The organism is Thauera mechernichensis, assembly GCF_029588855.1.
GTDB classification, from domain to species: Bacteria; Pseudomonadota; Gammaproteobacteria; order Burkholderiales; family Rhodocyclaceae; genus Thauera; species Thauera mechernichensis.
Genome location: NZ_JARQZE010000004.1, coordinates 1 through 56,171, shown reverse-complemented (window position 1 = coordinate 56,171; position 56,171 = coordinate 1). Strand labels below are relative to the sequence as shown.

At 64.7% G+C, this 56,171-nt stretch carries 53 protein-coding genes and 1 tRNA gene (1 of these 54 running past the window's edge); 14 read left to right on the top strand and 40 right to left on the bottom strand.

All coding sequences use genetic code 11. The annotated features are described in order from the left end of the window. From nuoE to tpiA, 8 genes are all read right to left on the bottom strand, one after another. Nucleotides 1-451: the 5' portion of an NADH-quinone oxidoreductase subunit NuoE gene (gene nuoE, locus P7F68_RS07305; protein ID WP_002926519.1), read on the bottom strand. 29 nt of this gene lie to the left of the window's left edge; 451 of the gene's 480 nt are visible here — the first part of the coding sequence; the start codon lies at nt 449-451; the stop codon falls past the left edge of the window. 91 nt (nt 452-542) lie between these two features. After that, nucleotides 543-1,796: an NADH-quinone oxidoreductase subunit D gene (locus P7F68_RS07300; RefSeq protein ID WP_002926521.1), complete on the bottom strand. Its 1,254-nt coding sequence runs from the start codon at nt 1,794-1,796 to the stop codon at nt 543-545. After that, nucleotides 1,789-2,394, bottom strand: a complete 606-nt coding sequence (locus tag P7F68_RS07295; RefSeq protein ID WP_002936654.1) for an NADH-quinone oxidoreductase subunit C — start codon at nt 2,392-2,394, stop codon at nt 1,789-1,791. The genes P7F68_RS07300 and P7F68_RS07295 overlap by 8 nt, the downstream gene beginning before the upstream one ends. Before the next feature lie 14 nt (nt 2,395-2,408). Further along, a complete protein-coding gene (locus P7F68_RS07290) occupies nt 2,409-2,885 on the bottom strand; it encodes a NuoB/complex I 20 kDa subunit family protein (RefSeq protein ID WP_002926530.1) in 477 nt (158 codons plus the stop codon). Between the two features lie 3 nt (nt 2,886-2,888). Then, nucleotides 2,889-3,263: an NADH-quinone oxidoreductase subunit A gene (gene ndhC, locus P7F68_RS07285; RefSeq protein ID WP_002936657.1), complete on the bottom strand. Its 375-nt coding sequence runs from the start codon at nt 3,261-3,263 to the stop codon at nt 2,889-2,891. Between the two features lie 104 nt (nt 3,264-3,367). Then, nucleotides 3,368-3,452: transfer RNA gene (locus tag P7F68_RS07280), tRNA-Leu, on the bottom strand. Between the two features lie 66 nt (nt 3,453-3,518). Then, nucleotides 3,519-3,869: a preprotein translocase subunit SecG gene (gene secG / locus P7F68_RS07275; protein WP_002926533.1), complete on the bottom strand. Its 351-nt coding sequence runs from the start codon at nt 3,867-3,869 to the stop codon at nt 3,519-3,521. Between the two features lie 42 nt (nt 3,870-3,911). Continuing rightward, nucleotides 3,912-4,649, bottom strand: a complete 738-nt coding sequence (gene tpiA / locus P7F68_RS07270) for a triose-phosphate isomerase (RefSeq protein ID WP_002936672.1) — start codon at nt 4,647-4,649, stop codon at nt 3,912-3,914. Nucleotides 4,650-4,930: 281 nt separating this feature from the next. Between tpiA and dksA the strand changes: the two genes are divergently transcribed. Then, nucleotides 4,931-5,356 (top strand): RNA polymerase-binding protein DksA, encoded by a 426-nt coding sequence (gene dksA, locus P7F68_RS07265; RefSeq protein WP_002926542.1) that lies wholly within the window; start codon nt 4,931-4,933, stop codon nt 5,354-5,356. A gap of 164 nt (nt 5,357-5,520) precedes the next feature. Here the strand turns inward: dksA and pnp are convergent, their stop codons facing one another. The 14 genes from pnp to P7F68_RS07195 form a co-directional block, all read right to left on the bottom strand. Continuing rightward, the gene (pnp, locus tag P7F68_RS07260) at nt 5,521-7,620 is read right to left on the bottom strand and encodes a polyribonucleotide nucleotidyltransferase (RefSeq protein ID WP_277831922.1); all 2,100 of its coding nucleotides are present in this window, start codon (nt 7,618-7,620) and stop codon (nt 5,521-5,523) included. A gap of 202 nt (nt 7,621-7,822) precedes the next feature. After that, complete coding sequence (gene rpsO / locus P7F68_RS07255) at nt 7,823-8,092, bottom strand: 30S ribosomal protein S15 (protein WP_002926549.1); 270 nt, start codon at nt 8,090-8,092, stop codon at nt 7,823-7,825. A 78-nt stretch (nt 8,093-8,170) separates the two neighbouring features. Then, entirely contained in the window at nt 8,171-9,151 is a 981-nt protein-coding gene (gene truB / locus P7F68_RS07250; RefSeq protein ID WP_002936677.1) for a tRNA pseudouridine(55) synthase TruB, read from the bottom strand. After that, nucleotides 9,132-9,572, bottom strand: coding sequence for a 30S ribosome-binding factor RbfA (gene rbfA, locus P7F68_RS07245; protein ID WP_277831917.1), 441 nt, complete (start codon nt 9,570-9,572; stop codon nt 9,132-9,134). The genes truB and rbfA overlap by 20 nt, the downstream gene beginning before the upstream one ends. 3 nt (nt 9,573-9,575) lie before the next feature. Next, nucleotides 9,576-12,455 carry a translation initiation factor IF-2 gene (gene infB, locus P7F68_RS07240; RefSeq protein WP_277831915.1) on the bottom strand — a complete coding sequence of 960 codons (2,880 nt, stop codon included), beginning with the start codon at nt 12,453-12,455 and terminating at the stop codon, nt 9,576-9,578. Between the two features lie 13 nt (nt 12,456-12,468). Further along, on the bottom strand, nt 12,469-13,944 hold the full coding sequence (gene nusA, locus P7F68_RS07235) for a transcription termination factor NusA (protein WP_002926557.1): 1,476 nt from the start codon (nt 13,942-13,944) through the stop codon (nt 12,469-12,471). A 27-nt stretch (nt 13,945-13,971) separates the two neighbouring features. Continuing rightward, nucleotides 13,972-14,406, bottom strand: coding sequence for a ribosome maturation factor RimP (gene rimP / locus P7F68_RS07230; protein ID WP_002926560.1), 435 nt, complete (start codon nt 14,404-14,406; stop codon nt 13,972-13,974). A gap of 316 nt (nt 14,407-14,722) precedes the next feature. Then, nucleotides 14,723-15,862, bottom strand: a complete 1,140-nt coding sequence (rluB, locus tag P7F68_RS07225) for a 23S rRNA pseudouridine(2605) synthase RluB (RefSeq protein ID WP_277831912.1) — start codon at nt 15,860-15,862, stop codon at nt 14,723-14,725. Then, the gene (scpB, locus tag P7F68_RS07220; RefSeq protein WP_002936686.1) at nt 15,810-16,412 is read right to left on the bottom strand and encodes an SMC-Scp complex subunit ScpB; all 603 of its coding nucleotides are present in this window, start codon (nt 16,410-16,412) and stop codon (nt 15,810-15,812) included. Before scpB ends, rluB begins: the two co-directional genes overlap by 53 nt. Further along, complete coding sequence (locus P7F68_RS07215; RefSeq protein ID WP_277831910.1) at nt 16,390-17,220, bottom strand: segregation and condensation protein A; 831 nt, start codon at nt 17,218-17,220, stop codon at nt 16,390-16,392. Before P7F68_RS07215 ends, scpB begins: the two co-directional genes overlap by 23 nt. A gap of 34 nt (nt 17,221-17,254) precedes the next feature. Next, nucleotides 17,255-18,457, bottom strand: coding sequence for a tryptophan--tRNA ligase (locus tag P7F68_RS07210; RefSeq protein ID WP_277831908.1), 1,203 nt, complete (start codon nt 18,455-18,457; stop codon nt 17,255-17,257). A gap of 5 nt (nt 18,458-18,462) precedes the next feature. Further along, a complete protein-coding gene (locus P7F68_RS07205) occupies nt 18,463-19,122 on the bottom strand; it encodes a site-2 protease family protein (protein ID WP_002926570.1) in 660 nt (219 codons plus the stop codon). Between the two features lie 27 nt (nt 19,123-19,149). Next, on the bottom strand, nt 19,150-19,773 hold the full coding sequence (locus tag P7F68_RS07200; protein WP_002936701.1) for an L-threonylcarbamoyladenylate synthase: 624 nt from the start codon (nt 19,771-19,773) through the stop codon (nt 19,150-19,152). Nucleotides 19,774-19,864: 91 nt separating this feature from the next. Next, complete coding sequence (locus P7F68_RS07195; RefSeq protein ID WP_198291741.1) at nt 19,865-20,728, bottom strand: 3',5'-nucleoside bisphosphate phosphatase; 864 nt, start codon at nt 20,726-20,728, stop codon at nt 19,865-19,867. A 270-nt stretch (nt 20,729-20,998) separates the two neighbouring features. Between P7F68_RS07195 and P7F68_RS07190 the strand changes: the two genes are divergently transcribed. Then, nucleotides 20,999-21,565: a YitT family protein gene (locus P7F68_RS07190; protein WP_277832381.1), complete on the top strand. Its 567-nt coding sequence runs from the start codon at nt 20,999-21,001 to the stop codon at nt 21,563-21,565. Here the strand turns inward: P7F68_RS07190 and ylqF are convergent. Next, nucleotides 21,562-22,485 carry a ribosome biogenesis GTPase YlqF gene (gene ylqF, locus P7F68_RS07185; protein WP_002926579.1) on the bottom strand — a complete coding sequence of 308 codons (924 nt, stop codon included), beginning with the start codon at nt 22,483-22,485 and terminating at the stop codon, nt 21,562-21,564. The genes P7F68_RS07190 and ylqF overlap by 4 nt on opposite strands. A gap of 279 nt (nt 22,486-22,764) precedes the next feature. Between ylqF and cspE the strand changes: the two genes are divergently transcribed. From cspE to P7F68_RS07165, 4 genes are all read left to right on the top strand, one after another. Further along, nucleotides 22,765-22,974 (top strand): transcription antiterminator/RNA stability regulator CspE, encoded by a 210-nt coding sequence (cspE, locus tag P7F68_RS07180; RefSeq protein WP_002926583.1) that lies wholly within the window; start codon nt 22,765-22,767, stop codon nt 22,972-22,974. 208 nt (nt 22,975-23,182) lie between these two features. Then, the gene (locus P7F68_RS07175; RefSeq protein WP_270068128.1) at nt 23,183-25,153 is read left to right on the top strand and encodes a DEAD/DEAH box helicase; all 1,971 of its coding nucleotides are present in this window, start codon (nt 23,183-23,185) and stop codon (nt 25,151-25,153) included. A gap of 22 nt (nt 25,154-25,175) precedes the next feature. Beyond that, nucleotides 25,176-26,102, top strand: a complete 927-nt coding sequence (locus P7F68_RS07170; RefSeq protein WP_277831891.1) for an alpha/beta fold hydrolase — start codon at nt 25,176-25,178, stop codon at nt 26,100-26,102. A 121-nt stretch (nt 26,103-26,223) separates the two neighbouring features. Next, complete coding sequence (locus tag P7F68_RS07165; RefSeq protein WP_277831888.1) at nt 26,224-29,355, top strand: EAL domain-containing protein; 3,132 nt, start codon at nt 26,224-26,226, stop codon at nt 29,353-29,355. Nucleotides 29,356-29,376: 21 nt separating this feature from the next. Here P7F68_RS07165 and P7F68_RS07160 read toward each other — a convergent pair whose 3' ends face one another. The 3 genes from P7F68_RS07160 to P7F68_RS07150 all read right to left on the bottom strand — a co-directional run bounded on the left by P7F68_RS07160 (nt 29,377) and on the right by P7F68_RS07150 (nt 31,283). Continuing rightward, complete coding sequence (locus tag P7F68_RS07160) at nt 29,377-29,916, bottom strand: YaeQ family protein (protein WP_002936725.1); 540 nt, start codon at nt 29,914-29,916, stop codon at nt 29,377-29,379. Continuing rightward, nucleotides 29,916-30,686 (bottom strand): hypothetical protein, encoded by a 771-nt coding sequence (locus P7F68_RS07155; RefSeq protein WP_277831884.1) that lies wholly within the window; start codon nt 30,684-30,686, stop codon nt 29,916-29,918. The genes P7F68_RS07160 and P7F68_RS07155 overlap by 1 nt, the downstream gene beginning before the upstream one ends. Nucleotides 30,687-30,773: 87 nt before the next feature. Next, nucleotides 30,774-31,283, bottom strand: a complete 510-nt coding sequence (locus tag P7F68_RS07150; protein ID WP_002926591.1) for an HAD domain-containing protein — start codon at nt 31,281-31,283, stop codon at nt 30,774-30,776. 188 nt (nt 31,284-31,471) lie between these two features. Here P7F68_RS07150 and fabI point away from each other — a divergent pair, with 188 nt between their 5' ends. The 3 genes from fabI (at nt 31,472) to folE (ending at nt 33,575) form a co-directional block, all read left to right on the top strand. After that, nucleotides 31,472-32,251 carry an enoyl-ACP reductase FabI gene (gene fabI / locus P7F68_RS07145; RefSeq protein ID WP_002936728.1) on the top strand — a complete coding sequence of 260 codons (780 nt, stop codon included), beginning with the start codon at nt 31,472-31,474 and terminating at the stop codon, nt 32,249-32,251. 15 nt (nt 32,252-32,266) lie between these two features. Beyond that, nucleotides 32,267-32,863 (top strand): hypothetical protein, encoded by a 597-nt coding sequence (locus P7F68_RS07140; protein ID WP_002926593.1) that lies wholly within the window; start codon nt 32,267-32,269, stop codon nt 32,861-32,863. Nucleotides 32,864-32,936: 73 nt separating this feature from the next. Continuing rightward, entirely contained in the window at nt 32,937-33,575 is a 639-nt protein-coding gene (folE, locus tag P7F68_RS07135) for a GTP cyclohydrolase I FolE (RefSeq protein WP_002926595.1), read from the top strand. 16 nt (nt 33,576-33,591) lie between these two features. On the opposite strand, the gene P7F68_RS07130 is transcribed toward folE, so the two are convergent. The 4 genes from P7F68_RS07130 to P7F68_RS07115 form a co-directional block, all read right to left on the bottom strand. Beyond that, on the bottom strand, nt 33,592-33,933 hold the full coding sequence (locus P7F68_RS07130) for a DUF3301 domain-containing protein (RefSeq protein WP_002926597.1): 342 nt from the start codon (nt 33,931-33,933) through the stop codon (nt 33,592-33,594). Nucleotides 33,934-33,988: 55 nt separating this feature from the next. Next, entirely contained in the window at nt 33,989-35,569 is a 1,581-nt protein-coding gene (locus tag P7F68_RS07125) for an inorganic phosphate transporter (protein WP_002936740.1), read from the bottom strand. 126 nt (nt 35,570-35,695) lie between these two features. Then, nucleotides 35,696-36,064: a nucleotide pyrophosphohydrolase gene (locus tag P7F68_RS07120; protein ID WP_002936742.1), complete on the bottom strand. Its 369-nt coding sequence runs from the start codon at nt 36,062-36,064 to the stop codon at nt 35,696-35,698. Nucleotides 36,065-36,071: 7 nt separating this feature from the next. After that, nucleotides 36,072-36,917 (bottom strand): 23S rRNA (adenine(2030)-N(6))-methyltransferase RlmJ, encoded by an 846-nt coding sequence (locus P7F68_RS07115; RefSeq protein WP_002926603.1) that lies wholly within the window; start codon nt 36,915-36,917, stop codon nt 36,072-36,074. A 175-nt stretch (nt 36,918-37,092) separates the two neighbouring features. On the opposite strand from P7F68_RS07115, the gene P7F68_RS07110 reads away from it, so the two are divergent. From P7F68_RS07110 to P7F68_RS07100, 3 genes are all read left to right on the top strand, one after another. Continuing rightward, nucleotides 37,093-37,647, top strand: a complete 555-nt coding sequence (locus P7F68_RS07110) for a gamma carbonic anhydrase family protein (protein WP_277831873.1) — start codon at nt 37,093-37,095, stop codon at nt 37,645-37,647. 103 nt (nt 37,648-37,750) lie between these two features. After that, on the top strand, nt 37,751-38,542 hold the full coding sequence (locus tag P7F68_RS07105) for an SIMPL domain-containing protein (protein ID WP_277831871.1): 792 nt from the start codon (nt 37,751-37,753) through the stop codon (nt 38,540-38,542). Between the two features lie 55 nt (nt 38,543-38,597). Continuing rightward, nucleotides 38,598-39,206 (top strand): C40 family peptidase, encoded by a 609-nt coding sequence (locus P7F68_RS07100; protein WP_277831869.1) that lies wholly within the window; start codon nt 38,598-38,600, stop codon nt 39,204-39,206. 24 nt (nt 39,207-39,230) lie between these two features. Here P7F68_RS07100 and ftsB read toward each other — a convergent pair whose 3' ends face one another. The 7 genes from ftsB to P7F68_RS07065 all read right to left on the bottom strand — a co-directional run bounded on the left by ftsB (nt 39,231) and on the right by P7F68_RS07065 (nt 51,776). Then, the gene (gene ftsB / locus P7F68_RS07095) at nt 39,231-39,503 is read right to left on the bottom strand and encodes a cell division protein FtsB (protein WP_002926610.1); all 273 of its coding nucleotides are present in this window, start codon (nt 39,501-39,503) and stop codon (nt 39,231-39,233) included. A 183-nt stretch (nt 39,504-39,686) separates the two neighbouring features. Beyond that, entirely contained in the window at nt 39,687-40,970 is a 1,284-nt protein-coding gene (gene eno, locus P7F68_RS07090) for a phosphopyruvate hydratase (protein WP_002926611.1), read from the bottom strand. A gap of 156 nt (nt 40,971-41,126) precedes the next feature. Beyond that, entirely contained in the window at nt 41,127-41,966 is an 840-nt protein-coding gene (gene kdsA / locus P7F68_RS07085) for a 3-deoxy-8-phosphooctulonate synthase (protein WP_002936749.1), read from the bottom strand. 11 nt (nt 41,967-41,977) lie between these two features. Further along, nucleotides 41,978-43,615 (bottom strand): CTP synthase, encoded by a 1,638-nt coding sequence (locus P7F68_RS07080; RefSeq protein WP_002926615.1) that lies wholly within the window; start codon nt 43,613-43,615, stop codon nt 41,978-41,980. Nucleotides 43,616-43,776: 161 nt separating this feature from the next. Beyond that, nucleotides 43,777-48,600, bottom strand: coding sequence for an NAD-glutamate dehydrogenase (locus P7F68_RS07075; RefSeq protein WP_277831863.1), 4,824 nt, complete (start codon nt 48,598-48,600; stop codon nt 43,777-43,779). Between the two features lie 165 nt (nt 48,601-48,765). Then, entirely contained in the window at nt 48,766-51,162 is a 2,397-nt protein-coding gene (locus tag P7F68_RS07070; RefSeq protein WP_277831861.1) for a bifunctional diguanylate cyclase/phosphodiesterase, read from the bottom strand. Beyond that, nucleotides 51,162-51,776, bottom strand: coding sequence for a methylamine utilization protein (locus tag P7F68_RS07065; RefSeq protein ID WP_277831859.1), 615 nt, complete (start codon nt 51,774-51,776; stop codon nt 51,162-51,164). Before P7F68_RS07065 ends, P7F68_RS07070 begins: the two co-directional genes overlap by 1 nt. 69 nt (nt 51,777-51,845) lie before the next feature. Here P7F68_RS07065 and P7F68_RS07060 point away from each other — a divergent pair, with 69 nt between their 5' ends. After that, a complete protein-coding gene (locus P7F68_RS07060; protein ID WP_277831857.1) occupies nt 51,846-52,739 on the top strand; it encodes a DUF4394 domain-containing protein in 894 nt (297 codons plus the stop codon). 88 nt (nt 52,740-52,827) lie between these two features. Here the strand turns inward: P7F68_RS07060 and P7F68_RS07055 are convergent, their stop codons facing one another. The 3 genes from P7F68_RS07055 to P7F68_RS07045 form a co-directional block, all read right to left on the bottom strand. Then, nucleotides 52,828-53,370 (bottom strand): hydrolase, encoded by a 543-nt coding sequence (locus P7F68_RS07055; RefSeq protein ID WP_002936761.1) that lies wholly within the window; start codon nt 53,368-53,370, stop codon nt 52,828-52,830. A 14-nt stretch (nt 53,371-53,384) separates the two neighbouring features. After that, nucleotides 53,385-55,373 carry an acetoacetate--CoA ligase gene (locus P7F68_RS07050; RefSeq protein ID WP_277831854.1) on the bottom strand — a complete coding sequence of 663 codons (1,989 nt, stop codon included), beginning with the start codon at nt 55,371-55,373 and terminating at the stop codon, nt 53,385-53,387. 86 nt (nt 55,374-55,459) lie between these two features. Further along, nucleotides 55,460-55,867 (bottom strand): acyl-CoA thioesterase, encoded by a 408-nt coding sequence (locus P7F68_RS07045; protein WP_002926627.1) that lies wholly within the window; start codon nt 55,865-55,867, stop codon nt 55,460-55,462. A 165-nt stretch (nt 55,868-56,032) separates the two neighbouring features. Here P7F68_RS07045 and P7F68_RS07040 point away from each other — a divergent pair. After that, on the top strand, nt 56,033-56,171 hold a 139-nt coding region (locus P7F68_RS07040; RefSeq protein WP_277832379.1), incomplete at its 3' end, for an FAD-dependent oxidoreductase.

The window sequence follows — 56,171 nt, the reverse complement described above, 5'->3', positions numbered from 1 at the left end:
GGTCGATCTTGTCGGTGGTCATCCAGCTGCACATGTGATGGTTATTCACCAGCAGCACCGGGGCGTCACCACAGGCGCCCATGCACTCGCCTTCCTTGAGCGTGAACTTGCCGTCAGGCGTGGTCTCATTGAAGCCGATGCCCAGCTTGTGCTTTATGTAGTCAGCCGCATGGACGCCGCCCGACAGCGCACAGGGCAGGTTCGTGCACACGGTGATCTTGTGGCGACCGACCGGCTCAAGGTCATACATGTTGTAGAAGCTCGCCACCTCGTAGGCGGCGATCGGCGGCATCTCGAGATAACGGGCGACGAACTCGATCAGCTCCTTGGGCAGCCAGCCCTTCTCGACCTGAGCGATCCGCAGCGCGGCCATCACGGCCGATTGCTTCTGTTCGGGCGGATACTTGGCGATCTCTCGATCGATCTGTTGCAGCGATTCCTGGCTCAGCATGTCGTCTTGATCTTCCGGATAGCCTGCCGATTCTTGTTTGGTCCTGCGATGCCTTGCGGCATCGGTCAATTTCCTGCGTGCGCCGACTCGGTCAGCGATCGATCTCGCCGAACACCACATCCATGGTGCCGATGATGGCCACGACGTCGGCAATCATGTGGCCACGCGCAAGCTCATCCATCGCAGCGAGATGCGCAAAGCCCGGCGCACGCAGCTTCAGGCGGTAGGGCTTGTTGGCGCCGTCGGACACCGCATATACGCCGAACTCGCCCTTGGGGTGCTCGACCGCGGCGTAGACTTCGCCCTTGGGTACATGCATGCCTTCAGTGAAGAGCTTGAAGTGATGGATCAACTCCTCCATGTTCGACTTCATGCTTTCGCGCGAGGGCGGCGCAACCTTGTGGTTGTCGGTGATGACCGGGCCGGGGTTCTTGCGCAGCCAATCGATGCACTGCTTGATGATGCGATTCGACTGGCGCATCTCTTCCATGCGACAAAGGTAACGGTCGTAGCAGTCGCCGTTCTTGCCGACGGGAATGTCGAAATCCATGCGGTCGTAGACTTCGTAGGGCTGCTTCTTGCGCAAGTCCCAGGCGATTCCCGACCCGCGCAACATCGGACCGGTGAAACCCCAGGTCAAGGCCTGTTCGGGCGACACCACGCCGATGCCCACGGTACGCTGCTTCCAGATCCGGTTGTCGGTCAGCAGGGTCTCGTACTCGTCGCAATAGGTGGGGAAACGATTGGTGAAGTCCTCGAGGAAGTCCAGCAAGGAGCCTTCGCGAGCGGCGTTGAGTTCCTTGACCGTCTTCTCGTTCTTGAATTTGTTCACCTCGTACTTCGGCATGCGGTCGGGCAGGTCACGGTAGACGCCGCCCGGACGATAGTACGCTGCATGCATGCGCGCACCCGACACCGCCTCGTAGGCGTCCATCAGGTCTTCGCGCTCGCGGAAGGTGTACAGCACCATCGTCATCGCACCGATATCGAGCGCGTGCGTGCCGATATTGAGCAGGTGATTCAGGATGCGCGTAATCTCGTCGAACATCACACGGATGTACTGGGCACGCTCCGGAACCTGCACACCGAGCAGCTTCTCGATGGCCATGCAGTAGGCGTGCTCGTTGCACATCATCGACACATAGTCGAGACGATCCATGTACGGAACCGACTGCACCCAAGTCCGGGTTTCGGCCAACTTCTCCGTGCCGCGATGCAGCAGCCCGATATGCGGGTCGGCACGCTCTACGACTTCACCGTCGAGTTCGAGCACGAGACGCAGCACACCGTGCGCGGACGGATGCTGAGGGCCAAAGTTGATTGTGTAGTTGCGGATCTCAGCCATGGCCGACGTCCCCGTAGTTCTCTTCGCGCACGATGCGCGGCGTGTTCTCGCGCGGCTCGATGGTCACCGGCTGATAGACGACCCTGCCCTGCTCCGGGTCGTAGCGCATCTCGACGTAACCCGAAATCGGGAAATCCTTGCGGAAGGGATGTCCGACAAAACCATAATCGGTGAGGATGCGGCGCAGATCGGGGTGGCCGGCATACAGGATGCCGTAGAGATCGAAGGACTCGCGCTCATACCAGTTAGCACTCGCCCAGACATCGGCCACCGAATCGACCACTGGAAAACTCTCGTCTTCCGCAAAGACACGCAGACGCAGTCGCCAGTTGTGGCGGATCGAGGTGAGATGCGCCACTGAGGCAAAACGCGCGCCCTCCCATGCCCCATTGCCGAAGGTCGAGTAATCGACACCGGAAACATCGATCAACTGCTCGAAGTGCAGATCGGGATGATCACGCAAGGTGCGCGCAATGCGCAGGTAGTCGCCAGCGGCGACCTCGATGGTGAGCTCTGCGCGATCGACGAGCAGCGACTTGAGGGAGTCGCCGAATACATCGCGCAAGGTCTGGCTCAGGCGTTCAAGCTTGGCACTCATGTCTATGACACCCGTCAGCGCGCGATCGTATTCGTGCGCTTGATCTTGTTTTGAAGCTGAAGAATGCCGTAGATCAGCGCCTCGGCGGTGGGCGGACAGCCCGGCACATACACATCGACCGGAACGATGCGATCACAGCCACGGACGACCGAATAGGAGTAGTGGTAATAGCCACCACCATTGGCACAGGAGCCCATCGAGATGACCCAGCGCGGCTCGGACATCTGGTCGTAGACCTTGCGCAGCGCCGGCGCCATCTTGTTGCACAAGGTACCCGCCACGATCATCAGATCGGACTGGCGCGGACTGGGCCTGAACACCACCCCGAAGCGATCAAGATCGTAACGGGAACAGCCGGCGTGGATCATCTCCACCGCGCAACAGGCCAGACCGAAAGTCATGGGCCAAAGCGAACCGGTACGCGTCCAGTTGATGACCGCATCGAGCGAAGTGGTTACAAACCCTTCGCGAAAGACGCCCTCAATGCTCATGCATTACTCCCAGTCGAGTGCGCCGTTCTTCCACTCGACGATATAACCGATGACCAAAACCGCGAGAAAGACCATCACCGAACCGAAAACGAACCAGGCGATCTCACCAGCGGCGATGAACTCCTGGAAAACGGTCGCCCACGGAAACAGGAAGGCGATCTCGAGATCGAACAGGATGAAAAGAATGGCGATCAGGTAGTAGCGAACATCGAACTTCATGCGGGCGTCTTCAAACGCCTCGAAGCCGCATTCGTACGGGGAGTTTTTTTCGCTATCAGGACGATAGGGAGCGAGAAGTCGCCCGAGAATGACAGGAGCAAGCCCGAAACCAAGCCCAACGAGCATGAACATCAATACGGGAAAATAGCTTTCCAGCATGTTCAGAAACCCCCATTGCGTTGGACGACTGCAAGACCGCGTCGTCGTTATTGTTTTGGCTGCTCTGCATGGAAACGCCCGCAACTGCGGGCGTTACCTGAATATGGTGCCGACGATGAGACTCGAACTCATACGGCTTTCGCCACTACCCCCTCAAGATAGCGTGTCTACCAATTTCACCACGTCGGCGCGCTGTTCAGACAGCCAAAAAATTATAAGGGTTTTTACGCACTGCGCAAAGAGCCCACCCTACTTTTATTTCGGGATCGACTGCGCGGGCGAGGTATCGGCCGGCACGCTCGGGACCGGATCCACAGCCGGCGCGACCTGCACCCCCTCCATCACGCTGGAAGGCGCAGCAGGCTTGTTGCTGGCGAGGTAGCTCAAGCCCAGACTGGTGAGAAAGAACACCGTGGCGAGCATCGCAGTCGTACGACTGAGGAAGTTCGCCGACCCCGACGATCCGAACAGACTGCCGGACGAACCACTACCGAACGCCGCCCCCATGTCAGCCCCTTTGCCGTGCTGCACAAGAACGAGACCGATCACGCCAAGCCCGACCAGCACATGAACCGTGAGCACCACGGAGAATAGATAATTACCCATCACGAACCCTGAAAAGACAAAAACTCGAACAAGAACAAATGATCAGCAGACCGCAGCGGCGGCACGACAGATCGCCATGAAATCAGCGGCGGCGAGCGAAGCGCCACCGATCAAACCACCATCGACATCCGGAACGGCGAAGATCTCAGCCGCATTCGCCGGCTTGACGCTCCCCCCATAGAGTATGCGCACACCTGCGGCAGCCACACCTCCGTCCTCGAGCCAGCGACGGATCGCCCCATGCACTTCCCCCACCTGCGCGGACGTCGCCGAGCGCCCGGTACCAATCGCCCACACCGGCTCGTAGGCGATGACGACCCCGGCCATGGCCTCGGGACCGACCACATCGCGCACTGCCGCAAGCTGCCGCCCCACGACCGCCAGGGCAGCGCCGGCGTCGCGCTCGGCGAGCGTCTCACCAACGCAAACGATGGGGACCAGACCAGCCCCCAGCGCCGCAAGCGCCTTGCGGCCGACAACGAGATCATCCTCGCCAAAAAAAGCCCTGCGCTCGGAATGACCAACGATCACATAGCGGCAACCAAATTCGGCCAGCATCGACGCACTGACCTCACCGGTGAACGCCCCTTCGGCATGCTCGCTGACATCCTGCGCCCCCAGTTCAAGCCCCGCCGGCCGCTGCGCAAGCTGAGCAAGGTAAGGATAGGGCACGCATACAGCAAGCTCTACCCCTTCGACACTGCGGATACCGTCCAGCAATTCGCGATTGGCGGCCAGGCTGCCATTCATCTTCCAGTTGCCGGCGACGAGTCGGATCATGGGACAGAGAAATCCAGTTAGCTAAACCGTAGGATTATAGGACGGCCCAGAGGTCCGCCGCAAATGCACACCGCCAAGGACTTGCGCACGCTCGTGACTCATCGGGCAGGGACACCGCCGCCCTGGCCCACTGGCACCCCGCGCCGCAGGGTATCAAGCCCCCGCCGCGCACGACAACCTGGCAAAGGATGCCACCCAGGCAACGCCCGCACGCTTGCTGCTGAAAGCCGATTCTGCTATTAAGTCGGGCCTATCCTTCAATCATCCACGGAAGTTGAGTCATGGCCGAAGAAACACTGCACAAGCAATTCCCGCCTTACGTACCCGCTGCCGGCGAGGAATACATGAGCGAGAAGCAGCTGGGCCACTTCCGCGAAATCCTGAGCTCGCTCAAGGGCGAGCTGATGGGGGATATCGAGCGCACGGTGCACACGATGCAGGACGAGGCCACCGTCTTCGCCGACCCGAACGACCGCGCAAGCCAGGAATCCGACATTGCACTGGAGCTGCGCAACCGTGACCGCGAACGCAAGCTCATCAAGAAGATCGACGAGGCGCTCGGACGCATCGAGGACGGCGAGTACGGCTACTGCGACAGCTGTGGCGTCGAAATCGGCCTAAAACGCCTCGAGGCCCGCCCCACCGCGACGATGTGCATCGACTGCAAGACCCTGGAAGAAATGCGCGAGCGCCAGGTCGCCAAGTAAGCCAGTCTCACGACAGACGACGATGCAAAAGGGCGCCAATGGCGCCCTTTTGCATCGCCAGTAGCGGTTCCAAGAGCTCGGCCCGCAAACGACAAAGGACGCCTTGGCGTCCTTTGTCGTTCCGAAGCGACCGCATTACGGCGACATCAAGTCGCCGCACGGGCTCAGCCTGCGTTCTCGCCCAGCAACGCCTTCATGCTGAGGCGGATCTTGCCGCGCTCGTCGGTCTCGAGCACCTTCACGCGTACGACCTGACCTTCCTTGACGTAGTCGGAGACGTTGTTGACGCGCTCATTGGCGATCTGCGACACATGCAGCAGGCCGTCGCGACCGGGCATGATGTTCACGATGGCGCCGAAGTCGAGCAGGCGCACGACCGGACCCTCGTAGATCTTGCCAACCTCGACCTCGGCAGTGATCGCCTCGATCTTGGCCTTGGCGACCTGCGCACCCTCGGCACTCACCGACGAGATCTTGATCGAGCCGTCGTCCTCGATTTCGATCACGGTACCGGTCTCCTCCTGCAGCGCGCGGATCACTGCACCGCCCTTGCCGATCACGTCGCGGATCTTCTCGGGGTTGATCTTCATGTTGATCATGCGCGGCGCGTACTCGGACACCTCGCCACGGCTGCTGCTGAGGGACTGCTGCATCAAGCCGAGGATGTGCAGGCGGCCTTCCTTGGCCTGCTCCAGCGCGGCGTGCATGATCTCCTTGGTGATGCCCTGGATCTTGATGTCCATCTGCAGGCCGGTGATACCGTTCTCGGTACCGGCGACCTTGAAGTCCATGTCGCCGAGGTGATCCTCGTCGCCCAGGATGTCGGTCAGCACCGCGAAGCGGTTGCCATCCTTGATCAGGCCCATGGCGATGCCGGCAACGTGGTTCTTGAGCGGCACACCGGCATCCATCATGGCAAGCGAACCACCGCACACCGAAGCCATCGAGGAGGAACCGTTGGATTCGGTGATCTCGGAAACCACGCGCACGGTGTACGAGAACTCCTCCGCCTTGGGCAGCATGGCGACCAGCGAGCGCTTGGCCAGGCGGCCATGGCCCACTTCGCGGCGCTTTGTCACGCCGAAGCGGCCGGTCTCGCCCGTGCAGAACGGCGGGAAGTTGTAGTGGAGCAGGAAGCGCTCCTTGTACTCGCCAGCGATGGCGTCGATGATCTGCTCGTCACGACCGGTACCCAGGGTGGCGACCACCAGGGCTTGCGTCTCGCCACGCGTGAACAGCGCCGAGCCGTGAGTACGCGGCAGCACGCCGGTACGGATCTCGATCGGGCGGACCGTGCGGGTGTCGCGACCGTCGATGCGCGGCTCGCCGTTGAGGATGCGGCTACGGACGATCCCGGACTCGAGATTGAAGAAGATATCCTTGATTTCGTTGACCGAAGGAGCACCCTCCACGCCCTCGGTAAGCTGGGCGATCACACGCTTGCGGATCTCTGCCAGGCGGGCAGAACGATCCTGCTTGCTGGTGATGCGGAAGGCCTCCTCCATCTCAGCCTTCGCCAGTTCGCCGACCTTGGCGATCAGCGCCTCGTTCGCGGGCGGCGCCTGCCAATCCCACTCGGGCTTGCCGGCAACTTCGACGAGCTCGTTGATCGCGTTGATCGCGGCCTGCATCTGCTCGTGACCGAACACCACCGCGCCCAGCATCACATCCTCGGGCAATTCCTGCGCCTCGGACTCAACCATCAGCACCGCGGTCTGCGTACCGGCAACCACCAGATTCATCTGGCTGCTCTGCAGTTCGGATGCGGTGGGGTTGAGGACGTAGCGGCCATCCAGATAACCCACGCGGGCGGCGCCGACCGGGCCGTTGAATGGCAGGCCGGAGATCGCGAGCGCGGCCGAGGCGCCGATCATCGCCGGGATGTCGGAGTCGATCTCGGGATTCAGCGACAGCACGGTCACGATGACCTGGACTTCGTTCATGAAGCCGTCGGGGAAGAGCGGACGAATGGGGCGATCGATCAGGCGCGAGGTGAGGATCTCCTTCTCGCTCGGACGGCCTTCGCGCTTGAAGAAGCCACCCGGGATTCGGCCGGCAGCGTAGAACTTCTCGACGTAATCGACGGTAAGCGGGAAGAAGTCCTGGCCCGGACGCGCTTCCTTGGCGCCGACAACGGTGGCGAGAACCACGGTCTCGTCCATGTTGACAATGACGGCACCGCCAGCCTGGCGTGCGACTTCGCCGGTCTCGAGGGTGACGGTGTGGGCGCCATAGGCGAAGGTTTTCTTGATTGCGGTAGGCAAGGTGATTTCCTTTATTCGGTTGATGCAGCGAACTACAACTGCTTGTGGCGGCCCGCCCGGACAGGAGGACTCGATGCCACGGACGTGCAGCCGGCACAGCGGGGCCAGATGGCAAAAAGCCGGCGCGGCCGCAGGGGCACGCACCGGCTTTGCTGGCTTACTTCGCCCTGATCGGCGCTGTGTAGCTCGTCACGGACGGCAATTACTTGCGCAGGCCCAGACGCTCGATCAGATTGCGATAGCTATCGGCGTTACGGCCCTTCAGGTAGTCCAGCAGCTTGCGACGCTGGCTGACCATCTTCAGCAGGCCACGACGGGAGTGATGATCCTTGCCGTGAGCCTTGAAGTGGGGGGCAAGCCCGTTGATGCGGGCGGTCAGGAGCGCAACCTGGACTTCCGGAGAACCGGTGTCGCCTTGGGCGCGCTGAAAGTCGGAGACGATCTGCGACTTGGATGCGGTGTCAAGAGCCATGTGTGTCTTTACTCGTGTTTTTCTGCCAATCAGAAGCCGCGGATTATACCCATAGCGGCACCATAAACTCAATCAAATTCATGCGCATGCGTCGTCGGCCAGGCCACCGGTGGCAATCAGGCGGCGCGCCGCGAGACGCCCGTCGTCCTGCCATTGCGCCAGACCGAGAAAACCGCCCGGGCCGTAGGCGCGTACCTTCGCCCCAGGCACGGCGCCCGGCAGCGCGAGCACGCGCCCCTGCAACAGCCCGCGTGCCGCCTCGGCGTCGAGTTGCAGCATCGGGAAATCGGCCACGAGAGCGTCGGCCGGTGCAAGCAAGGCATCGCGCCCACCCTCCCCGGCCGCCTCGAGGCACTCGAGCGAGACAGCGGCCGCCAACTGGAAAGCACCAATTGCGGTACGCCGCAGTCCGGCCAGATGTGCCCCACAACCAAGCGCAGCGCCGATATCCATCGCCAGGCTACGGATATAGGTTCCCTTGCTGCAATGCACCCGGATCGAAAACCGCTCTCCGGCGAAGTCGAGCAACTCCAACGCGTGGATCATGACCCGACGCGCTTCGCGCTCGATCTCGATGCCCTGTCGCGCGTACTCGTAGAGCGCCTTGCCGTCACGCTTGAGGGCCGAATACATCGGTGGCACCTGCTCGATCTCTCCGCGAAAGCGCTCGAGCACCACCTCAAGGGCGGCGCGCTCTATGGCAACCGGATGGGTGGCCAGCACCTTGCCCTCGGCATCGCCACTATCGGTCTCGACGCCGAGTTGCACCACCGCTTCGTAGGTCTTGTCGGCGTCAAGCAGCATCTGCGAGAACTTCGTCGCCTCACCAAAGGTGAGCGGCAGCAAGCCGCTCGCCATCGGATCCAGCGTGCCGGTGTGGCCTGCCTTGGCGGCGTTGAGCAGGCGACGCGCCGCCTGCAACGCGCCGTTCGAACTCATGCCCTGCGGCTTGTCGAGCAGCAGCACGCCATCGACCGCGCGGCGGATGATCTTGCGCTGCGGCGGTCTCGAGCGCTTCGCCGACTGCGCCCGCGCCGCCTCAGGCGCGGGATTTGTCATCGTCGTCCTTGCCAACAGCGTGCTCGCCGCCCGTTTCGTCGGCAGAGGGCGCGTCCTGGTGGCGCGATTCGTCTTCCTTCACCACCGCATCGATCAGCTGGGACAGGCGCGAGCCCTCCTCGACCGAGCGGTCATAGTGGAAGTGCAACTCGGGAATGGTGTGAATGCGGATACGGCGACCCAGCTCGCGACGCAGGAATCCGCTCGCACGCCGCAAACCCTGCTGGATCTCGGGCACGTCTCCTTCACCGGTCATGCTGGTGAAGAACACCTTGGCGTGGGCGTAGTCGGGGGTGATTTCGACATCGGTGAGGGTGATGAAGCCGACGCGCGGATCCTTCACCTCCAGCCTGATCAGCTCGGCCAGCTCGCGGCGGATCTGCTCCACCACGCGCTGGCTGCGGGAATACTCCTTGGGCATCGCTTACAGGGTCCTCGCCACTTCCTTGATCTCGAACACTTCGAGCTGGTCGCCTTCCTTGATGTCGTTGTAGTTGCGCAGCTGCAGGCCGCACTCGTACCCGAACTTGACTTCCTTGACGTCGTCCTTGAAGCGCTTGAGCGACTCGAGCTCGCCGGTCCACAGCACCGTGTGGTTGCGCAGCAGGCGAACGTGCGAGCCGCGCCTGACCAGGCCTTCCAGCACGTAGCAACCCGCGATGGAGCCGACCTTGGAGATCGTGAACACCTGGCGGATCTCGACCAGGCCGGTGACCTCCTCGCGCTTCTCGGGTGCCAGCATGCCCGACAGCGCCGCCTTCACTTCATCGACTGCGTCGTAGATGATGTTGTAGTAGCGGATGTCGACGTCGAAGCTCTCGGCGAGCTTGCGCGCACCGGCATCGGCACGGGTATTGAAGCCGATGATGACGGCGCCCGAAGCCTGCGCCAGGTTGACGTCGGACTCGCTGATCGCACCCACGGCGGCATGGATGACATTGACGCGGACCTCGTCGGTGGACAGCTTCTGCAGCGACTGCACCAGCGCTTCCTGCGAGCCTTGGACGTCGGCCTTGATGATGAGCGGCAGGGTCTTGACCTCGCCTTCGGCCATCTGCTCGAACATGTTCTCGAGCTTGGCAGCCTGCTGCTTGGCAAGCTTGACGTCGCGGAACTTGCCCTGGCGGAAGAGCGCGATCTCGCGCGCCTTCTTCTCGTCGGCAAGCGCAATCGCCTCGTCGCCCGCCGCGGGCACATCGGACAGACCGAGGATCTCGACCGGAATGGACGGACCTGCCTGATCGATCTGCTTGCCGTTCTCGTCGAGCATGGCGCGGATACGGCCGAAGGTCGCCCCGGCCAGCAGCACGTCACCCTTGCGCAGCGTACCCGACTGCACCAGCAGCGAAGCCACCGGGCCACGGCCCTTGTCCAGACGTGCTTCGATGATCAGGCCCTTGGCCGGCGCATCGACCGCTGCAGTCAGCTCAAGCACCTCGGCCTGCAACAGCACGGCCTCGAGCAACTCGTCAATGCCAGTACCCTTCTTGGCCGACACCGGCACGAACATCGTGTCGCCGCCATAGGCCTCGGGGATGACCGACTCCGCGATCAGCTCCTGCGTCACGCGCTCGGGATTGGCATCGGGCTTGTCGATCTTGTTGATGGCCACCACCAGCGGCACACCCGCCGCCTTGGCGTGATGGATCGCCTCGCGCGTCTGCGGCATCACGCCGTCGTCAGCCGCCACCACCAGGATGACGATGTCGGTCGCCTTCGCACCGCGCGCACGCATTGCCGTAAAGGCCTCGTGACCCGGAGTATCCAGGAAGGTGACCATGCCACGCGCCGTCTCGACGTGATACGCGCCGATATGCTGGGTGATGCCGCCGAACTCGCCGGCAGCGACCTTGGCAGTACGAATGTAGTCGAGCAGCGAAGTCTTGCCGTGATCGACGTGACCCATGACGGTGACCACCGGCGCGCGCGGCAGGATCTCAGCGTCCTTGTGGTCCTCGCTGTCCTCCAGGAAGGCATCCGGATCGTCGAGCTTGGCCGCCAGCGCCTTGTGGCCCATTTCCTCGACGATGATCATCGCCGTTTCCTGGTCCAGCACCTGGTTGATGGTGACCATCGAACCCATCTTCATCAGCGCCTTGATCACCTCGGTCGCCTTGATCGCCATCTTGTGGGCGAGATCGGCAACAGTGATGGTCTCGGGCACGTGAACTTCGCGCACGATCGGCTCGACCGGCGCCTGGAAGGAGGTACGGTCGTCATGCTGGTTGCGGCCATGACGCCCACCGCCCTTGCCAGCCCCACGCCAGTTACTGCCTGCAGTCGCCCCCACCTCGCCGCGCGTCTTGAGACCACCGCGGCGCTTGCCTGCGCCTTCAGCCTCGCGAGCAGGCGCCGGCGCACCGCGCCGAGCGTCGCGTGCAGCGGGCTTGTCTTCGGTCTTGGCGGGACGGTGCAGCGTACCCGTGGTCGTCTTGGCAGGCTTGGCAGCCTCTTCCTTCTTCTGCTGCTCTGCGCGCAAGCGCGCCTCTTCCTCGGCCTTGCGCGCATCGGCGGCCGCTCGCGCAGCGGCCTCGCGCTCCTGACGGGCGCGCAGGTCGGCAGCCTGGCGCTCTTTCAGGGCGCGCTGGCGATCCTCGTCGCGCTTGCGCGCGGCGATTTCTTCCTCGCTCAGAATCTCGGACAACGGCAATGGCTTGCTCAACACAGTAGTCACGACCGGTGCTGCCGGCGCGACCGGCTCGGGCTTGACTTCCGCCGCTGCGGTCGCACGCGCCGGAGCAGCAGCAGGGCGCGATTCGATCGCCTGCGGCGGTGCAGCGGGCTGCTCAACAGCCTGCACCTCAACCTGCTCGGCGACCGCTTCCACGACGGGCTCGGGCTCGGCGACAGGCGCCGGGGCCTCAACCTCGACCTCGACACTAGCGACCACAGCTTCCGCAACCGGCTCGACCACCGGCTGTTCGTCGCTGACCACCGCCTCGACATGCAGCGCCTCGGCCGCAGCAACCTGTTCGGCCGCCTCGCCATGCTGATCGCCAGCCAGTTCGTCACGCTTGACGAAGGTGCGCTTCTTGCGCACCTCGACCTGAACGGTACGTGCACGACCGGTGGAGTCGGTCGCGCGGATCTCGGTCGTCTGCTTGCGCGTCAGGGTGATCTTGCCCTTGGGCTGGGTATCACCATGCGAACGGCGCAGGTACTCCAGAAGCTTCGCCTTGTCCTGTTCGGTAAGCAGGTCGCTCGGGCCGGTCTTATCCACGCCCGCGCGCTTCAACTGCTCGAGCAGCACCGCGGCCGGCATCTTCAGTTCGCCGGCAAACTGGGTCACGCTCATCTGTTCCATTACTGCCCTCCCATCATTCTTCGAACCAATGGGCGCGCGCAACGGATATCAGCGCCTTGGCTCTTTCTTCGTCGATCCCAGCCATCTCGACCAGCTCGTCGACCGCAAGGTCGGCCAGGTCGTCGCGGGTACGAATGCCCTGCTGGGCAAGTTTGGCGGCAAGGGACTTCTCCATGCCGTCCAGATTGAGCAGATCATCGGCTACGTTCTCGAGCTGCTCCTCGGTGACGATGGCCTCGGTCAGCAGCACGTTACGTGCGCGATTGCGCAGCTCGTTGACCGTATCCTCGTCGAAGGCTTCGATCTCCAGCATCTCGGCCAGCGGCACGTAGGCCACTTCCTCGAGCGAAGAGAAACCCTCCTCGATCAGGATGTCGGCGAGTTCTTCGTCCACATCCAGTTTCTCCATGAACAGCGCGCGCAGCCCCTGCTGCTCCTGCGCCGTCTTTTCGGCCGACTCCTGCTCGCTCATCAGGTTGATCGTCCACCCGGTGAGTTCGGACGCCAGCTTCACGTTCTGGCCGTTGCGGCCAATGGCGATGGCGAGGTTGTTCTCGTCCACCACCACATCCATGGCATGCGCCTCTTCATCTACGACGATCGACACGACTTCGGCAGGCTGCAGCGCAGCGACCACGAACTGCGCCGGATCGGACGACCACACGATGATGTCGACCTGCTCGCCGCCGACCTCGTTGCGCACCGCGGTGACGCGCGAGCCACGCAGGCCCACGCAGGTACCGATCGGATCGATGCGCTGATCGTTGGACTTGACCGCGATCTTGGCACGCAGGCCGGGGTCGCGGGCGCAAGCCTTGAGCTCGAGCAGACCATCTTCGATCTCGGGCACTTCGAGCTCGAACAGCTTCATCAGGAACTCGGGCGCGGTGCGCGACAACACCAGTTGCGGACCGCGGGCGCCGCGATCGATGCGCAGCAGGAAGGCCTTGACGCGATCGCCCACGCGCAGGTTCTCGCGCGGAATCTGCTGGTCGCGCGGCAGCACGGCTTCCATGCGACCGACCTCGATGATCGCGCTACCACGCTCCATGCGCTTGATCGAACCCGAAACGAGGAATTCCTTGCGATCGAGGAAGTCGTTGAGCACCTGCTCGCGCTCGGCATCGCGGATGCGCTGCAGGATGACCTGCTTGGCAGCCTGCGCACCAATACGACCGAAGTCGATGGGCTCGAGCTCCTCTTCGATGTAGTCGCCGATCTGCACATCGGCGCGCAGCTCGCGCGCATCGATGATGCCCATCTCGGCCTCATCGTTGGTGACCTCCTCATCAAGCATCACCAGCCAGCGACGCGTCGACGTGTAGTCACCCGAGTCGCGGTCGATCGACACCACCACGTCGGCATCATCGTGGATGCGTTTCTTGGTCGCAGAGGCCAAGGCGGTTTCGAGCGCGGAAAAAACGATGTCCCGGGCGACATTCTTCTCGCGCGCCAGGGCATCCACAAGCAGCAGGATCTCGCGGCTCATTTCAGTAAAACCTCCACATCCACAGTCTCAAAATTGGGGTACCAGACGTGCTTTCTCGATGTCGCCGAAGGGCAGCATGACCTCGCCCTTCTCGGTGCGCAGCGCCACTGCACCGTCACGCACACCCTCGATCACGCCGACAAAATTACGTTGATTGCCGATCGGCAGCGTCAGTCGCACCTGCGCCTGCTCGCCGGCGAAACGTTCGAAATCGGCCAGCTTCTTGAGCGGACGGTCAAGACCCGGCGAGGACACCTCGAGCCGGTCATAGTCAACGTTCTCGACCTCGAACACGCGCTGGAGCTGGTTGCTGACGGTCGCGCAGTCATCGACCGTGATGCCGCGCTCGATATCGAGAAAGATGCGCAGCAGACGCCCCTTGGGAGAGAACTCGACATCCACGAGCTCGTATCCAAGACCCGTCACCACCTGCTCGATCAGTTGCTCGACATCGGTACGCATTGCGCCTCCCAGCCCCTTCTACTCACTCTTCATGGACGCCATAACCGGCGCCACAAATAAAAAATGGGCGAAACGCCCATCAAACAATTGCTCCTGCAGGAAATACACCGCTGGTCACAACCGCAAGACGGACGGCCACCATCCGACCAACACGCCCGAAGCAAACGACTGGCGCACAATCGGAAACCTATCCATCAAAGCCGCGAGAGTATAGCGCCAAAGCGCCGCGCGGGCAAACCGTCGTGAAACGAGGTCTGCACCGGGCAGCGCCCTTCCGAACACCGGGCGAAAGCGCGTAACGCGACTGGCGTTTCGCTCAACGCTCCTTCGCCCCGCCACGCGGCTGCGTGCGATGGAGCTTCACCGGGCGTTTGGCACGCTCGTCACTCTCGCGACTCTGCGGCACGGGGACGCCGGCAAGACGGCAGGCATCGGCCTCCGGCATCTCCATCCACATACCCCGCTTGAGACGCGCCGGCAACTCAACGCTACCGTAGCGGACCCGCATCAGGCGACTCACGGTCAGGCCGACCGCCTCGAACATGCGACGCACCTCGCGATTGCGGCCCTCCGAGATCGTCACCCGATACCAATGATTGGCACCCTCGCCGCCCTCGGCGCGCAGCTGGTTGAATTTAGCCAGCCCGTCTTCGAGCTGAATGCCCTCGCACAACGACTGCGCCTGCTCTTCTGTCAGCTCACCGAGCACCCGCACCGCGTACTCGCGCTCGAGTTCGTAGCGCGGATGCATCAGGCGGTTGGCCAGATCGCCGTCGTTGGTAAATAGCAACAAGCCGGAAGTATTGAAGTCCAGCCGCCCCACCGCCAGCCAGCGCCCCTTGCGTAGCAACGGCAGGCGCTCGAATACGGTCGGCCGGCCTTCTGGATCATCGCGCGAAACGATTTCACCCTCGGGCTTGTGGTAGATGAGCACGCGCGGACTACGCTGGGAAAAGCGCAGCGGCACCAGCTTGCCATTGACCTTGACGCGATCGCCGGGACCGATCTTCTGCCCAAGTGCTGCCGGCAAGCCGTTCACCGAAATCCGGCCGGCCAGCACCCAGTCCTCGATCTCGCGACGCGACGCGACCCCGGCCTGAGCCAGAACCTTCTGCAGCCGCTCGGGCTCGGTCAGCGTGGTCGGCGCATTGCGCGCCCGCCCCGACACACCACCACGTGGCGCTCGTTCGCCGCGCTGAGGCTGACCAAGGGCAGTCTGGTGCGCATCCGCCCTGCGCGCAGGATCGTCCGGACGACGAGAGCCGCGCCCACTCTCCGGACGCGCGCGCCGCGCACCGCGCGGGTCCGCATTCAGGTGCGCATCCGGCGCGCTTGGCTGCACCTCCTCGTCCCGCGCCGCGCGGCGATCGGCACGCGGGTCGCGATCGAGGATCTCGATGGCGTCAGACTTCTTCTTCGTGGGCGGCCGCAGGGGCCTGTTCGGTTTGCGAGACATCGACTAGATCCATAATTTTCTCGATTTCGGCCAGCGCCGGCAGCTCGGTCAGGCTGCGCAGCCCCATGTCATCGAGGAAGCGCCGGGTGGTGGCGAACAAGGCCGGCCGGCCGGGCGTATCGCGCTGGCCGACGACATCGACCCAACCGCGCGACTCGAGTGTTTTCAGTATGTTCGGCGACACCGCCACCCCGCGTATGTCTTCAATGTCGCCACGCGTCACGGGCTGCCGGTATGCAATGATCGCCAGCGTTTCCATCACCGCCCGCGAGTAGCGCGGCGGCTTTTCATCCTTCAGGCGGTCGAGATAGACCTGGTACTGCGGCCGCGTCTGGAAGCGCCAGCCGCTGGCGAGCTGCACCAGCTCCACGCCGCGATCAGCCGCCACCCATTCCTCGCGCAGCGCATCAAGCAGCCTGCGCACGAGATCCGGGCCGGGATCGTCGTCGAACAGGCGCCTCAGGCTGGCCACGGACAACGGCGCAGTAGCGGCCAGCAAGGCTGCCTCGACCACTCGCAACCAGGCCTCAGGCGTCGCTTCGCGTTCCATCGGCCAATTTCACGTAGATCGGCGCAAACGCCTCATTCTGAGTCACTTCGACCAACCTCTCCTTGACCAGCTCGAGCACGGCAAGAAAGCTGACCACCAGCCCCGCCGCCCCGAGTGCGGTATCGAACAACGCATCGAACACCACGAAGCCCCCATCGCCCAGCCTGCGCAGGATTGCCGTCATGTGCTCGCGCACGGAAAGCTGCTCCCGCCCAACTCGGTGGTGCTGGTTCAGGCGCGCCTTCTTCATGATGCGCAGCCAGGCCAGCTGCAGATCATGCAGACTGACCTCGGGTTGGCGCTCGACAAGCTTCTCGGCGACGAACACGCCGACCCACTCGAAATCGCGCTCCACGCGAGGCATCGCATCGAGGCGCAGCGCGGCGATCTTCATCTGCTCGTACTCGACCAGCCGGCGCACCAGTTCCGCGCGCGGATCCGCTTCCTCGGCCCCCTCTCGCGGCGGCCTCGGCAGCAGCATGCGCGACTTGATCTCGAGCAACACCGCCGCCATCAACAGGTACTCGGCTGCGAGCTCGAGATTGCTCTGCCGCATGGCTTCGACGTACTCGAGGTACTGTGCGGTGAGCGGCGCCATCGGAATATCGAGGACATCGAGATTCGCTTTGCGGATCAGGTACAGCAGCAGATCCAGCGGCCCTTCGAACGCATCCAGGAACACCTGCAGTGCGTCGGGCGGAATATACAGGTCTTTGGGCAGTTCGAGCAGGGGCTCGCCATAAATGCGTGCCACCGAATCGAGAACGTCCTGCGCCTCGACAGGCGCGAGATCGAGCGCCAGGTTCATGGCCGCTCACGCTCGCGGGAACCCGGCGCCGCCATCAGCCGTAATCCAGGCCCATCGCCTCACGCACATCGCGCATGGTTTCCTGCGCGAGCTTGCGCGCCCGCTCGCAACCATCTGCAACGATGCTGCGAACGAGGCCAGGATCGTCAAGATAGGGCTGGGCGCGCTCGTGCAGCCCCTCCTGCTCCTCGAGGATCGCTTCAAGGACGGGTTGCTTGCACTCGAGGCAGCCGATCGAGGCACTACGGCAACCACGCTGCGCCCACGCCAGAGTGTCCTCGTTCGAGTAGATCATGTGCAGTTGCCACACCGGGCAGCGCTCGGGCTCGCCCGGATCGGTACGCCGCATGCGCGCCGGATCGGTCTGCATCGTGCGCACCTTGCGCGTGACGCTGTCGGCAGCCTCGCGCAGGTTGATGGTATTGCCGTAGGCCTTGGACATCTTCTGCCCATCCAGGCCAGGCATGCGCGAGACCGGCGCAAGCAAGGCCTCGGGCTCGACCAGGATCATCTTGCCGCCGCCTTCCAGATAACCGTAAAGGCGCTCGCGATCGCCCAGGCTCAGGTTCTGGGTCTCGTCGAGCAAGGCTTTCGCCTGCTCGAGCGCCTCATCGTCGCCATCCTGCTGAAAGCGGGTGCGCAGATCATGGTAGAGCCGCGCGCGCTTGGCACCGAGTTTGCGAACGGCCTCTCGGGCCTTGTCCTCGAAGCCGGGCTCCCGGCCGTACAGGTGATTGAACCGGCGGGCGAGCTCGCGGGTGATCTCGACATGCGGCACCTGATCCTCGCCAACCGGCACCTTGTCGGCGCGATAGATGAGGATGTCCGCAGACTGCAGCAGCGGATAGCCCAGAAAGCCGTAGGTCGACAGCTCGGCACCCTCGCCACGCTCCTGCTGCTCCTTCCAGCCCGGAACGCGCTCGAGCCAGCCGAGCGGCGTCATCATCGACAGCAGCAAGTGGAGCTCGGCATGCTCGGGCACCCGGGACTGGATGAAGAGGGTAGCCTGCGCCGGATCGACGCCAGCGGCGAGCCAATCGACAAGCATGGTCCACACGTTGTCGGCAATGACTTCGGGGCTGTCGTAGTGGGTGGTGAGGGCATGCCAGTCGGCGACGAAGAAGAAGCAGGGAAACTCCTCCTGCAGCTTCACCCAGTTCTTGAGCACACCGTGATGGTGCCCGAGGTGAAGCCTGCCGCTGGGGCGCATGCCTGAAAGAACGCGTTCTGCGTACATGGGGGTCAGAAACCGAGGACGGTTGAGAGCAGGTAGCGGAAACCAGCGATCAGCGGCCACAGGATGGTGCCGAGGATGCCGGTGAACAACAACACAAGCAGGATCGGGAAGCCATAGGGCTCCAGCCGTGCAAAGCGCCAGGCAAGCCGATTCGGCAACAGGCTGACGGCAATGCGGCCGCCGTCGAGAGGCGGAATCGGCAGCAGATTGAGCACCATCAGCACGGCATTGATCTGGATGCCGGCGTCGGCCATCTTGAGCATCGGCAGGGTATAGGCGCCGGGCTCTGAAGTTGCCGCAATACGAAACAGCAGCCCCCAGGCCACAGCCATGAGGAGATTCACGAAAGGTCCCGCTGCGGCAACCCAGAGCATGTCGGCCTTGGGATTGCGCAGGCGACCAAAATTGACCGGCACCGGCTTGGCCCAGCCAAACAGGATGCCACCCGCCCCGAACAGCGTCGTCAGCGCAAGAATGCCCGCAGGCACGAGAATGGTGCCGACCGGGTCGATGTGCTTGAGCGGGTTGAGCGTGATACGGCCGGCCAGATCGGCGGTCGGATCGCCGAAATGACGCGCAACGTAGCCATGCGCGGCCTCGTGCAAGGTGATCGCCAGCAGCACGGGCAGTGCCCAGATGGCCAGGATGGGGATCAGTGAATCCATGGAATGCTTGATCGTCCTCGCGGCGGCCTAAAGTCCGAATGGCTCGAGCGCACCCCGCCCGGCACGCACAAGCTCGGGCGCCCCGGAGGTGAGGTCGATCACCGTCGTCGCCTCAGGGCCACAATAACCAGCCTCGATGATGAGCTCGACCTGCTTCTCGAGGCGCTCGCGAATCTCGTCGGCATCGCTCATGGGCAGCGTTTCGCCCGGCAGGATGAGGGTCGACGTGAGCAGCGGCCCTTCGATCTCGGCAAGCAAGGCCGATACGACGGCATGCTCGGGCACGCGCAGACCGATCGTCTTGCGCTTCGGATGCAGAACGCGCCGCGGCAACTCCTTGGTCCCTTCGAGAATGAAGGTATAGGGGCCTGGCGTGGTGGCCTTGAGCAAGCGGTACTGGCCATTGTCAACGCGCGCATAGGTGCCGATCTCCGACAGGTCGCGGCACATAAGCGTGAAGTGATGACGCTCGTCGACGCCACGCAGACGACGGATGCGTTCGAGCAGCCCCGCATCGCCCATCTGGCAGACGAGGGCATAGGCCGAGTCGGTCGGCAGCACGACCAGCCCGCCGCGGCGGATGATCTCGGCCGCCTGGCGGATCAGGCGCGCCTGAGGTTGCTCGGGATGAAGGGAGAAGAACTGTGCCATGTGCTTGTCGTAGAGTGCTCGATATGGGTCGGCAGGGGGTCGGCAGGACCGCCTCCCGGTTGAATGCGCTGGAGGCGCGCTACTGACGAGCCTACATAAGCCGCGACCACACCGGCTGCAGATCGGCCGGCAAGGGATTGCAGCACCCCAGGTCAACAGCGCTCTCGGCTGCGCCATGAAAGTCCGAGGCGCGGGATGCAAGCAAGCCACGGCGACGGGCAAGACTGGCAAAGCGCCGCATCTCGTCCTCGGTATGCGCCCCCGAAACAACCTCGACCGCTTCGCCCCCGGCTGCGATGAAGCAATCGAACAGGCGCTCGAGATCGGCGCCCGACAGCCGGTAGCGCGCCGGGTGAGCGACCACCGCAATACCACCCGCAGCACGAATCCAGCCCACCGCATCCTCGAGCCTGGCCCAGGCATGGTCGACAAAGCCGGGCTTGCCCCGCACCAGGTAGTGGTCAAATACGGTCTTGACATCGGGCATGACGCCGGCGGCCACCAGATGACGGGCGAAGTGCGCGCGGCTGACCAGGGCAGGATTGCGGGCAAAGCGGTGGGCACCCGCCAGCGCATCACGAATACCCACGCGCTCGAGCGCCTCGCCAATGCGCTTCGCCCTTGCGTCGCGACCTGCCCGCAGCTGCGCGAGCCCATCGACCAGCACGGGATGACGGTGATCCACGCCAAGGCCGACGATGTGAATGGTCTCGCCCGCAAACGACACGGAAATCTCCACCCCGGCAACAAAGCGCAAGCCGTGCGCCGAAGCGACCCGCGCCGCAGCGTCAATGCCACCAAGCTCGTCGTGATCGGTCAGCGCAAGCAGGTCCACGCCATTTGCGAGCGCGCGCAGCACCACATCCTCCGGGTCCAGCCAGCCGTCCGACACCGTCGAGTGACAATGCAGGTCGGCGTTGATGGCGTGTGGCGATGCTGGGTGCGAAGGGGTCATCAAGGGGAAGCAGGAAACGGTCGGCCCTGCATCATAGCAAAGCGCCATCGTCACGACGCGCCAAAGGGTCGCAAAGCAGGTCGCAAAGCGCAGGGGTTCGGGCTCGACAGCGCACGATCCCTGCACCAGGTCGTATCATCGTCGCCTGCACGAAGGACCGCCGCCATGATCAACCCGCCTCCCACGCCACCACAGCCCCTACCGTCGTCCCCGCCTGACAGCTCGCGTACCCCTGGCCCAAAACCCACCACCCACACGCTTTTCGAGGACGTGCAGGGGGTGCTCACAGGCTGCCTGTTCGTGGCCCTCGCCCTTGTGATGTTCCGCGAGAGCTCGCTGCTCACTGGCGGCACCACCGGCCTGTCCTTTCTCATGCACTACCTTGCCGACTGGCCGCTGGGCGTGTCGCTCGTGATCCTGAACCTGCCCTTCTATGCCTTTGGGCTGCGCGCACTCGGCCTGGCATTCACGATCAAGACCTTCTGCGCCGTCGCCGTACTGGCCCTGTATACCGAGACGCTCCCATTGCTGGTGAGCTTCGACGTGCTCAACCCGGTCTTTGCAAGCATCATGGCAGGGCTGCTCGCGGGCACCGGGATCCTGATCCTCATCCGCCATGGCGCCAGCCTGGGAGGCGTCACCATTCTCGGCCTCTACCTGCAGAAGCGCCGCGGCTGGCGCGCGGGTTCGGTGCAGATGGTGGCCGACATACTGATCATGACGCTCGGGTTGCTCGCGCTGAGCATAGACAAGATTGCGCTCTCCATCCTGGCTGCCGCAGCGGTCAATCTCGTCATCGCAGTCAATCACCGCCCGGACCGTTACTTCGGGATCTAGCCCGCCTCCCCGCCAGCCGCATCACCCACCTCGGCCAGCGCCCGTGCGGCGATCGCCGCTGCAATCATGGCCTCCCTGCTGTCGGGCGATTCCAGACTGATGCGTCCCAGCGCCCCGTCTCGATAGTCCTGCAGCAGGATCTGCGCCGCCTTCTCGAGGTCCAGCCCACCGCCCTTGACGAGACAACCGCGCCGGCGACCGACCGCCTCGACCAGCGCCGGACCATCGAGCGTGGCAACCGCTGCACGCTCGAGCCGGTAGCGCGCAGCCAGCCTGTCGGCATAGCGCGCCAACAGGATCTCGCCGAGAAAGGCAGCCACCTCCTCGTCGATGACGGCGTTGCGGCCAATCGCATGGCTGGCCGCGAGCATGTAGCCATCCGCGTCGTAATCGATCTTCGGCCACATCATCCCCGGTGTGTCGGTCAGCGTCATGCCCGGCCCCAGATCGAGCGTCTGCTGGTGCTTGGTCACGGCCGGCTCATCGCCGACCTTGGCCACCTTGCGCTTGAGCAGAGCGTTCATCAGCGTCGACTTGCCCACATTGGGTATGCCCATGATCATCATGCGCAGGGGCTTGGTGCCGTCGTCGCGATGGGGCGCAAGCTCACGGCAGAGCGTCGGAATGCGTGCGACATCCGCCGCACTCTTGGCCGAAATCGCAACGGCCCTGACCCCGGGCTGGCGGTTGTAGAACGCCATCCACGCCCGCGTCACCTCCGGATCGGCAAGGTCGGACTTGTTGAGCAACTTCAGGCAGGGACGATTACGAAACCGCCGCAGCTCGGCGATCATCGGGTTGCTGCTCGCTTCCGGCAGGCGCGCGTCGGTCACCTCGATGACGACATCGATGGCAGCCATTGCCTCGGCCGCCTTCTTGCGCGCCGACGCCATGTGCCCCGGGAACCACTGGATGGGCATGGGAGTTCCGTAGATCAGGAGAAGCACAGATTATCCCACCGCACACCCACTGGCGCGAACAAGACATCGGCCACTTTCGGCGCAACTCAAAATAAATTCACGCATCCGCGAAAAACCGTGTATCGTGCCGTTCGCAGTCGATTCAAGCAGTGGTTGTTCTGGTGGTTGCCCAGCGAGTTCCAAGAGAACGCGTGTCGGTTTGATGCCTCCTGATTACGTTTCTTGATCGTTCCTGCATCTCCGGGGCGCAAGCCCGCAATTTTTCATATGGAACGCAAAATGAGCACTCAAACCGGTACCGTGAAATGGTTCAACGACGCCAAGGGCTTCGGCTTCATCACTCCTGAAGGCGGCGGCGACGACCTGTTCGCCCACTTCTCCGAAATCCAGAGCAAGGGTTTCAAGAGCCTGGCCGAAAACCAGCGCGTCGAATTCGAAGTCAAGACCGGCCCGAAGGGCCTGCAGGCGGCCAACATCCGCCCGCTGTAATCGAAGCGACGTCGCCGACGTCACTCGATGCACCCGAAACGCGGCCTTGCGCCGCGTTTTTGCTTTTCCGGCGCCGGGTGCCAACCGTGACCTCCCCGGTTCGCCCCACTGCGGCCACGAGCCGCTTTTTCGTTCGCAGCGCCAGAATCGCCGATAATCGCGACTTCGCAGCGCTGCTGCACACCGCCGCCTCCGCGGCCCGACAGCCATGACCGACTCTGCCCTCCCCGAATCCGCCAGCCCCGAGGCGACCCTGCGCTTCGCCGATCTCGACCTGCCCGCGCCCCTCCTGTCGGCGCTGGCCGAGGTCGGCTATGAAACGCCGTCGCCCATCCAGGCCGCCTGCATCCCGCAACTGCTGGCCGGCCGCGACATCCTCGGCGAGGCCCAGACCGGCACTGGCAAGACGGCCGCCTTCGCGCTGCCCATGCTCGCCAAGCTCGACCTTGCCGACGCCCGTCCCCAGGTACTGGTGCTCACCCCCACGCGCGAGCTGGCGATCCAGGTGGCGGAAGCCTTCGCCAAGTATGCCCATCACCTCAAGGGCTTCCACGTGCTGCCGATCTACGGCGGCCAGAGCATGGTGGTGCAGTTGCGCCAGTTGTCGCGCGGCGCCCACATCATCGTCGGCACGCCGGGGCGGGTAATGGACCATCTCGAGCGCGAGAGCCTCAAGCTCGATGCGCTCAAAGCCATCGTCCTCGACGAGGCCGACGAGATGCTGCGCATGGGCTTCATCGACGACGTCGAGTGGATCCTCGAACACACACCGGAGGCGCGCCAGACAGCGCTGTTCTCGGCAACCATGCCGAACGTCATCCGCGACGTCGCCCGCCGCCACCTGCGCGAACCGCAGGAGATCAAGATCCGCGCCGCGACCGCGACCGTCTCCAAGATCAGCCAGCGTTACTGGCTGGTGCGCGGCGTCGACAAGCTCGATGCCCTCACCCGCATCCTCGACGCCGAGGAAAGCTTCGACGCCGCCATCGTCTTCGTGCGCACCAAGATCGCAACGGAAGAGCTCGCCGACAAGCTCGCCGCACGCGGCTACGCAGCCGCTGCGCTCAATGGCGACATGACCCAGGGCCTGCGCGAACGGGTCATCGAGCAGCTCAAGAATGGCGCGCTGGACATCGTCATTGCCACCGACGTCGCCGCACGCGGCATCGATGTGCCGCGCGTCTCGCACGTCATCAACTACGACATCCCGTACGACACCGAGGCCTATGTACACCGCATCGGCCGTACCGGCCGCGCCGGCCGCGAGGGGGTAGCGATCCTGTTCGTTGCGCCGCGCGAAACACGCATGCTGAAGATGATCGAGCGGGCCACGCGTCAGCCGATCACACCGATCGCACTGCCCAGCAACGAAGAAGTGACCAACCTGCGCGTGGCGCAGTTCAAGCGCCAGGTCGTGGATGCCATCGGCGGCGAGGACCTCGGCTTCTTCATGGGCATCGTCAACGACCTGATCGAAGAGAACGAGCTCGATATCCACGAGGTTGCCGCAGCACTGACGCTGCTCGCGCAGCGCGACCGCCCGCTGCAGCTCGAGCAGTCCGGACGCGGCTGGGAAATCGCTACCGCCCCCACCAGCTTCGAAGGCCGCGCCCCGAGAGCCGAGCACTTTACAACCGGTGCGCCACGCGAACGCACCCAACGCCCCAATCGCGACGAGATCCTCGCCCGCCGCCGCGCCTTTGCAGATGGCGCGCTGGTCCGCTACCGCATCGAGGTTGGTCGCGCCCACGGCGCCAGCCCCAAGGAGATCGTCGGTGCGATCGCCAACGAAGGCGGTATCGAAGGCAAGTACATCGGCCAGATCCACCTCTTCGACGACTTCTCCACGGTCGAACTGCCCGCGAACCTGCCGGATGATCTGCTCGGCACGCTCAAGCGCACCCGCGTGCGCCAGATGGCACTGAACATCCGTGCCTTGAGTGCAGCCGAAGCCGCCACGATGCCCGAACGGCGCCGCCCCATGCGAGAGGACACCAGCTGGCAAGGCGAACGCAGGCCAAACGATGCCGCGCCGCGCAACCCGCGTGCAAAGCCCGCATACGGCGAAGGCAAGCCGGCCTGGAGCAAGCCGCGCGGCGATCGCCCGCAGCACGACAACCGCCCCGGCGGTCGGCCGCACACCCCTGCAGCGGGCGGCAAGAAGCGACGTCCGGACTGAGCCGGCCCATCCGCACCGCAGCATGGAACTCCTACCCTGGTCGCATCACGCCTCGTCGGGCTTCACGCTGCGCGGACTGCACAGCCCGCCCAGCGGGCGGCCGGTGCTTCACTTCGTGCATGGCAACGGCTATTGCGGCATGGTGTATGCGCCCATGCTGCAATGCCTGGCCGCGCATTTCGATCTGTTCCTGTCAGATGTCCAGGGCCATGGCGACAGCGATCATGGCGGACGCTTCCTCGGCTGGAATAGGACGGCAGAGCTCAGCCTGGAGGCCTGGAACGCACGACGCGGCGTGTTCGGCGATGTCCCCGCGCATGCCGTCGGACACAGCTTCGGCAGCGTCATCAGCTGCCTCATGCTCGCGCGCGCACCGCACGCGTTCGCGCGCGCTGTACTGCTCGATCCCGTCCTATTCCCCCCCGCAATGATCGGCCTGATGGCCCTGTCCGACGTCGTCGGCCTGTATGGCCGCAACGCACTCGCCCAGCGTGCGCGCAAACGACGCCATCACTGGCCCGACCGCGACGCGGCACGCGCCAACCTTCATGGTCGCGGCATGTTTCGCGGCTGGCATGCGGACGCACTGCAGGCTTACGTCGAGCATGCGCTGCGCGACCTGCCAGGCGGCGGAGTCGAACTCAAGTGCACACCGGCGCGCGAAGCGGAGATCTTCAGCTCCTATCCGCGCCGGCTGTGGCCTGCGCTCGCGCGCATCACCACGCCCACGCTGGTTGTGCATGGTCGGGCAACCTTTCCGTTTGCACGACGCGCCATCCTGCGCTGGGAATCTTCGAACGCGGCCGTCCAGCGCACGGAGCTGCCCGGTGGTCACTGCTTCATGCAGGAAGACCCCGAGCGCAGCGCACATGCGGTAAGGAATTTCCTGATGGCAGACGGAGCCGTGCTCGCCCCACTGCCGAGGGCACAGCCCGGGCCACTGCGCTAGAACTCCCCATAATGGGCTATACCGCAGTAAGCTCTACGCCCCGGGCGGAACGGCCGTGCCGCCGCTCGTCCCCTTTACCCCCTCCTCCTGCGCCGGACCAGGCGCGACGCCTCGGACACCCATGAAGAGTTGCCTGTCGATCCGCCTCTGGAGCCTGGTGCTTGCCGCATGCGCTGCATCCGGGCCCGTCCTCGGCGCGCAGGAACTCACCATTGGCGTCTTTGCGATACGCCCGAAGCCCGTCGTCGAGGCCGCATGGACGCCGTTCGCGCAGTATCTCGACGAGAGGCTGCCGGACCACAGCGTACGCCTGCGGGCGCTGGACGAAGGCGAGATGGACGAGGCCCTGGCGCGTGGGGAACTCGACCTCGTCCTCACCAACCCATCGCACTTCGTCGCACTGCGCGGCGGCAACGCGCTGTCGGGCGCAATCGCCACCCTCGTTGGTCGCCACGGCGAGCAAGCGGTCAATCGCTTCGGCGGCGTCATCGTCGCACACGCCGATCGTGACGACCTGACGGGCATCCAGGACCTCGAAGGACGCCGGATCGCCACCACCAGCGCGAACTTCCTCGGCACCTATGCCGCCCAGCTCGCCGAACTCAAGGCAGCGGGCATCCGGACCAGCGCCCTGCACATCCGTACGCTCGACCAGTTCCAGGACAGCGTGATCGATGCGGTGATCGCGGGCCGTGCAGATGCCGGCTTCGTCCGCACAGGACTGCTCGAGGAGCTGGCACGTGAAGGCCACAAGGGCCTCGACACACTGAAGATCCTGAACCGCATCCCGGCAGAATCGCTACCGGGCTTTCCATTCGCCACCTCGACACGCCTTTACCCCGAGTGGCCGCTGGTTGCACTGCCACATGCCGACGAGGCCGCTATCAGGTTGATCGCGTCACATGCGCTGCTGCTGCCCCCCGACCACCCGGCAGCTCATGCCGCGGGGATACACGGCTTCACGATCCCCGCCGATTACTCGGGCGTGGAGACCCTGCTGCGCGAGCTTCGCCTGCCACCCTTCGATCACGTTCCAAGCTTCACCTGGAGCGATGTGTGGGCGCGCTTTCAGGTCTGGATCTTCGTGTTCAGCCTGGCCGTTGTCACCATCCTGCTGTTGCTGGCGAGGCTCACGCAGCGCAATGCCCAGCTTTCACGGGCCCATCGCAAGGCGAGCGCGCTCGCCGAACAGATCGACCTCGAACACCATCACCTGTGCAATGTGGTCGAAGCCACCGGCGCGGCCAGCTGGGAGCTCGATCTCAGGCATGATCGCTACGTGATGGACGCACGCTGGACCCGCATGATGGGCTTCGCCGAGGAAGGACGCACGACGATGAATCGCGCCCAGTGGCGCGAGCTGGTGCACCCGGACGACCTCGCTCGCGCCCAGGCAGCGCTCGACCAGCATCTCCGCGGCGAGTCGCCCTTCTATGAGCAGGACCTGCGCCTGCGCCACTGCGCAGGGCACTGGATCTGGGTGCACGACCGCGGCCATGTCGTGCAGCGCTCAGTACACGGCGCTCCCCTCTTGCTGACGGGCGCCCAGCTCGACATCAGCGCACGCAAGCAGGACGAGGAGCGACTGCGCCTCGCCGCCAGTGTGTTCGCCAGTTGCTACGAAGCGATCCTGATCACCGACGCCAACAACTGCATCATCGACATCAATCCGGCCTTTACCCGCATCACCGGCTACAGCCGCGAGGAGGTCCTGGGGCGCAACCCCGCCGTCCTCGGCTCCGGGCGCCAGGGGCGCGAGTTCTACCGCAACATGTGGGCCTCCCTGGAGGAGAACGACCACTGGCAAGGAGAGCTCTGGAACCTGCGCAAGGATGGCAGCGACTTTGCCGAAATGCTGTCGATCAGCCGCGTACGTGACGAGAACGGGCGGCTCATGCACCACGTCGGGCTGTTCTCGGACATCAGCCATCTCAAGCTCCACGAGGAGGAGCTCAACCGCATCGCCTACTTCGACCCGCTCACCGGCGCGCCCAACCGCCGCCTGCTGGACGACCGCCTCCGCCAGGCAATCGCCCACACGCACCGCACCGGCAAGACGCTCGGCGTCTGCGTGATCGACCTCGACGGTTTCAAGCCGGTCAACGACCGCTACGGCCACGAGGCGGGCGATCGCCTGCTGGTCGAGATCGTCGACCGCCTCAATGGCCTGCTGCGCGCCAGCGACACGGTTGCCCGTCTTGGTGGCGACGAGTTCGTACTGCTTCTCGAGGATGTGGATGGCGATGCCGTGCTCAAGCGCATCCTCGATACGATCCGCCAGCCGATACAGATCGAACAGGACTGGGTCTGCGTCTCGGCAAGTATCGGCGTCACCCTCTTCCCTGAGGACGATGCCGACCCCGACACCCTCCTGCGCCACGCCGACCAGGCGATGTACCGTGCCAAGCAGCGCGGCCGCAACTGTATCCAGCACTTCGACACCTCGATCGAGCAAGGACTCGCGGAAAGACGGGCACGCCATGCCCGCCTGGCCGAAGCGCTGCGCGACGGCGAACTCCTGCTCCTGTTCCAGCCCCAGGTCGACATGCAGAGCGCACGCATGGTGGGCGCAGAAGCCTTGCTGCGCTGGCGCCATCCGACGCGTGGCATGCTATCGCCCGCTCAGTTTCTGGCCGATGCGGAGGGAAGCGAACTGGAGATCGACATCGGCAAATGGGTGCTGGACCAGGCACTGGCCGCGCTCGCGCGCTGGCGCGAGGCCGGGCTCGACGTATCGGTCAGCATCAACGTCAGCGCCAACCAGCTGCAGCAGGCGGGATTCGTCGATTCGGTACGCGCAGCGCTTGCCTGCCAGCCCAGCCTGACCGCGGCCATGCTCAAGCTCGAGATCCTGGAGTCAGCCGCACTCGACGACATGACGTCCGCACTCGAAGTCCTGCGCGCCTGTCGCGGCCTGGGCGTTCGCCTCGCGCTCGACGACTTCGGAACGGGCTACGCGTCACTCAAGCATTTCCGCCAATTGCCGGTCGATCAGCTCAAGATCGACCACAGCTTCGTGATCGACATGCTCGACGACGCCGAGGACCGAGCGATCGTCGAGGGCGTCATCCAGCTTGCCAGCGCGTTCGGCCGCGAAGCAATTGCGGAAGGCGTCGAAACCCCCGCCCATGCTGCTGCACTGGCCGCACTGGGCTGTCGGCTCGGGCAGGGTTTCGGCATTGCCCGCCCAATGCCTGCGGAGCACGTGATGGGCTGGGTGTCGTGGTACGGCGCGACGCCGGTGGAAGCCTAGGGCAGACGCTGCCGGGGCGTTTCAGACACCGAGCAGCCGGCGCGGCTCGACCACGACAGAGTCACGACCGTTGGTGATCAGGACCTGCCCCTCCTGGATCGTGAACTGCAGGCGCATCGTGCGCTCGGCCATACGCGCCAACTCCGCCGTCTGCTCGCGGCCCAGTTCGATCACATGCAGTCCCGCCTGGCGCTCGAGCTTGGCGCGCACGCCGCTCCACCACACCTCCAGCGCCCGGCCATAGGCAAGTACGACGACCTCGCGTGCGCGACCGCAAGCCTTGCGCACCCAACGCTCATCCGGTTGCCCGACATCGATCCAGCGCTCGATGACGCCGGTCAGATCCTTCTGCCACAGATCCGGCTCGTCATCGACGCACAGGCCCTTGCCAAAAACCAGAGCGGGGTCCGCGTGCAGCGCAAAAGCGAGCAGGCGCACCATCATGCGCTCGTCCGTTTCGGAGGGGTGGCGCGCCAGGGTCAGCGCATAGTCTGCGTAATGGCCGCGGTCCATGTCGGCGATCTGGATCTCGGCCTTGAAGATGGTTGCCTTGAGCGCCATCAGTGCACCTGCTCCGGCCCGCGCTGCGCATGCTGCCATGCAATCACCGCACGCGTAGCGTGCGCCATGACGAGATCGCTCACGTCCTTCGGCAGTTCGCGTGCCAGCGCGGCAAACAGGGCCTGTGTGGCCTCCTGCCCAATGCCCTCGACAGCCAGACTGTCGGCCAGGCAGCGAATCTGGATGAAGGCGACGGCATCGGCCACCAGTCGCCAGCCGGCAATCGGCATCTCGCGCGCAAGCGCCAGCAGCATGCCGCCAAGGCGTGACGAGAGCCGCAAGGCCTCTTCACGGCTCTCGGTGGCAATCGACGAGTGCCACAGCGCCAGATGCAGCGCACGGCGCAATTCCACCTTGAAGTCGATGACGTTCTGCTCAGCGGCGCCTATCGACTCGAAATGGCGCAGGAAGCGGGCCTCCGCCTGCGCATCGAGCCCGGTGCGCAAGGCACCGATGAGTTCCGTCAGACCGGGTATCGCCACCAACTCGAAGGCCTGCGTCCACGCCAGCCCCCACTGATCCATGCCTGCCAGCAGCAAGGCCAGACGCAGCGCGCGCGCCTCGTCGTCCGCAGCCTGGCCCGCCCACTCGGCCAGTTCGCCGCGAAGTTGTTCCACACCGCGGCGGCGCACGTCATCTGGCTCAGCCACGCTCAGGCGAAAAACACGCGCAAAAGCCTCCTGTGCCAGGTGGGCCGCCCGGCGCTGGGCTTCTCCATCGACAAGCGCCGCCAGCGGGTCACTCGGCGACGGGGTCTGCGAACTGGGCATCGGATATCTCGGTTGAATTTTGCGGGCGCCTATTGTGACGGCGCTGGGCAAGCGAGGCAAACCTCCGCCGAACCAGCACACGCGCGGTCACGCGATGCTGCGCTCCCAGAACGAAGGGGGGTCAGTGTCTCGCAGCTGCGTGTTGCCGCTGCGGAAGCCCTCGAGCATCCGGCGCAGTGCATCCGCATCCTCGGCGGTAAAGCCGCGCTTGAAGTCGGTCAGGATCAGCCGCGACCGCGTAGACCAATTGCCGGGCGCATCATCGATCGCACACCAGGCCACATCACGCAGGTTCGGCTCATGCTGGCTCAGCCAGATCATCGCCTCACGTTCCCGCAAGCCGTGCAGTTCGGCGCCATTCTTGGGCAGCATGTGCGGCGTGGCGCCGGCGATCTGCGGATGAACGTCTGACGAAAAGCGCGCCAGCAGCTTCTGCATCGAGAACAGCATGCGCCAGTCGGACGCGATGACGATGCGCGACTCGGGATACTCCCGCACAACCCCCTCGATCAGCGGCAGGCAGCGGAAATCCTCAACTTCGCCCCAGGGGTGGGTAACCCCGTCGAAGTCGGTGAAAATATAAGCTCTGCGTGTCATTCTGCACTCCCCGCGGGACTGAGCCCGGGTCCGCTATCCATGGATGCTGCAATGCGGAATATACTTCATTGCATGCTGCAAGCGCCTGTATCGAATGTCACGGAAAGTCATATTTCCAGTGTAAAGTATGCTCAACGTGGCGCACTGTTGCAGTGCAACAACACAAAACCGGAACCGAGGACTTCACCATGACCCCACTCATCAACCTGGAAGGCAAGATCGGCCTGATCACCGGCATCGCCAACGAGAAGTCGATTTCCACCGGCGTTGCCGAGGCCTGCGCCCAGGCCGGCGCCAAACTCATCATCACCTACCAGAACGACAAGACGCGCGCGTTCATCGAGCCCATTGTGCACCGGCTCGGTGTCGAGGATGTGTTCCTGCTCGACGTCACCCGCCCCGACACCATGGACGCCGTGTTCGCCGAGATCGACGCCCGTCACGGCAAGCTCGACTTTGCCATCCACAGCATGGCCTTCGCCAAGCGCGACGATCTGCATGGGCGCGTCGTTGATTCCTCGCCCGACGGCTTTGCGCTGGCGATGGACGTATCCACGCACTCCTTCGTCCGCCTCGCCAAGAAGGCCGAACCCCTGCTCGAAAAAGCCGGCGGCGGCTCCTTGGTTACGATGACCTACCTCGGCTCGGAGAAAGTCATCCCCAACTACGGTGTGATGGGTCTGTGCAAGGCGGCACTGGAAGCGGCTACACGCTACATGGCTGCGGAACTCGGCGCCAAGGGAATCCGGGTCAACGCGGTGTCGCCCGGACCGCTGATGACCCGTGCCGCATCGGGTATCGCCGGCTTCGACGGGCTGATGGCCGCCGCCGTCGAGCGCGCACCCATGCATGCACTCGTCACCCCCGAGGACATCGGCGCGCTCACGGCCTTCCTGGTGTCCGATGCCGGTCGCCTGGTAACCGGTGGCGTGCATTTCGTCGACGCCGGCTATAACATCATGGCGTAAGCACTTGGAGGGGCCATGATCGATCTCGAGGCGGCCAGGATCCGACTGGGACGGCAGCAAATCCTGCTGCCCGATCCGGTGCCGGCGCATCCGCTGCTCGACGGCAAGCGCGAGATCGGTCGTGGCGAGTACTCCATCGTCCTGGACAAGGGTGACGGCGAGCGCGTGTACAAGGTCTGCAGCTCTCCAGCGGACTATTTCCTCTACACCGCGGAGGATCGCCCGAGCGGTCAGCACTTCCCCATCGTCCACGCCGACCACGGCATCATCGGCCGAGCCGCCTCAGGTTATCCGCTGCACCTGATCGAGATGGAGAAGCTCTACCCGCTCGACGACGGCTCGCCCGCTGCGGAGCTCGCCAAGCGCCTGATCGATTTCTACTGGTCGGCTTGCGAACAATGGAGCAGACTGGGCAACGACATGGGGCGCATCGCCCTGTACCATCTGACCGTCAATCCGCTTGCCATGAGCGACAGCATGCAGCAGGCGCTCAAAGCCCTGTCCGACTTCGTCGAGGCGTATCAGGTACTGCCGGACATCCTCAACACCAACAACCTGATGATGCGCAAGGACGGAACGCTGGTCTTCTCCGATCCGGTCTTCATCGCCTGAACGGTCTCCACGGCGCGCGCTTGCGCGTATCATCGGGTCTCCGATGCAAGGACGCATCGCAGCGGACTCACGCATGCACGACCACGATCACGACCACACTCCCGCCCCGCGCCCGGCCTCCATCGGCATCGCGCGCAGCGGCACCTTCGACCCCGACGCCTTCGAACGCGCTGTCACGGCCCTGCTGCAGGCCTGCGGCGTAGCGCCCGATACGGCCCACACCGGGCGTACTGCAACACGCGTGCGCGAACTGTGGCAAAAGCGGCTGCTCGGCGGCTATGACCTGGACCCGGCCGAGGTGCTCGGCGACGGCTTCGAGGATCCGCGACGCGACATGGTGGTCATACGCGGCATTGCCGTTCACGGCGTTTGCCCCCACCACCTCGTCCCCTTCCGCGGCCTCGCCCATGTGGCCTACCTGCCAGGCGGGCGGCTGCACGGCTTCGGCCGCATCGCCCGCCTCGTCGACGCGATCGGCCACCGTTTCACTTACCAGGAGTGGATGACGCGTGACATTGCCGATGCCTTGATGACGCATGGGAAGGCGGCCGGTGCGGCCTGCGTCATCGAAGCGGAGCAGCTCTGCCTGCTTCTGGGCGAAGACCGCCGCGGCGACGAGCGGGTCGTGACACAGGCTTTCGCCGGTGCATTCGAGAGCTCGGCACAGGCGCGCAGCGAATTCCTGCGCGCCATCGACAGCGGGCGAACCTGAAGCGCCAAGCGCGCCTTCAGCGCAGATCGATCACCGTGGCGCGGCGCGCGAGGCGGTGCGCGCTGACATCCACCAGCACCACGTCTCGCCCTTCGAGCACCACCGCACCCGGATAGCGGTCATCGCCGCTCGGCGAGTACTCGAACTCGAACGCACGACGCAGCACCGCATGCCCCTGCTCGTTACGCGCAAAGCGCACCCCCCGGCCGACCACAGTCTCGTCGAGGAACTGCACGCCCTCGCGCAAACATGCGCGCCGCGCCGCCTCGATCCCCGCTTCGCGCGCCTTGAGGCTATCGAACCAGAACCAGACCAGTCCGGCCAGCACCAGGGCTGCACTCAACTCGGCGAAGGTCACGGGCGCACGAAGACGGTGAGCGCAGCGCGCAACAGACGAAAGCTGAGCATGCGACTCATTGCAGCATCATGCCGCGGATGGTGAAGAACAGGATCGCAGCCATCAGACCCGAAGCTGGCACCGTGATGACCCAGGCCGCGGCGATGCGCAACAGCTGCGAACGCTTGACCAGCTCCCGGCGATAGACCTTCTTGAGTCCCTTGCGCTCACCCTTGGAGAAATGGGCCGGATCCTGCGCGGCCTTCGAGCGCTCCTTGAGATCTGCCAGCATTGCGCCCTTCTCCTCGACCGATGCCTTCTCGAAACGCTGCACGAATGCTTCGATCGCTGCCAGGTCCCCCTCCGGATGGTGAGCCTTGATCTCGGCGAGCATGCGGTCGTAGTTGCTCTTGAGATACTCGCGCAGGAAGCCAACGCCGAACACGCCACCCACTGCGATATGCGTCGAACTCACCGGCAGGCCGAACTGGCTGGCGATGATGACCGTGATCGTCGCCGCCATTGCAATGCAGTAGGCCCGCATCTGGTCGAGCTCGGTGATCTCGGAGCCGACGGTGCGGATGACCTTGGGCCCGAACAGCGCCAGACCAAGCGCGATCCCCAGCGCACCGACCATCATCACCCAGGTCGGAATGGCTGCTGCCTTGTGGAACTCACCACCCGAACTGACCACATCGACGATCGCAGCCAATGGCCCCACGGCATTAGCGACGTCGTTCGAGCCGTGGGCAAAGCTCAACAGCGCGGCTGCAAAAATGAGTGGCACCGTAAACAGCTTGTTGACGCTCTGCTTGGTGTTGGCGACGATGCCCTGCCGACCACGCAACACGTAACGCACCAGCAGGAACACGGCGATACCCACCAACAGTCCGTAGATCACGGCCCCGGTGAAGCCAACCTTCCAGACCTTGTTCAACCCCTTGAGGATGAGATAGGTCGAGAACGTCCAGGCCATGAAGCCTACCAGCAGCGGCACCATGCGCCGCGCCGCCGCGGCCATGTCGGTCTGGTAGGTGATGCTGCGCTTGACCAGATACAGGAAACCGGCGGCAAAGAGCGCGCCCAGCAGCGGCGACACTACCCAGCTTGCGGCGATGTTGCCCATCGTGCCCCAGGCCACGATCCCGGGCCCTGCGGCTGCCATGCCTGCGCCCAGCACCGCGCCTACGATGGAGTGAGTGGTCGACACCGGCGCCCCCACCGCGGTGGCGATATTGAGCCACATGGCACCCGCGAGCAGGGCTGCGAGCATGATCCACACGAAGGTGTCCGAATCGGCGATCAGGTCGGGGTTGATGATGCCGCCACGGATAGTGCTCACCACCTCGCCACCGGCGATGAGTGCGCCCGCCGCCTCGAAGATTGCGGCAATGACGAGGGCGCCGGCGAGCGTGAGCGCCTTCGAGCCCACTGCCGGGCCGACGTTGTTGGCAACGTCGTTGGCGCCGATGTTCATCGCCATGTAGCCGCCGATCATCGCCGCCACCACCAGCGTAAGGCTGCCTTCACCGCCTCCGCGCATGGCGGAATACAACATGACGCCGACGATGAACAGCACGCCCATGCCAAGGCGGAACACCTCACCCCGCCCTTGGTAAGCTGCCTTCTCGATATCGCTGATGTGCTTCAGGTCCACAACCGGACAACCCCGAGTACTGTAAAGACCGTATTGTTTCAGAAAATTTGCAGCGCCCCAATCGGAACTTCTGCTGGGACGATGAGCGCCCTGGCTCCACCACGGCGACCACGAGCCAAACCGCGCTCAGAGTTCGTCGTATTTCTTCGCGCTGCCGCGCGCACGCGCCACAGGATAGCGATCGGCATTGATCGCCATCTTGGCCCGCGCAGCATCGGCTAGATCGATATCGAGCACGTCTGCCAACCTCACCAGGTAGAGCAGTACGTCGGCGAGTTCATGCGCCACCTCCGCGCGCACAGGAGCAGGCAGCGCGCTCGACTGCTCGGCGGTGAGCCACTGGAAGTGCTCGATCACCTCACCCGCCTCGCCCGCCAGCGCCATGGCGAGATTCTTTGGGGTGTGGAACGGCTCCCAGTCACGGTCAGCGGCAAACCGGCGCAGGGCCTCGCGCAGTTCGAGCAGTGAGTCGGGTCGGACAGCTGTGTCGTCCATCTTCAACTCACTCGATGTGGTGCTCGAGGTCGAATCCGGCACCTTCGTCCTGCCCAAGATGCTCGACCAACCAGGGCAGCGTCTTCTCCAGGCGTTCGGGCAGCAGCCACGGTGGATTCACCACGTAGAGGCCACTGCCGAACATGCCGAAACCATCACGGGCTGGACTGCGCACGGCCAACCGTACGTCAAGCCAGCTCTCCGCACCAAGCTCGGCCAAGCGCTCGGGCAGCATGCGCGCCTCGGTCCGCGAGAGCATGGGGTACCACACCGCAAAGGTGCCGGTCGGGAAGCGACGCAGTGCATCGCGCAGGGTATCGACCACCCGGCGGTAGTCGTCCTTGACCTCGTAGGGGGGATCGATCAGCACCACTGCCCGCCGCGATGGCGGTGGCAACAGCCCCTTGAGTGCGCCGAATCCGTCTGCGCGACGCACCTGCACACGCTCCTGCTCACGATCGAAGGTACGCTGCAAGGACTCGAAATCGGCCGGATGAAGCTCGAACAGTCGCAGTCGATCCTGCGCCCGCGCCTGCGTCATGGCGAGGGCCGGAGAGCCGGGATAGAACAGCAGGCGTCCATGCGGATTGAACTGCCCGACCGCGGCCACATAGGCGGCAAGCGGCGCGGGTAGGTCATCTCGCGCCCACAGTCGGCCGATGCCCTCGCCGAATTCTGCAGTCTTGCCCGCCTGCTCGCTTTCAAGCGCGTAGCAACCTCCGCCGGCATGGGTGTCGATGTAGATCCAGGGCTTGTCCTTGCGGTTGTAGTAGGCGAGCAGTTCGAGCAGCACGGTGTGCTTGAGCACATCGGCGTGATTGCCCGCATGAAAGGCGTGACGATAACTGAGCATGAAGGTCTTCCGTTTGCGGCACGCATCCTAGCACCCCCCGCAGAACGGACAAAATCCTCGCTGGATCAGCAACATCGAGCAGATAAGGAGGTTTGCATGCTGCAGTGCCCTTGCTATGATGCGCCCCCCGACAGCCGTGATCACCCGGCTGGAGACATACATAGCGAGAACAAGCATGAGCATCTATGCCCTGGGCGATCGCAAGCCGCGTTTCGGAGCCGGCAGCTGGATCGCCCACAATGCCACGGTGATCGGCGCCGTGACCGCGGGCCGCAACGTCAACATCTGGTACAACGTCGTACTGCGCGGTGACAACGACCCGATCATCATCGGCGACGACACCAACATCCAGGACGGCTCGGTACTGCACAACGACGAGGGCGTACCGCTCACCATCGGCAGCGGCGTCACCGTCGGCCACATGGCGATGCTGCACGGCTGCACCATCGGCGACGGCAGCCTGATCGGCATCAACGCCGTCATCCTCAACAAGGCGGTGATCGGGCGCAATTGCATCATCGGTGCCAATGCACTCATCCCCGAAGGCAAGGTCATTCCCGACCGCTCGCTCGTCGTCGGCTCACCCGGACGCGTGATCCGTACCCTGACCGACGCCGAAGTCGAGCATCTCGCCTGGAACGCCCAGCACTATGTCGATAACGCGCGTCTTTACGGACAAGCGCTGTGCGCGATCGACCCGGCCAGCGTGATCGCCCCGGCAACGCCCTGAAACGTCCTGGGGGCTGCAGGCTGCAGCGCATCCTGACAGAATGCGTGCAACCGGCCGGCATCGTGCACGCCGGACTGACAATGCATCAGAAGGAGATTGCCTCATGCGCCCCAGCCCCCTCTCCCCCAGCGGGCACATTGCCGCCCCTGCCCGCTCCGTAGCCGTTCGGCCTGCCAGCCTGCCAGAACTCGCACGCCTCGCTCTCGGCGGCCTGCTCGCAGCCACCCTGACGCTGGCAGGCACAGCAGCCCTCGCAAGTGAAGCGGACGGCACAGGGCGCGCGCAGATCATCGAATTCTCGGCTGAGGCCAGCCAGCCGGCGGCCAACGACCTTGCGGTGGCAGTGCTGTACGCCGAGCACCACGGCCCCAACCCCGGCGCGGTGGCACGCGAGGTCAATCGCCACATAGCCGCGGCCCTGCAGACAGCCAGCGCACATGCCGACGTCACCAGCAAGTCGGGCAACGTATCGACCTGGCCGGTCTACGCAAAGGACGGACAAGGCCGTATCGAGTCGTGGCGGATGCGCTCGGAGATCCATCTCGAGAGCCGTAATCTGGGGGCGATGTCAGAACTCGTCGGCACCCTTCAGGGCAGTCTTGCGCTCTCGCAGCTGAGCATGCAGCCCGCACCGGACACCCGCATGGCCGCGGTCGACGAGGCCACGGTGGCAGCCCTGCGTGCCTTCGAGCGCCGCGCCGCACTGATCGCCAACAGCTTTGGCAAGCGCTACCGGATTGCCAGCCTGTCGATCGGCGACAGCGGCCACTACCCTCCGGTGATGCCACGCATGCGCGCCACCGCGATGCTCGCCGACGCCGCGCCAGCACCGATGGAGGGCGGCGAGAGCCTCGTCTCGATCAACGTAAACGGAAAGATCGAGCTCCTCGACTGAGGCATTCCGTGAACTGGGCTGGACCCGGTGCAAGGCTGTGGCGTATCTTTGCGCCATGCAAGCCACCTTGTCCCGCCCTGCATCGCGCCTGCGCGCTGCGACGCTAGCCGTCATGACCGTTGTCGCAGCCGCACTTGCAGGCTGCGGCACGTCCACCAAACCCCCGCCCGCCGCCCAGGCTCCACAGCGGCCCAGCGTACCCGACGCACGCTTCTTCACGCTCGCTGGCGACGAACAGGCGCGCGAAATGGTCCTGTTCGCCCTTGGCCTGCTCGACACCGGCTACCAATTCGGCGGACGCAATCCGGAAGCCGGTCTGGATTGCAGCGGCATGGTCGCCTACATCGTCGAGAACATCAGCGGCCATCGCCTGCCCCACAACGCGGCGCAGATCGCCGACAGCACCCGCCCCATCGCACTCGGTCAATTGCAGCCGGGCGACCTTGTTTTCTTCAACACCATGCAGCGCCGCCATTCGCACATGGGCGTCTACATCGGTGACGGGCGCTTCATCCATGCCCCCTCAAGCCGGGGCCGGGTACGGGTGGACAGAATGGACAACCGCTACTTCGCCGCGCGGGTGGACGGTGCGCGCACACTCGTCTCAGGGCCCGACCGCCTCGCCCGCAGCGACGCGCCGGCTTGCGCTGTGACCGGCTGCTGACGCACACCCGCTACACCGGGCGCATCAGCGCCGCGGCGTGTGCACGTAGATTTCGCCGGGCTTGGTCAGACCGAGTTCGAAGCGCGCACGCTCCTCGATCGCCTCGTTGCCCGACTTCAGGTCATTGACCTCGGCCTCGAGGCTGGCATTTCGCTGCTCGAGGCGCAGATTCTCCTCGCGCTGCGCTTGCAGCTGGCGATCGGTCTCCCAGACCTGCAGCCACCCTCCTTTGCCCAGCCACAGCGGATACTGAAGCAGGACCACGAGTGCGATCAGGATCAGGATCGGCCAGCGCATCGGTAAAGGAGTCGGTAGGTCGGGAAGGAACGCACGATGGGCTGCGAGAACGGGGGCCGGAACGAAGACCGTGATGGATGCAACATCGGGCGCATCGCGGCCGCTGCCGCAGGATGCGGGCGGCCGCGGCCGGCGCGCATGAAAAAGCCGGCGGACTCGCCGCCGGCATCGTCAGCCACCTGCTCAGCGCAGGTTGTAGAAGGCGCGCTTGCCCGGGTAGCTGGCGGTGTCGCCGAGATCTTCCTCGATGCGCAGCAGCTGGTTGTACTTCGAGATGCGGTCCGAACGGCTCAGCGAGCCGGTCTTGATCTGCATCGCGCGCAGGCCGACGGCGATGTCAGCAATGGTCGAGTCGTCAGTCTCGCCCGAGCGGTGCGAGATCACCGCGGTGTAGCCGGCGAGCTTGGCCATCTCGACGGCGGCGAAGGTCTCGGTCAGCGTGCCGATCTGGTTGATCTTGATCAGGATCGAGTTGGCCACGCCCTGCTCGATGCCCTGGGCGAGGATCTTGGTGTTGGTGACGAAAAGATCGTCGCCCACCAGCTGCACACGCTTGCCAAGACGCTCGGTCAGGATCTTCCAGCCGTTCCAGTCGCCCTCGGCCATTGCGTCCTCGATCGACACGATCGGGAACTTGTCGCACAGGGTCTCGAGGTAGTCGGTGAAACCCTCGGCGCTCAGCGACAGGCCTTCACCCTTGAGCTCGTACTTGCCGTCCTTGTAGAACTCGCTGGCGGCGCAGTCGAGCGCCAGCAGCACGTCCTGGCCCGGTACGTAGCCAGCGGCGACGATGGCCTCCTGGATCAGGTTGAGCGCCTCCTCGGTACCGGAAACGTTGGGGGCGAAGCCGCCCTCGTCGCCGACCGTGGTGGGGTAGCCCTTGGCATCGACGATCTTCTTCAGATGCTGGAAGATCTCGGCGCCGCAGCGCAGCGCCTCGCGGTAACTGCCCATGCTGACGGGCATGATCATGCATTCCTGGATATCCAGGCTGTTGTTGGCGTGCTCGCCACCGTTGATGACGTTCATCATCGGCACCGGCATCACCATCGGGCTCGAACCGCCGAAGTAGCGGTACAGCGGCAGGCCGGCCTCTTCGGCGGCGGCCTTGGCCACCGCCATCGACACCGCCAGCATGGCGTTGGCGCCCAGGCGCGACTTGTTCTCGGTGCCGTCGAGCTCGATCAGGGTGCGGTCGATGAAGGCCTGCTCCTCGGCGTCGAGGCCGATGATCGCCTCGGCGATCTCGGTGTTCACGTTCTCGACCGCGCGCAGCACGCCCTTGCCGAGAAAGCGCGACTTGTCGCCGTCACGCAGTTCGATCGCTTCGCGCGAACCGGTGGAGGCGCCCGACGGCACCGCAGCGCGGCCCATCACGCCGGATTCCAGCAGCACGTCGGCTTCGACCGTAGGGTTACCGCGGGAGTCCAGAATCTCGCGGGCGATCACATCAACGATTGCACTCATGTTTTGTCCTGTTGCAGTACGGGGATACTCGGTACGATCGGCAGAGGGCGCTGATCACGGGCTGCACATGCTGCCGCGCAAACGGTGCCTCGTGGGCACCACCGCGCGATAGCCCGCATCAGCAAGTGCGATACCGCACGCCCTCCAGACCTGTTCTCAAAGAGCGGTTTCCAGGAAACCCTGGCGCTTGACCAGGGAATCGATGTCCTTCAGCACGCTGAGCAGTGCCTTCATCTTCGGCAGCGGCCACGCGTTGGGGCCATCGGACAAGGCCTTGGCCGGGTCCGGATGGGTCTCCATGAAAAGACCCGCCACGCCCACCGCCACCGCGGCGCGCGCGAGCACCGGCACGAACTCGCGCTGGCCACCGGAAGCCGTTCCCTGCCCGCCGGGCAGTTGCACCGAGTGGGTGGCATCGAACACGACCGGGCAGCCGGTGTCGCGCATGATGGCCAGCGAGCGCATGTCGGAGACGAGGTTGTTGTAGCCGAAGGAAGCACCGCGCTCGCACACCATGATGGTGTCTGCACCGCCATTGGCCTCGCGCGCCTTGTCGGCGACGTTCTTCATGTCGCCCGGGGCGAGAAACTGGCCCTTCTTGATATTCACCGGCTTGCCGCTGGCAGCTACGGCGTGGATGAAATCGGTCTGGCGGCACAGGAAGGCTGGCGTCTGCAGGACGTCGACCACCGATGCAACGACCGGAATCTCCTCGATCGTGTGCACGTCGGTCAACACCGGCAGGCCGAGCTGCTTCTTGACCGCTTCGAGCATCTTCAGGCCAGCGTCCATGCCGTGGCCGCGGAAGCTCTTGCCCGAGCTGCGGTTGGCCTTGTCGTAGGACGCCTTGAAGATGTAGGGAATGCCCAACTCGCCACAGATCTCCTTCATCTGGCCGGCGATGTCCAGGCACATCTGCTCGGACTCGGCCACGCAGGGGCCGGAGATCAGGAACACCGGCTTGTCGAGCCCGACTTCGAAACCGCAGAGGTTCATGCTTCGCTCCTTCAGGCCGCGGCCTGCTTGCGCGCGATTGCCGCCTTGACGTAGGCGGTAAACAGCGGATGGCCCTTGCGCGGGTTGGAGGTGAATTCGGGGTGGAACTGGCAGCCGACGAACCAGGGGTGGACGTCGGCGGGCAACTCGACCATCTCGCACAGATCGGTGACGGGAGCACGGCCCGACACCACCAGCCCCTTGTCCTCGAGCTTGGCAAGCAAGGTATTGTTGACTTCGTAACGGTGGCGGTGGCGCTCCATGATCTCCGCCGCGCCGTAGATGTCGCGTGCCAGCGTACCTTCCTTGAGCTGGCAGACCTGGCCACCGAGGCGCATCGTGCCGCCGAGGTCGGATTCCTCGCTGCGCTTCTCGATCTTGCCGCTGCGATCCTTCCACTCGGTGATCAAGCCGATGACAGGGTGCTTGGTGTCGCGCTCGAACTCGGTCGAGTGCGCACCCTCCAGGCCCGCCACGTCGCGGGCGAATTCCACCACCGCGAGCTGCATGCCGAGGCAGATGCCCAGATAGGGCACCTTGTTCTCGCGCGCATAGCGGATCGCAGCGATCTTGCCCTCGGTACCCCGCTTGCCGAAGCCGCCCGGCACCAGGATGGCGTCCATGGCCTTGAGCACGCTGCAGCCATCGCGCTCGATGTCCTCGGAGTCGATGTAGTGGATCTTCACCTTCGACTCGGTGTGCATGCCGGCGTGATTGAGCGCCTCGATCAACGATTTGTAGGACTCGGTGAGATCGACGTACTTGCCGACGAAGCCGACGTTGACAGTCTGCTTCGGGTTCTCGAGTGCGTGGATGAGCTTCTCCCACACCGACAGGTCGGCCGCACGGGCGAGGATGTCGAGCTTGTGGCAGACGATCTGGTCGAGCATCTGGTCGTGCAGCATGCCGGGGATCTTGTAGATCGAGTCGGCATCCAGGCACTCGATGACCGCCTCAGGCATCACGTTGCAGAACAGCGCGATCTTGCGCCGCTCATCGACCGGGATCGAACGGTCGGCGCGGCACAACAGGATGTCGGGCTGGATGCCGATTTCGCGCAGCTCCTTGACCGAGTGCTGGGTCGGCTTGGTCTTGAGCTCACCGGCGGTCGGGATGTAAGGCAGCAGCGTCAGGTGGATGAAGCAGGTGCCATGGCGGCCTTCCTCGAAGCCCATCTGGCGGATGGCCTCAAGGAAGGGCAGCGACTCGATGTCGCCCACCGTGCCGCCGACCTCGACGATCGCCACGTCGGCACCCTCGGCACCGCGCTTGACGTAGGCCTTGATCTCGTCGGTGATGTGCGGGATGACCTGCACGGTCTTGCCCAGGTACTCGCCGCGACGCTCCTTCTTGAGCACCGACTCGTAAATCTGGCCGGTGGTGAAGTTGTTGCGCTTGCTCATCTTGGCGCTGGTGAAGCGCTCGTAATGGCCGAGGTCGAGGTCGGTTTCCGCGCCGTCTTCGGTGACGAAGACTTCGCCGTGCTGGAACGGGCTCATGGTGCCCGGATCGACGTTGATGTAGGGGTCCAGCTTGAGGTGCGTGACCTTGATGCCACGGGACTCGAGGATCGCCCCCAATGAGGCGGCCGCGATGCCTTTGCCCAGGGAGGACACGACACCGCCGGTAACGAAGACGTATTTGGTCATGGGAGATGTGCTGCGGGAAAGCGCGATGATAACCGATGCACCCGAACCTCGTCAGCAGGCGGCGCACTCGACAGGGGACAATCGCACGAAGCACTGCATGCTGGTCTGGGCGTGCAGCCGCCACCGCGCCACCGGCCGCATGCGCGGCCGGTGGCCTCCGATCAGCTCATGCCACGCAACTCGCGCAGCAACACCGACAACATGGCCATGTCGATGCTGGGTGCGGCGTGCACCTCGGCGACCAGGTGGCGGTAGCGCTCGAGCGGGATTGCGTTCTTGGCCTGCCAGGCGGCGATGATCGTGGCAACCTCCTGCTCATCGGGGGCGAGCCGCAGCGCGTCGCTGGCAAGCGCACGCGCGAGCGCGGAAAGATCACCGCGCAAGGCCCCGCGCGCCAGGGTCTGCCAGCGTGTATCGGCATTGAGGGCCGAGATCTGCCCCCCCAGCCAGTGCAGATCCAGCTCTCCACCCAGGCCGAAATACACCCGCGCCACCACCGCCTCCTCGCGTCCACTCTCGACCGCGACCTCGACCAGGTCCAGTCCCGAGTAGAGTTCGTCGAGCGCAGCGACACGGCAGGCGAGATCCATGGGAACGCCCTGCTCCTGCTTGCGCTCGATCGACGCCTCCAGCTCGCTGCGGTAGGCGCTGCCGACGTAGCCGGCCAGCCCGCCGGCGAGCGTCGCCACGCCCGGCGAGAAGTGCGCCAGCGTCGCCTGCAGATCGACCAGCCACTGGCGATGGCGCAGGAACCAGAGCGTGCCGCGCTGAACCAGGCGCTCGGACTCGTTGATCAGCTCGATCTGCACCGTGTTGGGGATGCGATTGTCCAGCGCCTCTATATCGCTCCACAGCGTGACCAGGCCGAACACCTCCCGCGTCGCCATGTAGGCACGCACGATGTCGGGCGCGCAAGCGCCCAGCTCGGCCTTGAGCCGGCTGACGAAGGTCGGGCCGACACGATTGATCATGCTGTTGACGACGTGCGTCGAGATGATCTCGCGCCGCAGCGGGTGGGCCTGGATCTGCGCACCGAAGCGCTCACGCAGCGGCACGGGGAAGTAGCGTTCGAGCGCGGTACGGATGTACGGATCCTCGGGCACGTCGGAGGCGAGCACCTCGTCGTAGAGCTCGATCTTGCTGTACGCCAGCAGCACCGCCAGCTCGGGCGTGACCAGGCCGATGCGGTTGGCCTTGCGCTCCTGCAGCGCCTCATCCATGGGCAGGAACTCGAGCTTGCGGTTGAGCCTGCCGGCGTGGCTCAGGCGGCGCATGAAGTCCGCCTGTTCGTCGATCAGCGCCGCGCCACGGCTGCGCGTCACCGACAGGATCTGTGTCTGCGCGTAGTTGTCGCGCAGCACCAGCGCGGCGACCTCTTCGGTCATGTCGGCGAGCAACTGGTTACGCTGCTTGAGGGTGAGTTCGCCCTCGGCAACCACGCCGCCGAGCAGGATCTTGATATTGACCTCGTGATCGGAGCAATCCACCCCGCCCGAGTTGTCGATGGCGTCGGTATTGACCCGCCCGCCACCGAGGGCGAACTCGATGCGGCCGAGCTGGGTCGCCCCCAGGTTACCGCCCTCGCCGAAGACCTTGACGCGCAGATCGCCCCCGTTGACGCGTACCGCATCGTTGGCGCGGTCGCCGACCGACGCATCGGACTCGCCGGCAGCCTTGATGTAGGTGCCAATCCCGCCGTTGTAGAGCAGGTCGAGCGGTGCGCAGAGGATGGCGCGGATGAGCTCGGTCGGGGTCAGGCTCTCGGCCTGCACGTCGAGCGCCGTGCGCATCTGCTCGGTGAGACGGATCGACTTCGCGCTGCGCGGCCAGACGCCGCCACCGGCCGAGATCAACGCCCTGTCGTAGTCGTCCCAGCTCGAGCGTGGCAGCGCAAACAGGCGTGCACGCTCCTGCCAGCCCTGCGCGGGGTCTGGATCGGGATCGATGAAGATGTGGCGATGGTCGAAGGCGGCGACCAGGCGGATCTGCCGGGACAGCAGCATGCCGTTGCCGAACACGTCGCCCGACATGTCGCCGATGCCGGCCACCGTGAACGGCTCCTCCTGGATGTTCCGCCCCATCTCGCGGAAGTGGCGCTTGACAGCCTCCCAGGCGCCGCGCGCGGTGATGCCCATCTTCTTGTGGTCGTAACCCACCGAGCCGCCGGAAGCAAAGGCATCGCCCAACCAGAAGCCGTATTCGGCCGCAACCTCGTTGGCGTAGTCGGAAAACGTGGCCGTACCCTTGTCGGCCGCGACCACCAGGTAAGGGTCATCCTCATCGTGGCGCACCACCTCGGCCGGCGGTACGACCTCGCCCTGCACCAGGTTGTCGGTGACATCGAGCAGGCCGCGCAGGAAGTTGCGGTAGCAGGCCACCCCCTCGGCAACCAGCGCCTCCCGCCCGCCCTCGGCCGGCGGGCACTTGACAACGAAGCCGCCCTTGGACCCCACTGGCACGATCACCGCGTTCTTGACGATCTGCGCCTTGACCAAACCGAGGATCTCGGTGCGGAAGTCCTCCATGCGGTCCGACCAGCGCAGGCCGCCGCGCGCCACCTTGCCGCCACGCAGGTGCACGCCCTCGAAGCGGGGCGAGTACACGAAGATCTCGAACATCGGCAACGGCTGCGGCAGGTTGGGAATCCTGGCCGGCAACAGCTTGAACGAGGTGTAGGACTTGGGCTGCCCATCCGTGCCGCGCTGGAACCAGTTCGTGCGCAGCGTGGCCAGGATCATCGCCAGGAACTGGCGCAGGATACGGTCCTCATCGAGGTTGGCGACACTGGCCAGGCCGGTCTCGATGGCGGCGACCTGCGCAGCGCAGCGCTCATCCCGGTCAGCTGTCGCGACCGGGTCGAAGCGCATGCGGAACAACTCGAACAGGGCGCGTGCAAGTTGCGGATAGGCGGCAAGCGTCTGCTCCATGTAAGCGAGACTGAAAGTGAATGCGGCCTGTCGCATGTACTTGGCGTAGGCCCTCAGCACGGCAACTTCACGCCACGACAGCCCGGCGAGCAGGACAAGGCGATTGAAGTCGTCGTTCTCGACCTCTCCCCGCCAGACGCGCAGGAAAGCGTCCTGGAACAGCGGGCGTACGACATGGATATCCAGGCGCTCGGCGCCAACGTAGTTAAGGCCGAAATCGTGCAGCCAGACCGTGCGCCCGTCCTGGCGTTCGATTTCGGACGGGCGCTCGTCCATCACCTTGACGCCCATACGCTCGAGCATGGGCAGGCTCTGTGACAGCGGAACCGGACCGTCCAGGCGGTACAGGCGCAGGTTGAGGCGGCCTACCGGCGCCTCGAGCGGAACGTAGAGGTTGAGCCCGAGTGCATCGCCGTCGGCCAGGGCCTCGATCTGCTCGATGTCGAACACTGCCATGCGCGGCGAGTAGTCCTCACGGTATCCGGCCGGGAAGCCCGGACCGTAGCGGCGCATCAGTGCCAGCCCGCGCTCCTCGCCGCACTGTTCGACAAGCGCCTGCTGGAGTTCGTCCTCCCAGCGCCTCGAGGCACGGATCAGGCGCTGCTCGAGCTCCCTGGTGTCAAAGGGCGGGATGTTGCCGTCGGGGGTGCGCACCGTGATCAGGATGCGCGCCAGCGCCGAGTCGGAGAACTGCACGTCGAACTCGGACGACACGCCGTTGAAGGCCTCGGTGAGCACCGCCTGCATGCGCTTGCGCTGGTCGGTGTTGTAGTGCTCGCGCGGCACGTAGATCAGGCAGGACACATAGCGCGCGAAGGGGTCGCAACGCACGAACAGGCGGGTGCGCAGGCGCTCTCCCAGACGCAGGATGCCCATTGCGTGGCTGTAGAGCTCGTCGGGCGAGATCTGGAACAGTTCGTCGCGCGGGTAGCGCTCGAGCAAGGTCATCAATGCCTTGGCCGCATGGCCGCCGGGTAGCAGGCCGGCACGCTCGAACACCGCGTCGATCTTGCGCCGCAGCAGCGGGATCTGCCGGGGGCTGCTGCTGTAAGCGGTGGACGCCAGCAGCCCGATGACCCGCCTCTCGCCCGTCACCCGCCCCTCGGCGTCGAAGGCCTTGATGCCGATGAAGTCGAGGTAACCCGGTCGATGCACGGTCGAGCGCGAGTTGGACTTGGTCAGTGTGAGCAGCTTGGGCAGGTGCGCCTGCGCGCGCAACTGTGGAGGCAGTGCGGCAAACGAGCGCGAGGCGCCCTCCTCGCCGTCTCCATGGAGCAGCCCCAGCCCCGAACCTGCCACCACATGCAGTTCATGGCCGTCGTCACCGCCCACGAGGCTGTAATCGCGGCACCCGAGAAGCACGAAATTGTCCGCAGCGAGCCACTCGAGGAATGCGCGCACCTCATCGACCTCGGCAGCGTCCACGCTTGCCGGGCAAGCGGCCAGCCCGTCAATGATTTCGCCCAGGCGGCTACGCATCGCCGGCCAGTCGCCGACTGCAGCGCGGACGTCGGCCAGGACATGCTCCAAACCCTGCTGCAGCGCACTGAGGTCCGCCGGGTCGCTGCGCCGGTCCACCTCGAGGTGCATGATCGATTCCAGACATGCGCCCTCACCCTGCTCTCCACGTTCGCGCACGTGTTGCAGTCGCCCCTGCGCATCGCGCTGGATGTTCATGACCGGATGAATGATGAGATGCAGCGTCAGCCCCTGGCGCGCCACCTCCATGGTGATCGAGTCCACCAGGAAGGGCATGTCCTCACCGACAATCTCGATTACCGTGTGCGGGCATTCCCAGCCCTGCTCATCGAGTCGCGGGTTCGATACACGCACCCTGCTGCCCCCGGTGCGCTGGGAAATGAAGTGCCACTGGCTGAGCACCGCGCCGTAGAGATCGGCGAGCGGCAGGTCCTCGAGATCGTCCGGATCCACCTGCGCAAAGAAGCGCGCCGCAAAGGCGCCTACCGCCGCGGCCTGATCCGCTGGCAGGCGGGCATCGATCTGCTCGACGACCGCGTCGATCAATCCGCCCAGCCTGCTCTGCTCGCGCTTTTCCATGTCTATCCCCCCGCTCATTGGACTGAACGCAGCGAAGGCCATGGCCGGAGTACAACGGCAGGCGTGCCGGTGTTCCGTTTCGCTGCGCCGTAGGACAAAGGCCGAGGCTATGCCAACGGAAGCAAAAGGTTAAGCCACGTTTTCCCTAGGTGGGAGACCTGCGGGTCACGCGCAATTCGTCGGCTCAGTGCCGGACGGATGGTCGCCACGCGCCCAAGGCGAATGGTCCATCCAGGCCTCGAGCCCTGCGGCATCAACCGGTCTGGAGACGAAATAGCCCTGCGCCAGATCACAACCGAGCTCGCCCAAACGCACGAGGATCTCCTCGGTTTCCACGCCCTCCGCCGTCACCACCAGCCCCAGACTGTGCGCGAGCTCGATCGTAGAGCGCACGATCAGCTCATCGCCAGGCCGGGTGGTGAGATTCATGACGAAACTGCGGTCGATCTTGAGCTCCTGGACCGGCATCTGACGCAGATAGGAGAGTGATGAGTAACCCGTACCGTAGTCGTCGATCGAAAGCTGGCAGCCGGTGGCGTGCAGGCGCTCGAGCGTTGCCAGCGCCTTGCGCGGATCGTCCAGCACCGCGCTTTCGGTGATCTCGAGCGTTATCCAGCGCGCCTCGCAGCCGTGATGCTCAAGCATGGCGCGGAACTGATCCGGCAGTTCAGGATGCAGCAAGTCGCGAGCCGAGAGATTGAGGCCGACATGCACTGCCCTCCCCGCGCGCCGCCACTCTGCGCATTGGCGCACTGCGCGTTCGAGCACCCACAGCGTGATCGCCCTGATATAGCCGGTCTGTTCGGCAAACGGGATGAACTCCATCGGCGGCACGAAGCCACGCTTGGGATGAACCCAGCGCACGAGCGCCTCCACACTGAGCATGGCTGACGAGCGGAAGGCGTGCTTGGGCTGGTAGTAGAGCACCAGTTCATCGCCCTCGACGGCCTGGCGCAACTCGGTGAGCAAGGACAGGCGGGCGGCATTGCGGCCATGATGCGCCGGGTCGTATATGGCATGACCGGCATGGGCCTGCTTGGCCTTGTACATGGCGACATCCGCGCCCCGCATCAACTCGCCGGCGTCGTTGCCATGATCGGGGTAGAGGGCGATACCGATGCTCGCACGCACATCGACCAGCTGTCCCTGCACGTTCATCGGCGCTTCGAGCAAGGCAGCGATACGCTCGGCCACAACCCTGGCAGCCACGGCGTCCGCCCCGGGCACGAGAACCGCAAATTCGTCCCCGCCCAGCCGCGCGCATGCGTTGGCCTCGTCCTGCAGGCCTTGCGCGAGGTCGCGCCGGCGCATGCCCGCATGCTGCAGGCGACGACCGACCTCCTGCAGCACCTGGTCGCCCAGATCGTGGCCCAGGGAATCGTTGATGAGCTTGAAGCGGTCGATATCCAGGGTCAGCACGGCAAGACGCTCACCACGCTCCCCGAAGCTGCGCACGAAGCGATCGAGCGACTCGACGAACTGCACCCTATTGGGCAGCCCCGTCAGCACGTCACGGTAGGCCAGCTCGGAGATGCGCGCCTCGCGGCTGGCGATGGCCTCCGTCATCAGGGCGAAGGCCGTGGCGAGTCGGCCAATCTCGTCCTCGCGCCGCACCATGGGCGGGGCGGCATACTCGCCGACACGGACGCGCCGGGCGAACTCGGCAAGCCGGGTCACCGGCGACGCGATCGTGCGCCCCATCCACATGCTGGCCAGCAGCATGGCGACAGTAGCTGCGACCGTCAGCCCGGACCACTCGCGATAGAGCCGCTCCCAGGGTTCGAGCGCACGCTCGAGCGAGACCTGGAGCACGGCGAAGACACGCTCGCTGGCAAGTGGATCGAGGTCGCGCACCAGGCCGGCGTACTCGAAGCCGCCGACAAGCATGCCACGCCCCGCATCGGCAAGCAGTTGCGCAGCGTCGACGTCTGTCGGCAGGGTACTGGCCACCAGCGCTGCCTCAAGCTCACGACCGCGCACCAGACTCACGTCTAGCCCGATTACCCGCTTGAGGTCGTGCACAAGCGCCTCGTCTACGACGAAACCGATCGCCACCCAGGCGACCGGCACCGGCGCCATGACCGGCACCACGACCAACTGGAAAACGCTGTCGCCCACGACCTGGAAACCCGTCGCTGCGCCACGCGCCTGCGCATCGGCGATGAAGCGCGCAAGGCGCTGCGCAAACGCGTCGCCCCCAGCGGGATGAGCGGCGAGCGCGCGGCCATCCAGCCCAGTGAGCAACATCAGGCTGGCACCGATCCTGGAGCCGTGGTTCCCGAGCGCAGAGGCTGCAGTGTCGGCGTCACCGGTCAGCACAGCCTCACGGAAGCCGAAGTCGGCCGCGAGCACTCGCGCCGCCTGCGCCAACTGGGCGCTGCGCTGTTCGAGCAGGCGATCGAGCACGCGGTCGCCGGTGTCGAGTTGCACCTTGACCTCCTGCAGCGCACTGCTGCGCCCAACATGCTCGAACAGGAACAGGCCGCCAATCTGGACCGACAGCAGGATCATCGCCGTCCAGGCGGCAATCCGCCATTGCAGGCGCCGGAAGCCGAATCGCATCAGGGTTGCGCCCCGACGACGAGGGTAAAGCGCGCATCACCATCGATACGCACCGGCGTACCGGCTACCGAATTGTCGGCACCGACCCAGCGCGGGTGCCAGTACTCGAGCCTGTAGTCGCCAGCAGGCACGCCCTGCAGGCGCAATTCGCCAGCTTCGTCACTGACACCGACCCACGGCGAATCGAACACCACCACGTAGGCCACCATGTGATCATGAATGTTGCAGCCCATCACGACCACGCCAGGCTTGTCGAACACAACCGGCGCTGCAGGCGTGCCGAGATAGAGCTTGAGTTCGAAGGTCTTCGCCGGCGAGAACGAATAGACGTGATGGCGCACCGTGTCGTGGTTGGGAAACCGTATCGAGGCACCCGTCGGCACCGCGGTCATCAGCGGGATGAAGCGCTTGTCCCGCTGCACGATCTCGAACTCTGCAACCCGCATGGCCGGTACGCCCACCAAGGGCTTGAGCGCCATCGCCACGTCCTGCAACGCAGCACCGTGCTCATCGACAACCCTGACGGTGAGGCTGTCCGCGAGCGCCGCCGGCGCCGGAACGATGCAGCCAATCGCAGCGAGGATCATCCCGCGTCTGGCTGCCAAATCGATCACGTACGAAATCCGCATGCTGTCCTATCTTTGCTCATCCACGAAGCCCAGCCCGCCCCGAGAGGAATGCCCATGCCCCAGCCCAAGCTGCCACGCCACCTGCCGCTCAATGCGCTGCTTACCGCCGCGCTAGCGGTCGGCCTTGCCTCGCCTGCAGACGCCGCCGAACTGGAGAGAATCAGGATCCATGCCGTCACGGAGTCGCATGAGCTTATCGCGGTTTCAGCGGCCGAACCGCATAAAATCATCCGCAGCGTGAAGCTGGTCGGCCTCGGCAGCGATGAGAGCATCCTGGGCATCGACTACCGGGTCGCCTACGGCGTGATGTACGCACTGGGCTCATCGGGTCGGCTATTCACGGTCGACGTGGAAACCGGCACCCTAACCCCGGTCGGCACGCAAGTCTTCGCGCTCGCCCTCGAAGGAAAACGCTTCGGCTTCGACTTCAACCCGGCTGCCGACCGCATTCGCATCGTCTCCGACGCCGGTCAGAACCTGCGTGCGCATCCGGAAACCGGCACCCTGGTCGATTTTTCTCCCGATCAGGACGGCCTCCAGGCCGACGGCCGCCTCGCGTACGCTGCGGGTGACCCTGCCGCAGAAAAGCCCGCATACGTGATCGCCGCGGCATATACCTACAATCAGCAGGATGAGAAGCTCACCACCAACTTCGCCATTGACGCGGGGCGTGCGAGCTTGGTTCGCCAGGGTTCGATCGAAGGTACCCAGCCCGTCGTTTCGCCGAACAGCGGTCAGCTTCATACCGTGGGCCAACTCGGCGTGGAGGGCATCGAAGATGCGCACTTCGACATCTCTGACGTCAGCAACACCGCGCTCGCGGTACTGACCACCACCACCATGCCTGCAGCCACGCTCCATCACATCGACCTCGGCACCGGTGCGGCGCGTGTGCTCGGCCCGGTAGGCAGCGGCGAACGCCTGCGTGGGATGGCCATCGAGCCCTGAAACGAGCGCGGGGGACGGCCTGAGCCGTCCCCCGCGTATTCTGCTCCAGCTCGTGGATCAGCGCCGTGAACAGCGCTGCCGCTCAATGTCAGCGGATGAAGTCGCGGTTGATCTCGCGGAAGAGCTCGGTACCACCTCGCTGGAGCCACTCGAAGGCCGCCATCTCGCATGACACGATCTCGACACCATGGCTGCGCATGCGTGCAAAGGCCAGGTCGCGATTGGCCGGATCGCGCGACCCCGAGGCCTCAGCCACGACAAAGACTTCCTTCCCCGCCCAGCGCAGATCGAGCGCGGTCTGCTGTACACAGACATGCGCCTCGGTGCCGCACACGATCACCTGCCGACGCGCCTCGACCGCAGTGCCTTTCAGGCAACCGTCCGCCTGCGCCGAGAAGCATTGCTTTTCGACATATTCGGCAGCGGGCGTAACCGCCCGCAGTGCGTCGAGCGTGCCTCCGATCTTGGCAGGGAAATGCTCGGTGACCACCACCGGCACGCCAACGCGCTCGGCAACACTGGCGAGCCAGATGCAGCTGGCCGCGACCTTGTCGCTGTCATGTATGGAGGGCGCCAACCTGGCCTGCACATCAACGATCAACAGCACGGACTTGTCACGGTTCATCAGCATGATGGCTTGCCCATTCAGTCTGCGAGTTCGGCACGGTCGCGGAAATGCGCCAGCGCCTCGGGGTTGGCGAGCGCCTCCTGGTTCTTGACCGGGCGCCCATGCACCACGTTGCGCACCGCCAGTTCGACGATCTTTCCGCTCTTGGTGCGCGGAATGTCCGCCACCTGCAACACCTTGGCCGGGACGTGGCGCGGCGTGGTGTTGTCGCGGATCGTCTGGCGGATGCGCCTGGCGAGCGCATCATCGAGCGCAAGCCCCTCGCGCAGCTTGACGAACAGCACCACGCGCACGTCGTTCGGGTTCTGCGGCGGCCAGTCCTGGCCAATCACCAGGGATTCGACCACCTCGGGCAACTTCTCGACCTGGCGGTAGATCTCGGCCGTGCCGATGCGCACCCCGCCCGGGTTGAGCGTGGCATCCGACCTGCCGTAGATGATCAGCCCGCCATGAGCGGTGATTTCGCAGAAGTCGCCATGGCACCACACATTGGGGAAGCGATCGAAATAGGCGGCGTGGTACTTGCTGCCGTCCGCATCGTTCCAGAAACCGATCGGCATCACCGGGAACGGCTTGCTGCACACCAGCTCGCCCTTCTCGCCGCGCACCGGCTTGCCATCGTCGTCCCACACATCCACCGCCATGCCCAGGCCGCGGCACTGGATCTCGCCGCGCCACACCGGAAGCACGGGAGAACCAAGCACGAAGCAGGAGATGATGTCGGTTCCGCCCGAAATAGAGGACAGCTGCAGATCGGCCTTGATATCGCGATAGACGTACTCGAAGCCTTCCGGGACCAACGGGCTGCCGGTACTCATCATGGCGCGCACGGTGTCGAGCCGGTGGGTTTCCCTGGGTTTCAAGCCAAACTTCGCCGCGGCGTCGATGAACTTGGCCGAGGTACCGAAGTGGGTCATGTGCTCGGCGTCGGCGTAATCGAACAGAATCTGGTTATCGCCGGCAAAGGGCGAGCCATCGTAGAGCAGCAGCGTGGCCTCGGCGGCCAGCGCCGACACGAGCCAGTTCCACATCATCCATCCGCAGGTCGTGAAGTAGAACACGCGGTCGCCGCGCTTCACGTCGCTGTGCAGGCGATGCTCCTTCAGGTGCTGCAGCAGCGCGCCGCCGGCGCAATGCACGATGCACTTGGGCACGCCAGTGGTTCCCGAGGAGTACATGATGTAGAGCGGGTGGTCGAAGGGCAGCTCGGCAAACTCGATGTCATCGACGAAATGGTAGGGCGCGATGAAATCGGCGTACATGCGCGCATGCGGCACGTGCGAGAGATCGTGCTCGGCGTGCACGTAAGGCACGACGACCACGCGCTTGATCGAAGGCAGCTGGCCAACGATCTCGCCCAGTTTGCCCAGCACGTCCACCGTCTTGCCGCCGTAGTAGTAGCCGTCGCAGGCAATGAGCACCTTGGGCTCGGTCTGGCCGAAACGATCGAGCACGCCCTGCACGCCAAAGTCCGGCGAGGCCGAGGTGAAGATCGCACCGATGCTCGCCGCGGCAAGCATCGCGACCACCGTCTCCGGCATGTTGGGCATGTAGGCGGCAACACGATCGCCCTCTCCCACACCTATCTCGCGCAACGCAGCGACGAAGTGGGCCACAGCGCGATACAGCTCGCCGTGGCTCATGCGGTTCTTCACCCTGTCTTCGCCCCAGAACACGATCGCGTCATGCGCGTCGCGCGAACGCAGCAGGTTGCGGGCGAAGTTCAATCGCGCATCGGGGAACCACTTCGCACCCGGCATGCGCTCGGCGTCCACGAGCACGCGCTCGCCACGGCTGCCGATGACGCCACCACCGATGCCGTCACCCTCCCAGACGCTCACCCAGAACTGCTCCGGGTGCGCCACCGACCAGGCATACAAGGCCTCATAGTCAGGCAGGCTCACGCCCCAGCGCTTCTCGGCGGCCAGGCGAAAAGCGGTCACGTTGGCGGCAGCGACGCGCTCGGGCGACGGTGTCCACAGCGGGCTCTGTTCAGCAGAATTCACGTTGTCTCCTCTCCATCAATCGACGCTCCGCCGACTGCCCGACGGCGCGCCCGTTTGTTTTTGTGACGATTGAATCAGCGCGTTCGCTATTCGAACACGGCACGAACGAAATCGGGCATCGGCGACGACTTGCCGCTGCGGGTGTCCATCCACACCGTCTTTGCCGCCCCTTCGGCATAGAGCCTGTCCTCGCCCTCGACAAACAACTCGTACCAGGTCATCACGCTGGAGCGCCCTGGCTCACCGGCATACATCTTGATGACGACGGTTGCCGGGTAGTTCACCGGCGCCAGGAAAGTGCAGCTGGCATTGATGATCACCGGCCCAACGGCCTCTTCGACGCTGACCCGACATCCCATGGCCTCGAGCCATTCAACGCGCGTCTGTTCGAAGTAGCGGAAATATACCGTGTTGTTAACGTGGCCGTAGGCGTCCATGTCGCCCCAGCGCACGGGGATCCGGCTGGTATGGATGAGCTTCGCACGTTCGTTCATGCCGCAGTCTCCTGTTGTAGTTTGCTGTTGTATGTGCAGCGAGCTAATGTAACATACGCATCCGTATGTTGTGCAGACTGCGGGCCAGCCGTCTGCATAAGCGCAAGGGTATACAATCGCCACACAAGAGGGGCGCCACCTCCCACACGGGAACAGGAGAACAGGATGGAAAGAGAATCGATGGAATTCGACGTGCTGATCGTCGGCGGCGGCCCGGCCGGGCTGGCGGCAGCGATCCGCTTGAAACAGCTCGCCACGGCCAAGGGCCAGGAGCTGTCGGTGTGCCTGATCGAGAAGGCCGCCG

What these genes read in the sequence shown, in the direction of transcription:
- P7F68_RS07110 (WP_277831873.1), top strand. Translation starts at nt 37,093, where the DNA reads ATGAGCATCTATGCCCTGGGCGATCGCAAGCCGCGTTTCGGAGCCGGC.
- cspE (WP_002926583.1), top strand. Translation starts at nt 22,765, where the DNA reads ATGAGCACTCAAACCGGTACCGTGAAATGGTTCAACGACGCCAAGGGC.
- P7F68_RS07200 (WP_002936701.1), bottom strand. Translation starts at nt 19,773, where the DNA reads ATGGCACAGTTCTTCTCCCTTCATCCCGAGCAACCTCAGGCGCGCCTG.
- P7F68_RS07100 (WP_277831869.1), top strand. Translation starts at nt 38,598, where the DNA reads ATGCAAGCCACCTTGTCCCGCCCTGCATCGCGCCTGCGCGCTGCGACG.
- secG (WP_002926533.1), bottom strand. Translation starts at nt 3,869, where the DNA reads ATGGGTAATTATCTATTCTCCGTGGTGCTCACGGTTCATGTGCTGGTC.
- P7F68_RS07075 (WP_277831863.1), bottom strand. Translation starts at nt 48,600, where the DNA reads ATGGAAAAGCGCGAGCAGAGCAGGCTGGGCGGATTGATCGACGCGGTC.
- P7F68_RS07290 (WP_002926530.1), bottom strand. Translation starts at nt 2,885, where the DNA reads ATGAGCATTGAGGGCGTCTTTCGCGAAGGGTTTGTAACCACTTCGCTC.
- P7F68_RS07155 (WP_277831884.1), bottom strand. Translation starts at nt 30,686, where the DNA reads ATGCCCAGTTCGCAGACCCCGTCGCCGAGTGACCCGCTGGCGGCGCTT.
- infB (WP_277831915.1), bottom strand. Translation starts at nt 12,455, where the DNA reads ATGGAACAGATGAGCGTGACCCAGTTTGCCGGCGAACTGAAGATGCCG.
- P7F68_RS07295 (WP_002936654.1), bottom strand. Translation starts at nt 2,394, where the DNA reads ATGAGTGCCAAGCTTGAACGCCTGAGCCAGACCTTGCGCGATGTATTC.
- rbfA (WP_277831917.1), bottom strand. Translation starts at nt 9,572, where the DNA reads ATGCCCAAGGAGTATTCCCGCAGCCAGCGCGTGGTGGAGCAGATCCGC.
- P7F68_RS07215 (WP_277831910.1), bottom strand. Translation starts at nt 17,220, where the DNA reads ATGAACCTGGCGCTCGATCTCGCGCCTGTCGAGGCGCAGGACGTTCTC.
- P7F68_RS07070 (WP_277831861.1), bottom strand. Translation starts at nt 51,162, where the DNA reads ATGCGATTCGGCTTCCGGCGCCTGCAATGGCGGATTGCCGCCTGGACG.
- P7F68_RS07160 (WP_002936725.1), bottom strand. Translation starts at nt 29,916, where the DNA reads ATGGCGCTCAAGGCAACCATCTTCAAGGCCGAGATCCAGATCGCCGAC.
- kdsA (WP_002936749.1), bottom strand. Translation starts at nt 41,966, where the DNA reads ATGAACCTCTGCGGTTTCGAAGTCGGGCTCGACAAGCCGGTGTTCCTG.
- folE (WP_002926595.1), top strand. Translation starts at nt 32,937, where the DNA reads ATGCACGACCACGATCACGACCACACTCCCGCCCCGCGCCCGGCCTCC.
- ftsB (WP_002926610.1), bottom strand. Translation starts at nt 39,503, where the DNA reads ATGCGCTGGCCGATCCTGATCCTGATCGCACTCGTGGTCCTGCTTCAG.
- scpB (WP_002936686.1), bottom strand. Translation starts at nt 16,412, where the DNA reads ATGGAACGCGAAGCGACGCCTGAGGCCTGGTTGCGAGTGGTCGAGGCA.
- P7F68_RS07105 (WP_277831871.1), top strand. Translation starts at nt 37,751, where the DNA reads ATGCGCCCCAGCCCCCTCTCCCCCAGCGGGCACATTGCCGCCCCTGCC.
- P7F68_RS07165 (WP_277831888.1), top strand. Translation starts at nt 26,224, where the DNA reads ATGAAGAGTTGCCTGTCGATCCGCCTCTGGAGCCTGGTGCTTGCCGCA.
- P7F68_RS07195 (WP_198291741.1), bottom strand. Translation starts at nt 20,728, where the DNA reads ATGACCCCTTCGCACCCAGCATCGCCACACGCCATCAACGCCGACCTG.
- P7F68_RS07210 (WP_277831908.1), bottom strand. Translation starts at nt 18,457, where the DNA reads ATGTACGCAGAACGCGTTCTTTCAGGCATGCGCCCCAGCGGCAGGCTT.
- P7F68_RS07115 (WP_002926603.1), bottom strand. Translation starts at nt 36,917, where the DNA reads ATGCTCAGTTATCGTCACGCCTTTCATGCGGGCAATCACGCCGATGTG.
- P7F68_RS07175 (WP_270068128.1), top strand. Translation starts at nt 23,183, where the DNA reads ATGACCGACTCTGCCCTCCCCGAATCCGCCAGCCCCGAGGCGACCCTG.
- rpsO (WP_002926549.1), bottom strand. Translation starts at nt 8,092, where the DNA reads ATGGCTCTTGACACCGCATCCAAGTCGCAGATCGTCTCCGACTTTCAG.
- P7F68_RS07045 (WP_002926627.1), bottom strand. Translation starts at nt 55,867, where the DNA reads ATGAACGAACGTGCGAAGCTCATCCATACCAGCCGGATCCCCGTGCGC.
- ylqF (WP_002926579.1), bottom strand. Translation starts at nt 22,485, where the DNA reads ATGCCCATCCAGTGGTTCCCGGGGCACATGGCGTCGGCGCGCAAGAAG.
- P7F68_RS07060 (WP_277831857.1), top strand. Translation starts at nt 51,846, where the DNA reads ATGCCCCAGCCCAAGCTGCCACGCCACCTGCCGCTCAATGCGCTGCTT.
- fabI (WP_002936728.1), top strand. Translation starts at nt 31,472, where the DNA reads ATGACCCCACTCATCAACCTGGAAGGCAAGATCGGCCTGATCACCGGC.
- P7F68_RS07080 (WP_002926615.1), bottom strand. Translation starts at nt 43,615, where the DNA reads ATGACCAAATACGTCTTCGTTACCGGCGGTGTCGTGTCCTCCCTGGGC.
- eno (WP_002926611.1), bottom strand. Translation starts at nt 40,970, where the DNA reads ATGAGTGCAATCGTTGATGTGATCGCCCGCGAGATTCTGGACTCCCGC.
- truB (WP_002936677.1), bottom strand. Translation starts at nt 9,151, where the DNA reads ATGACAAATCCCGCGCCTGAGGCGGCGCGGGCGCAGTCGGCGAAGCGC.
- P7F68_RS07300 (WP_002926521.1), bottom strand. Translation starts at nt 1,796, where the DNA reads ATGGCTGAGATCCGCAACTACACAATCAACTTTGGCCCTCAGCATCCG.
- rluB (WP_277831912.1), bottom strand. Translation starts at nt 15,862, where the DNA reads ATGTCTCGCAAACCGAACAGGCCCCTGCGGCCGCCCACGAAGAAGAAG.
- P7F68_RS07140 (WP_002926593.1), top strand. Translation starts at nt 32,267, where the DNA reads ATGATCGATCTCGAGGCGGCCAGGATCCGACTGGGACGGCAGCAAATC.
- P7F68_RS07150 (WP_002926591.1), bottom strand. Translation starts at nt 31,283, where the DNA reads ATGACACGCAGAGCTTATATTTTCACCGACTTCGACGGGGTTACCCAC.
- rimP (WP_002926560.1), bottom strand. Translation starts at nt 14,406, where the DNA reads ATGCGTACCGATGTCGAGCAACTGATCGAGCAGGTGGTGACGGGTCTT.
- tpiA (WP_002936672.1), bottom strand. Translation starts at nt 4,649, where the DNA reads ATGATCCGACTCGTCGCCGGCAACTGGAAGATGAATGGCAGCCTGGCC.
- P7F68_RS07055 (WP_002936761.1), bottom strand. Translation starts at nt 53,370, where the DNA reads ATGCTGATGAACCGTGACAAGTCCGTGCTGTTGATCGTTGATGTGCAG.
- P7F68_RS07170 (WP_277831891.1), top strand. Translation starts at nt 25,176, where the DNA reads ATGGAACTCCTACCCTGGTCGCATCACGCCTCGTCGGGCTTCACGCTG.
- P7F68_RS07120 (WP_002936742.1), bottom strand. Translation starts at nt 36,064, where the DNA reads ATGGACGACACAGCTGTCCGACCCGACTCACTGCTCGAACTGCGCGAG.
- dksA (WP_002926542.1), top strand. Translation starts at nt 4,931, where the DNA reads ATGGCCGAAGAAACACTGCACAAGCAATTCCCGCCTTACGTACCCGCT.
- ndhC (WP_002936657.1), bottom strand. Translation starts at nt 3,263, where the DNA reads ATGCTGGAAAGCTATTTTCCCGTATTGATGTTCATGCTCGTTGGGCTT.
- nusA (WP_002926557.1), bottom strand. Translation starts at nt 13,944, where the DNA reads ATGAGCCGCGAGATCCTGCTGCTTGTGGATGCCCTGGCGCGCGAGAAG.
- P7F68_RS07205 (WP_002926570.1), bottom strand. Translation starts at nt 19,122, where the DNA reads ATGGATTCACTGATCCCCATCCTGGCCATCTGGGCACTGCCCGTGCTG.